The sequence below is a fragment of the Synechococcus sp. W70.1 genome, from assembly GCF_047461515.1.
GTDB lineage: Bacteria > Cyanobacteriota > Cyanobacteriia > Thermostichales > Thermostichaceae > Thermostichus.
This window is the reverse complement of record NZ_JANSHH010000013.1, coordinates 171,074-228,153: the sequence shown is the minus strand read 5'-3', so window position 1 is coordinate 228,153 and position 57,080 is coordinate 171,074. Positions and strand designations below refer to the sequence as shown.

Here is a 57,080-nt window from a genome sequence, read left to right as displayed (position 1 = left end):
ACGATAGGACATCGGGGATGATATTGATAGTTTCCAAACCAAGTTTGGCTTACTACTCTCACATCCACACCCGTCCTAATTGCCAAAGGGTATCGATCGCAAAAACATAACGGCAGTCACCAACGCCTCAGTATCCTCTGGCCATCTTACCCCATTCCCCTGCGGGATCTGTCAAGGGCCTAGCAAGAAGTCCCTCTTCGGATCCCCTGCTCTGTGGCTTTTTGGGGTACGGTAGGAGCATGCGGGTTAGGTAGCTCCCGCAAAGGGGAGAATCTCTGCGTGCATCCGTTTTGGAATGTCCCTATTGAAACGTCCTTCTAGCCATGCTGGGTTCTCTGTTGGACAACATCTACGGCGCCTGGTTCCTGCCAGAACGTACCTTTCGCTTGCTGCGGCAACAGCCTGTCCTCTGGCAGGCGTTTGGGGTGGTAGCGCTGCTCAACATCCTCGAGGCCATTCGCCGCTTCGGGTTCAACCTGCCGAGCCTAGTACTGGCAGTCCTGGCGGGATTCCTGGGCTGGGTGAGCTTGGCAGCTTTGTTGCAGGGCCTGGCCTTTTGTTTTGGGCGGGCTGCCCCCTCCTTTGCGGCCCTGCTTTGCCTGACGGGTTTTGCCGGCCTGCCCTGGCTTCTGCTGGGGCCTGCCCAAGCTTTGGGCGGGGTTGCCGGATCCCTGTTGGGCTTGGTGGCCCTGGTGTGGTTCGGGGTTTGGCAAGTGCGGGCGGCGGCGGTGGCCCTGGATCTAGAGTGGTGGCGTCTGGTAGGCCTGATCCCGATGGCCTTTCTGGGAGGGATCCTCTCCCTGAACTGGTTGACCAGTGGCCTCTTGGCCTTGGCCTCTCTGGGCTAGAGGTTAGCTAGGTACTCGTTGCAGCTCCGGTCTTTCCTCAGGGAGGATGGCGCCCTCTACGGGGCAAACCTGGAGACAGATGCCACAGTCAATGCAAGCAGCAAAGTCGATCCAGAAGTAGTCGGTGCCTTTGGCATTTTTGCCGTTCCCAGGGTGAATACAGGCAACCGGGCAAGCCTCCACGCAGTCGGCAACGCCTTCGCAAACGTCAGTAACAATGGTGTGCGGCATGGATCCCTCCCGCGGACGCTTCTTAGTCCTGTTGGCCAAGGCAGCTAGCCTCAAGTCCGTCCGCCCTCTGCCCCTGCATGGCGGATGGCTTTGTCATTCTAGGCGAAAACGAGCGTAAATTCTTGGGGAGCCACCGCCAAAGAGCGCACCCGCAACTGCTAGCGAAGGCGGGGAGAGAGGGTGGAAGTTTGGGCTAAGCTTTCCCTGAGGGAATCCAAATTAAACGGGAGCGGCAGCCATGCGGTGCTCGTGGCCCCTGGCGCTAGGCCTAGGTTGGGTGCTCACCTGGTCGAGTGCTAGCCTACCCACCTGGTCCCAAGGTGTGCAACAGCAAGCCTCGCTGGCCTGGACTGAAGCCTACGTGGCAGCGCTGGAGCGCCAAACAGACCTGGTGCTGACCCGGGAGCCACTGTCAGCCCCTCTCACCCGCCTGGAATTGGCCCGGTGGTTAACCGAATTTTTCGGCTACGTGCCCAACCCCAAGCAGGTGCAAGAGATTCGCGACCTTGAGCCCAATACCCCTGACTATTGGACGGCGCAGGCGGTGCTACAGGCAGGGGCCATGCGTCTTTACGAAGGCAACGAGTTCCGCCCCCAAGGGGATCTCACCCGCCTAGAAGCTCTAGCCATCCTGGTGCGGGCCTTGCGATTGCCTGCTCCCAGCCAGGCTGACATCGAGCGCTGGATGGCTCTGTACACCGACGCTGCTGAGGTGCCAGAGGTGGGGCGAGCTCTTGTGGCTATGGCAGGGGAAGCGGGCCTATTGGTGAATGTGCCGGATCCCGCCAAGCTGCGGCCCAACCGGATCCTCAGCCGTGGTGAAGGAGCAGTGCTGCTGCACCAGGCGCTGGTACATCGCGGAAAGCTGCCGCCTCTGCCGCCTCCAGTAGCCCAACTGCGTCCTTCCCCGGCGCCAGTGGCCAAAAGCGTTCAGCCTGAAATCTTGCAAACACGAGTCATTCCTGAAGCGGGAGTGGTGCTGCCAGGGCAAACCCTGACGGTCGAGGCCCAGGGCACCCCAAACGGCAAGGCCAGCGTGGATATCGGCGACCTGGTGCGGGGCTTGCCCATGGAGGAGGTGCAGCCCGGCTACTACCGCGCCGTTTACACCCTTGGCCCCCAGGACAGCGCCCTCAGCCCTGACATCCGCATTCAACTTAGCCTCAACGGGCTGGAGACCCGTGTTCAGCGGCGGCTCCCTCAGTTAGCCTTGGGCAAGGTTGCTCCCCCGAGAGTCGAGCCGCTGTTTCCTCCTTCGACCCCTCTGCCCCAGCCGGCCCCTGCCCCTCCTACCCCCCCGGCCGCCAGCCACGGCCCTCGCATCACGGCCATTCGCCTGCATCCCCAGCGCGACCTAGTGGAAGGGGATATCCTCACCATCGCCATCTGGGGGGACTCAGGGGGAGTGGCCCAATTTGACCTGGGCAACCTGGCCCTAAACCAGCCAATGCGGGAGGTGCAGCCTCACCACTATGAGGGCACCTACGTGGTGGCTCCCACCCACCAGGCCACCAATCCCACCTTGCGGGTTGTGCTTACCAAAGACGGCCTCAGCCAGGAGTACCGGGAGATCTTTCCTTTCTCAATCGATGGATCCAAAGGAACCCGCCCCACCATTCAGCCGGCTTCTGGGCCTGTGGTCGCCGAGCCGCCTCGGATTTTCAGCGTTACCACCAACAGCACCAACCTGCGCAGGGGCGAGATCCTCAGAGTAACAATGCAAGGGGATCCCGGAGGGCGGGCCGCTTTTCGTATTGTCGGGGTAACTCCCGAGGTAGAGATGCGGGAGGTGGCACCGGGTCTCTATGAAACTCAGCAGCAACTGCCCTCCAACATGCAGCCAGTTAACAACGGCATCATCGAGGTAATCTTGGAGCGGGGCGGGCAAAGGGCCATCCAAACCAGCCCCTCGCCTATTACCATTGCTCCTTGACCATGCGATCTCTCTAGGGCTGGCCCGTGTGGGAGGGGCCAACTAAAAACAGCATGATTCCTGACGCAGGGAGATCTAGTACGCCTTTGCCGCTTTTTCAACCAACACCCCATAGACCTTGGGGCTACAAAGTCAAGGATGGTATGTCCTATCGGGAAGAATCGTGCCCGTCAAATCTTTGAGCCATCCCCATCCAAGATTGAGCCTGGCACCTGCTAGGTTGGCTTCCCTAAGCTGAGTGCCCAGCAGCTTGGCCCAGCTCAGGTCGGCCCCACTTAGGTTGGCTTGGCTCAAATTAGCCTCGTCCAAATCAGCCCCAATGAGCTGAGCTCTGCTCAGGTTGGCCCCAGTGAGGTTGGCACCTCTTAGGTTGGCGCCTCTCAGGTCGGCCCCAGCCAGGTTAACTTCTTGCAGATGGGCTCCGCGCAGGTCGGCATCGCGCAGATCGGCCCTGCTTAGGTTGGCCCCAATTAGGTTAGCGTCGCGCAGGTCGGTTCCACATAGGTTGGCTTCACCCAGGCTAGCTCTGCTCAGGTTGCTCCCGCTCAAGTTGGCCCCGCTCAGGTCAGCTCCGCTTAGGTTCTTCAGGCCGGCCTGACTGTTGACGATTTCCCAGACTAACCGCCACTTGGGGTCTAGCTGAGTCGTTTCAGAAATAACCGACCCCCTCAGCTTGGCGTTGCTCAGGTCAGCCCCGCTCAGGTTGGCCTCCCTTAGGTTAGCCCCACCCAGATCAGCCTCCCTCAGGTTGACCCCGCTCAGGTCGGCACCGCTCAGGTTGGCTCTGTATAGATTCTTTAGGCTGGCCTGACCGTTGACGATTTCCCAAACCAGCCGCCACTTGGGATCTAGCCGGGTTGTTTCAGAAATAGCCGACCCCCTCAGCTTGGCCCACCTCAGGTTGGCTCCCCTCAAGTCGGCCTCACTCAGGTTGGCTCCACTCAGGTTGGCCCAGGTTAGTTTAGCTCTGCTCAGGTTGGCCTTGCTCAGGTTGGCCCCCCTCAGGTCGGCACCGCTCAGGTTGGCTCTGCTCAGGTCGGCCCCCCTCAAATTAGCCCACCGGAAGTCTCGCTCGCTAGCGCCATACTTCGCTCGAATATCTCCAACCTGTCGCAGGGGGATCTGGTACGCCTTTGCCACCTGTACAAGCCAGGGATCCCCCGAGTTCAGAAGCGTTTCCCAAGCAGCAAACTTCACTTCCCAATCCCCATCTTCGTGCAGGGCTTTGATGAGAAGCTGCGCCCCTTCTTCTCCATGGTGGAGAGCCTCTTTAAGGGCCTCGATGCGGACCTGGGGATCCGGACTGGCCAGGGCTTGTCGAATAGCCACCAGGTTACCCAAGGCTCGATCCAATCCGCCAGGCCCTTGTCCGCCCGAAACAGTATTGAAGTTTTCCGCCACCGTACTGCCTCCTGGCTAGACGTTAGCTTGGCCTCAACAGCCCCATGCTGCCTCGTGAGAGTAAGTCAGCCCCCTCAAAAGCAGGGATTCTTTCAAGCACTCTGGGCCGATAGAGACGAGCACTTAGTGGAGCCGAGCCCAGATAGATCCCACCCAGCCGCCATGGAAGTGAAATCCACACCCACAAATTTTTGCCGTAATCAGCAGACCCTCCAACTGTCGCCAATTCCAACAGTCTGAGTAGAGCCAAGTCTTGAGTCTACTTGTGCAGAATGTACTCCCTGGCTAGACGGCTACCTCAAAGGGATCGGCGCTGGGCTGGATCTGGGTGGACAGTTTGGGAATTACCTGCAGCTTGAACTGTTGCTCGAAGACCTTTTTCTTCTCGTTCAAGCTCCACAGCTCTAGGGCGCAGTCGTCGTTGGGATGCTTGGGATCCAAAATTAGCTCCATGCGGCGGGGGCCCTCTCCCAAAAGCTGGAAACGGCAGTGCACCGCTTGGATGGCCTGCAGGCGGCGGCGATCAAGAGCACAGGCTATGCGCAGCAAGGGGCTAAGTTCCAGTACCACTTGGCGATCCCGCTCGTTGGTGAGGCGCTGGAAGTTCTCGTGCTTCTTCTTGGGGGGCGACTTACGGTGGTAGCGGGCTAGGTTGGCAATCACCTCCACCTCTTCCTCGTTGAAGCCCAAGAGTTCCCCGTGGCGGATGAGGTAGTAGGAGTGTTTATGGTGGGCGGCATGGCTGATGAAGTGGCCGCAGTTGTGCAGCATGGCCGCCGCCCAGAGGAGAGCTCGCTCCCGGGATCCCCAGCCGTGCAAGATGCCACGGGTTTGATCGAAAAGGCTGAGGGCAAATTCTGCCACCCGCTCGGCATAGGGGATCTCGACTTGGTATTTCTCTGCCAACTTGAGGACGCTACGCCGCCGCACCGAGCTGTGGTAGCGCAGCCGATCTTCAATTAACCCTTGGCTGATCATCCAATCCACGATCAGCCCTTCCCGCAAGGCCCGCTCGCAAAACTGGATCTGCTCCACCCCCAGCAGGGTCATCACTTCCTCCAAAATGACCGCCCCAGCTAGGATAATCTCTCCCCGCCTTTCCCCTAGGCCAGGTAGCTTTTGCCGCTCGGCCACGGTGAGGGAGCGCAGCTCCTTGATGTAGCCGCGCAGGGCTTCCAGGCTAAACCTGTACCCGTGCAGGCGAGTGGGGGGATCGCCCAGGCGGCGGCGGGCATCCAACTGGGCCAGGCACTCCACGGTGCCGGAGGTGCCCACCAAGGCCAGGGATCCCGCCTGGGGAGACGACTCGACAATGCGCCGCATCTGCTCGATGGGAGCTTCCAACATGCCGCGAATATGCTGCCGCAGCGCCTGCAGCTCACCAGCCGTAGGCGGGTCGTGGTGCAGGAAAGCTTGGGTCAGGCGCACCGCTCCCACCTTGATGCTGCGCAGAAACTCCGGCTCTTGGCCGTTGCCCAAAATCAGCTCAGTGGAGCCGCCACCGATATCCACCACCGCGTGCAGCCGGTTGTGGAACTCCATGGCCGAGAGCACGCCCAGGTAGATGCGGCGGGCTTCCTCCTGCCCTGAGATGAGCTCCACCCGCAGGCCCAGCTCTCGCTCAATCCGCTTCAAAAACTCCGGCCCATTGGGGGCTTCGCGCACGGCACTGGTGGCCACCGCAACAATATCCTGCACCTGAAAGCTTTCGGCAATGCGGCAAAACCGCTCCAGAGCCGTCCGCGCCCGTTCCATGGCAACAGGCGTAAGGGCACCTGTCTGGCTGCAAAACTCCCCCAGGCGGACGGTGGCTTTTTCGCGGGAGATGATGGTGAAGCTGGGGATGTGGGGGTTGATGCGCACCACCACCATATGCAGAGAGTTGCTGCCCACATCAATGGCGGCGATGACGGGGGCAACTCCCGCGTCTGCAATGGAGAGCGGCTTCAGTTCAGAGGCCGCAGAGCGTGTAGCGAGGTTGGCAGGCGAGAGGCTCATGAAGCGAAGGTAGGGGTGGCAACACCTTCTAGAATACTGTGCGCTTTTGCCCCTTTTTCTTGGTCAACCGCTGGCTTTAAGGGCATCTCAGCCAGCCAGCTGTTGGTTGTCCTCCTTGGGGCTGCCCTTGCCTCAGCCTAAGATTAAGTACGAAGTTGTTACCGCGGGTTCCGATGTCTCGACCAGCCGAATCGCCTCAACAGGCCAGTAGTCCTCTCAAGCTGCTGCGTACTCAGGAGTCTCCCAAGCTGGAGCGCATTCGCCATACCACCTCCCATGTGATGGCTATGGCGGTGCAGAGGCTGTTTCCCAAGGCGAAGGTAGCCATCGGCCCGACAACCGACTACGGCTTCTACTACGATTTCGACCACCCCGAGCCCTTCACGCCAGAAGATCTGGAGCGCATCAAAAAGGAGATGCAGGCCATTATCAAAAAAGGCTTGCCGGTGATCCGCGAGGAGGTGACTCGAGAAGAAGCTAGACGCCGCATCGAGGCTCTTGGCGAACCTTACAAATTGGAGATCCTTGAGAGCATCCCCGAAGGCGAGCCAATCACCATCTACCACCTGGGGGACGAGTGGTGGGATCTCTGTGCTGGCCCCCATGTGGAAAACACCAACGAGCTCAACCCCAAGGCTTTTGACCTGCTCAGCGTGGCTGGCGCCTACTGGCGGGGAGATGCAACCAAACCTCAGCTACAGCGCATCTACGGCACGGCCTGGGAGACGCCGGAGGAGCTAAAGGAATACAAGCGGCGGCTGGAAGAGGCCAAGCAGCGGGATCACCGCAAGCTGGGCAGGGAGCTGGGGCTATTTATCTTTTCCGACGAGGTGGGACCGGGCTTGCCCCTTTGGACTCCCAAGGGAACCCTTCTGCGCTGGGTGCTGGAGGATTTTCTCAAGCAAGAGCAGCTCAAGCGGGGCTACTTGCCAGTGGTCACCCCCCACATTGCCCGCGTGGATTTGTTCAAGATCTCCGGCCACTGGCAAAAGTATCGGGAAGACATGTTTCCCCTGATGGCAGAAAGCGAGGAAGCGCGGGCGGCAGAGCAAGGCTTTGTCATGAAGCCGATGAACTGTCCTTTTCACATCCAGATCTACAAATCGGAGCTGCGATCCTACCGCGACTTGCCGCTGCGCTATGCCGAATTCGGCACTGTCTACCGCTACGAACAATCGGGAGAACTGGGGGGCCTGACCCGCGTTCGCGGCTTTACGGTGGACGACGCCCATCTCTTTGTCCGGCCCGATCAGTTGGAGGAGGAGTTCCTCAAGGTTGTGGATCTGATTCTGGTAGTCTTCGACAAGCTCAAACTCAAGAATTTCCGTGCCCGCCTTAGCTTTCGCGATCCCAAGTCTGACAAGTATCTGGGATCGCCGGAAGAATGGGACATGGCTGAAAATGCCATTCGCCGTGCTGTGGAGAAGTTGTCGATGCCCTATTTTGAAGGGATCGGGGAGGCAGCTTTCTACGGGCCGAAGCTGGACTTTATCTTCCGCGACGCGCTGGATCGGGAGTGGCAGTTGGGCACGGTGCAAGTAGACTACCAAAACCCGCAGCGCTTTGATTTGTACTACATAGCTGAAGACGGATCCCGGCAGCGGCCGGTAATGATCCACCGCGCTCCCTTTGGCTCGCTGGAGCGGCTCATCGGGATCCTCATTGAAGAGTATGCGGGGGATTTTCCCTTTTGGCTTGCGCCGGAACAGGTGCGCATTTTGCCCGTTTCCGACCAATACCTGGGCTATGCCATCCAGGTGCGGGATCAGCTGCGGGAGCACGGGATCCGCGTCCACATCGATGCCGACAGCGAGCGCCTGCCCAAAAAGATCCGCAATGCCGAGAAGGCCAAGATCCCCTTCATGCTTATTGTGGGAGAACAAGAACAGGCAACCGGCACGGTAAGCGTGCGGCAGCGCCACGGAAAAGACCTGGGATCCCTGACAGTGGCTGAGTTCCTGGCTAAGGCGCAAGCGCTTGAGTAGAACCTGCCTGGGAATGGCTTCTTGGGGCTGCTGCAGCCGCCCGTTCCTGGGCCAGGGCCGCCCGCCGTTGCTCTAGGTCGTGAGGAGAGATGCGTCCATAGGTCACGCTCATCTCGGCCAGCCGCTGGGCCAGCTCTGGGCGCAGCATCTCCTCGCGGTAGCGCCAGGCCCAGTTGTTTTCGGCTCTGCCGGGGAAGTTCATGCGCGCCTCTGCCCCCAAGCCCATTACGTCCTGGAGGGGAATAATGGCCAAATCGGCCACGGAAGCAAGGGCCAGGCGGATGAGATCCCAGTGGATGCCAGCGGATCCCTGGCAGCCCAGGTAGCGCAGCAGGTTCTGCTTCTCCCACTCCGGGCGATCCGGATCCTCAAACCAACCCACTATGGTGTTGTTGTCGTGGGTACCCGTGTAGACGACGAAGTTGCGCTCGTAGCTGTGGGGCAGGTGGGGGTTGTCGGGGCCGGCGCCAAAGGCAAACAGCAGGACCTTCATGCCGGGCAGGCTGAATTGATCCCGCAGTTGCACCACCTCTGGCGTAATCTCTCCTCCTAGATCTTCGGCAATGATTGGAATTTCCCCCAGCTTGTCGGCCAACGCCTGAAAGAAATCCGCTCCCGGTCCCTTTTGCCACTCCCCTTCCACCGCCGTTTCTGCCTTGCTGGGAATAGCCCAGTAGCTCTCGAAGCCGCGGAAGTGGTCAATGCGCACATAGTCCACCTGCTTGAGGATGGCCTGGATGCGCCGGATCCACCAGTCGTAGCCGCGAGCCTTAAGCACCTCCCAGTTGTAGAGGGGGTTGCCCCAGCGCTGCCCAGTGGGGCTGAAGTAATCGGGGGGGACGCCGGCTACCCATAGGGGCCGCCCCTCTTCATCGAGCTGAAACAGCTCCCGGTTGGCCCACACGTCAGCACTGTCGGCGGCAACATAGATGGGTACATCGCCAATGAGCTGCACTTGATGCTGGTGGGCATACTCCCTTAGGGATCTCCACTGCTGGGCAAACAGATACTGCCAAAACATCTGGCGGGTGACTGCGTCGGCGTAGCGGTCGCGGGCCTCCTGGAGAGCAAGGGGATCCCGCTGGGCTAGGGCTGGAGGCCACTGAGTCCACTCTTGCTCGCCATACACCTCTTTGAGAGCCATGAAGAGAGCGTAGTCCGGTAGCCAATCCGCCTCCTCGGCACAGTAGGCGTGAAAGGCTTCCCAGTCAGCAGCGCTAGCCTTTTCCTTGAAGGTGGCCCAGGCCCGCTGCAAAAGACCCAGCTTGAAGGGGATGACAATCCCGTAGTCCACCCGCTCAGCATCCCCCGCCTGGATGGCCGGCCACTGGGGCAGATCCTCCCAGGCGTTGGCCTCCAGCCAGCCAGCTTCGACCAGTAGCTCCGGGCTAATCAGCAGCGGGTTGCCGGCAATGGCAGAAAAGCTCATGTAAGGGGAGTTGCCCCAGCCGGTGGGCCCCAGAGGCAGCACCTGCCAGAGGCGCTGGCCGCTTTCTACCAGAAAATCCACAAACCGATAAGCAGCCGGCCCCAGGTCGCCAATGCCAAAGGATCCCGGCAGCGAAGTGGGGTGCAAGAGGATCCCACTGAGTCTGCCCCTGCGCATGGCTGTGCCTTTTTGCCCAAAAGGTATTCCACCGCCTATGCTGTCACTTTTGCAGCTTGATGGAAAGTCCCCGCACGCCCAAGCTAGCTCCTCAAGCCTTGACCGACAGCCCGGTGGCAAGCCCGCACCTCTTCGAGAGTAAACAGGCGGCGAAAGGGAATCCCCATCTGGCAAAAGCGAGCTTCTGCCCCTTCCTGCCGGTCGACTAAGGCGAGGATTCCTTCTGCCCGATAGCCTGCCGCGCGTACCCGCTCTACAACCTTGAGGGCAGAGCCACCCGTAGTGACGACATCCTCCAAGATCCACACTCGACTCTCGGCTGGCAGTTCTGGCCCCTCGATCCAGGCCTGGGTGCCATGAGCCTTGGGCTCTTTGCGGACAATCAGGGCTGCTAGGTTAGCCGGCTGGGCATAAAGAGAAGCCAAGCTCACTGCCGTCACCAGGGGATCTGCCCCCAGCGTCATCCCAGCAACCGCCGCTGTTTCAGGAGGCAATAGCCGATGGAGCAAGGATCCAGCCAGGTAGGCCCCCTGGGGGTGGAGGGTGACCGGCTTGCAGTTGATGTAGTAGGAGCTCTGCCGCCCGGACGTGAGGGTAAAGGATCCCTCGCGGTAGGCCAGCTGTGCCAGCAAATAGAGCAATTTCTCCCGCGCCTCAGCCGGGGAAAGGTTTAAGGGGGAACACTCCAGTAACAACACAGCAGGGATCCAAGTTTTTCCACTGCACTCGTTGCAACGATAGCCGAAGATGGCAGCCCAACAAAGAAGCCCGATCCAATCTGGAAGGGCAGGTACTTTTACCAACGGAAGGAAAGGAGTAGAGTAGAACAGCAGAGTCTCTCAACTACGAGGATCCCATGACGCGAGGCTTTGGACCCTTTGGCAAGATTCAGGAAGCCCTCAAAAAAGCTCAAGAGGTGCGCGACGGCGCCCAAAAGCTGCAAAAAGAGCTAGAAGAAATGGAAATTGTTGGCGAGGCCGGCAATGGCTTGGTGAAGGTGACGGTCAACGGCAACCAGGAGCCCCTTAAGGTGTCCATAGATCCCCAAGTCCTCCAGGAGCCAGTGGATGTGGTGGAGGACTTGCTGCTGACGGCAATGGTAAATGCCTACACCCAGTCGGCTGAGACGATGCGCAAGCGCATGGAGGAACTGACGGCGGGTATCAGCCTGCCAGGGCTGGGCTAATCCTGTGTACACTCGCCCTTTGGCTCGCCTAATCGAGGAGCTGCAGCGCCTGCCCGGCATTGGCTCCAAAACCGCTCAGCGGCTCGCCTTGCACTTGCTCAACAGGCCCGCCCACGAGGTCGAGGCCCTGGCCCAAGCCCTACTGGAAGCCAAGCAAACCGTTAAGCACTGCTCCATCTGCTTTAACTGGTCGGCAGAGGATCCCTGCGAGATCTGCCGCTCCCCCCAGCGGGACCGCCTGCTCTGGTGCGTGGTGGCCGATGTCAGGGATCTCATCGCCGTAGAGCGAACGCGCGAGTTTAAGGGTCTCTACCACGTATTGGGGGGCTTGATCTCGCCCATGAATGGGATCGGGGCTGAGCAGTTGCGCATTCGCGAACTGGTGGCACGGGTGGCGCGGGAGAAGCCCCAGGAGCTCATTTTTGCCCTCAGCCCCAGTGTGGAGGGGGAGGTCACCATGCATGTGGTTAAAGATTACCTGAAGCCGGTTGCCCCCAACCTGCGCATGACTCGTCTAGCTTTTGGCCTGCCCATGGGATCGGAGTTGGAGTATGCCGACGAGGTTACCCTGGCCCGAGCCTTGGAAGCGCGGCAGGAGCTGTAGCAGCAGGCTGCCGGAAGGACTGGCTGGGGAGCTAGTCGGTGAAGCCCAGGATCCAAACTCTCCTAGATAGGATCAGAGCTGGCAAGGCGTTCCGGGAGGCGGGTGGTGGCGCTAAACACTCTGCCCAAATAGCCGCAAGTAGCTCTCTAGCCCCCCAGCCAAGAGGGGCCTTGCCAAGTTAGCCAGCAGGGATCCCACCTCTAGCCTGGAGGTGCTCTCGGCAAGCCTTAGAGGAACTGATGGCTCTCTGGCTGCAGCACTACCTCATTGGGCACGGCATTGGCCGGCAGGGTGAGGACAAAGCGAATGGCCTCGGCAGCCGTGGCGGGGCTGAGCATTTTGTCCCTTTGCACCTTGAGGCTGATGGGATCCCAAAAGGGCGAGTCGATGCCGCCAAAGTAAAACAGGGTAAAGCGCACCCCAAAGCGCTTTAGCTCATCGGCCATGCACTTGGTAAAGCCGACCACGCCAAATTTGGCAGCACAATAAGCCGAGGCCATGGCCATGGGGTGGCGACCCAGAATGCCGGGGAAGTTGAGAATATGGCCGGACTTCTGCTCCCGCATGGCGTTGGCCACCAGTTGGCTGGTGTAGAAGCTGCCCTTGAGGTTGACCGCCAGCATCCGCTCCAGGTCAGCGGGGGTAATTTGCGGGGCAGGTTTGAGGATGCCGGCGCCGGCCAGGTTGATCAGCACATCGATCCGCCCGTGCCTCTGCAGCGTTTGGGTCACCAGCGCCTCGACCTGGGCGTAGTCGGTTACATCCGTGGGGATCCCTACTCCAGAAGCAGCCCCAAGAGCTACTGCTTTCTCGGCCAAGGTGGCCAGGGGCCCTTCTCGCCGCGCCGCCAGCACTAGATGGGCTCCGGCCTGGGCCAAGAGAGGCACAAGGGCACTGCCAATTCCCCCTGTGGCCCCTGTCACGAGAACAACTGCCTGGGACAACGGAGACACTTCACGTTTCTTAAACTCTTTCCCCCATCATACCTGGGGATCAGCCTTGCTTGAGTGCCGAAGACGAGGGAGCCTAAACGCGACGCAACCGCAGTCGCTGCACCCATTCTTCCCCAAAGCGCAGCCAGTCTGCCATTTTTTCTGGAGTCTCCAGTGGTGGGTAATCCCGCCAAATGACAAGCTGCGGCCCGAATCCCTTCGCATAACAAGGAGGATGCTGCTCCAAGAAGTTGAGGAAACTGGGATGGAAGCGCAGGCGAATCTTAGCCTCATCTTCTCCGCGCAAAAGGTAGCGGCGAGAAAAGTCGGGATGGTTCTCGAAATTGATATCCTGCATGCCAAAAGCTTCAGCAACGTCGTCGAACAAGGGAACTTCTGGGCGCAGCCGAAAACGAGGTAGCCGTAGGTCTTCGCAATAGGCCCAGAAAACAGACAAGTAATAATTTCTTCTTCTTCTGGAATCCTTCCAGCTGTAGTCAAAGATGGCGATTTCGGTTCCATCGTTCAGTCGTTTGAACATCGAGTTGTAGAAACGAGCGCCGCTTCGTTGGAAAAAGCCAGCCTGAAGCAAGCGGGATCGGATCCCTTCGGGTAGCTCCGCCGAAAACGACATTCCCAAACTCCTGGCTACCCGCTCCAAGGCTTCCCGACGCCTCTTCTCTAGATAGGCGATAAGCGCCAGAGGGCCTAAGAAAAAAAGGACGAGAAAAAGGACAAAAATAATAAGACCTGTAACCATCCCATCCAAACCCCCCCTGAGTTTGTAAACTCAGCACCCCCACCCAGAGTACCATAGCAGGCACAAAAAAGGGATCCCTCCAGCAAGAAGGGATCCCGTTCAAAAGCCTTGGTCGAGAACTAATGCTTTAGATGAAAACCTCGATTAGGCGTCGAAATAGAGGGCAAACTCGTAGGGGTGAGGCCGCAGGTTAATGGGGTTGATCTCGTTGTCGATCTTGTACTCGATGTAGGTCTCGATGAGATCCTCAGTGAAGACGCCCCCCTCCAACAAGAAGTCGTGATCCTTCTGCAGGCTTTCCAAAGCATCCAGCAGGGATCCGGGCGTGGAGGGGATCTTGGCTAGCTCCTCCGGCTCCAGATCGTAGATGTCTTTGTCGAGAGGCTCGCCAGGGTGGATCTTGTTCTTGATCCCGTCCAAGCCAGCCATCAGCATAGCCGAGAAGGCAAGGTAAGGGTTGCAGGTGGCATCTGGGCAGCGAAACTCCAGCCGCTTGGCCTTGGGGTTTTTGCCCGTTACCGGAATCCGAATGGCTGCGGAGCGGTTGCCCTGCGAGTAGGCCAAGTTTACCGGCGCCTCAAACCCAGGCACCAGGCGCTTGTAGGAGTTGGTGGTGGGGTTGGTGAAAGCCAGAAGGGCTGGTGCATGCTTGAGGAGGCCGCCGATGTAGTAGAGAGCTATCTCGCTGAGATCCGCGTAGTTGCCTTCTTGGTAGAAGAGGGGCTGGCCGTCTTTCCAGAGAGACTGGTGCGTGTGCATGCCGCTGCCGTTGTCGTTGAAGAGGGGCTTGGGCATGAACGTCACCGTCTTGCCGTGCTTGCGGGCCACGTTCCGGATCACGTACTTGTAAATCATCATGTAGTCGGCAGAGGTGAGCAGGTCGGCAAAGCGGTAGCCTAGCTCTCCTTGCCCGCCAGTGGCCACCTCGTGGTGGTGCTTTTCGATGGGCACCCCCAACTTGGCCATGGTTAGCAGCATCTCGGTGCGGAGGTCTTGGTGGGCATCGGTGGGCGGCACAGGGAAATAGCCTTCTTTGTAGCGCGGCTTGTAGCCCAGGTTGCCCCCTTTTTCCTCCCGGCCTGAGTTCCAGCGGCCCTCAATGGAATCGACGAAGTAGTAGCCGGCGTTCTGAGTTTGGTCAAACCGTACATCTTCAAAGATGAAAAACTCCGCCTCGGGCCCAAAGTAAGCCGTATCGGCAATGCCTGTCGATTGCAGGTAAGCCACAGCCCGCATGGCTAGGCTCCGAGGACAACGGCTGTAGGGCTGGCCGGTGCGGGGTTCAATGATGTTGCAGATGAGGCTGAGGGTAGGCACTTGGAAAAAGGGGTCGATCCAGGCCGTTTTGGGGTCTGGCACCATGTACATGTCCGACTCGTTGATGGATTTCCAGCCCCGGATGCTGGAGCCATCAAAGGGCAGCCCTTCGCTAAAAACTTGCTCCGTCAACATTGAAGAGTGGAAGGAGACATGCTGCCAGGTGCCAAAGAGATCCACAAACTTGAGATCCACCATCTGGATATTGTTGTCGTGGATCATTTGGAGCACTTCTTGTGGGGTGGATGCCATGCCTTTCTCCTAACTTGACTTGGGTTGCGGTTGAAACTAAGACAGGCCGAAAGCGCTCACCCATCCTAGAAAGGCCGACACCAGCTTTTTGTATCTTCTGATACAAAGATGACCTGGTTCCAGCCTTCCCTTCGTCAAAGAGCAGCTCACCGGCAATCCGCGGGAGAACGAAAATGAAACTGACAAGCCCTGGCCTCCTTGAGGCTGCGGAATCGTGTTAGGCTAAAGCGTAGTCATTACGAGTTTGACTTAGCAGTTCCGTTGCAGAAGGAGAGATAGAGCAATGACAAACCAAGGTCGGGTTGAGAATGTGGTCATTATTGGCTCGGGCCCTGCTGGGTTGACTGCAGCCATTTACGCTGGGCGCGCCAACCTGAAGCCGGTGGTGTTCGAGGGGTTTCAAGTGGGCGGGATCCCGGGTGGGCAACTGATGACCACCACCGAGGTGGAGAACTTTCCGGGCTTTCCCGAGGGCATCAGCGGTCCCCAACTGATGAAGAACATGCGGGCTCAGGCCCAGCGGTGGGGGGCGGAGCTGTACGCCGAGGATGTCACCTTTGTGGATCTCAGCCAGCGGCCTTTTGTAGTCCGCTCTGACGAACGGGAAGTGCGCACCCACAGCCTCATTATTGCCACCGGGGCTACGGCCAAGCGCCTGCACCTGCCTGGAGAGGAGATCTACTGGAACCGGGGCATGTCGGCCTGTGCTGTCTGCGATGGGGCCATGCCCATGTTTAGGGGAGCGGAACTGGTGGTGATTGGCGGTGGCGATACCGCCTGTGAGGAGGCCACCTACCTAACTAAGTTTGGATCCCATGTCCATATGCTGGTGCGCAGTGGCAAGATGCGGGCCAGCAAGGCCATGCAAGACCGGGTGCTCAACCACCCCAAGATTACGGTGCACTGGCACACGGAGGCGGTAGAGGTTCTGGGCGACGGCCAGCGCCTGACGGGCGTGAGGGTGCGCAACAACCAGACCGGCGAGCTGCAGGAGATGGCGGTAGGGGGGGTATTCTACGCCATTGGCCACAAACCCAACACGGACTTGTTCAAGGGGCAGCTGGAGCTGGATGAAGCTGGCTACATTGTCACCCGCCCTGGTTCTGTAGCCACCAGTGTGGAGGGGGTATTTGCCGCTGGGGACGTGCAGGATCACGAGTTTCGTCAGGCCATCACCGCTGCCGGCACCGGCTGTATGGCAGCCATGCTGGCGGAGCGCTGGCTCTCGGAGCGAGGTCTAGCTCAGGAATATCCCGTTGTCCCGCCGAGCCAGCCGGAACTTGCTTCTGCTATCGAGGTAGAGCCTACGGGAGGCTCCGCTGTCGAGGAGGCCGGTTTTGAGCAGGAGGTGCAAGAGGACCTCGACTTCAACCAAACTTGCCATGAAGGGGGCTATGCCCTGCGGCGGCTTTACCATGAGAGCAATCGCCTGCTGATGGTCAAGTACACGGCTCCCACCTGTACCCCTTGCCATGCCCTCAAGCCAATCCTGAACAAGGTCATTGAAGAGTTTGCCGACAAGCTGCACGTGGTGGAGATCGATATCGAGAAGGAGCCGGAGATTGCCGAGGCCGGCGGGGTAACCTGTACGCCAACGGTGCAGTTTTTCAAAAACAAGGAGCTGGTGGCCCAGGTGGTGGGCGTCAAGCCCAAGTCCCACTACCGCGAGGTGATCCAGGCCAACTTGTCCGAATCAGCCTAGTCTACCAGCTAGTCGGCAAAGGCACTGGAGTAGGCGGCCTGTAGAGCTGCCAAAGAGACCGACAACACGGGATCCCCTTCTGCAGTAGTCACCACCAAGGGATCCGCGGGCCCGCCCACCTCTCCTAGAAGCTGCCACTGGCGGGGAAGCTGCGACTCTAGGTAGGCTTCCCAAGGGGAGCGCTGGGCTGGATCGACGGAAACGAGGATGCGGCTGGATCCCTCGCCAAAGAGAGCTAGATCCCAACGGGTAGACGGAGAGGGGATCCAGATCTTGGCCCCTCGTCCGCCGCTGAGGCAGGCTTCCGCCAGCGCCACGGCTAGTCCCCCCTCACTGCAGTCGTGGGCAGAGCGCACCCACCCCTGCCGAATGCCGTGGCGGCAGGCCGCTTGCACCTGCCTTTCCAGTTCCAGATCCACGGGCGCGGGCCGGCCTGTAACTTTCTGGTAAATGACCGCCAAGTACTCACTTCCCCCCAGGCTGGTAACGGCCTGGGATCCCAAGAGGTAGATGAGATCCCCTTCTTGCTGCCACCCCTGGCCACAGATGAATTTCAAGTCCGGAATGAGACCCACCATGCCGATGACAGGAGTGGGGTAGATGGCCTGGGATCCCTTCTCGTTGTAGAGGGAGACGTTCCCCCCGGTTACCGGCGTGCCCAGGGCGCGGCAGGCATCCCCAATCCCCCGACAGGCCAGGGTCAACTGCCAGTACACCACCGGATTTTCCGGGTTGCCGAAGTTAAGGTTGTCGGTTACCGCCAAGGGATCTGCCCCCACGCAGGAAAGGTTGCGGGCGGCTTCGGCCACCGCAGCTTTGGCCCCCTCATAGGGATCCAGGTACACCCAGCGACCATTGCCGTCTACGGTGGCGGCAATCGCCTTGCGGGAAGCCTGCAGGGGTGGCACCTCGCCTACGCCAAATTTCTGGGGGCGGATGCGGATGACTGCCGCATCTCCCTGTCCCGGCCAAAGGACGGTGTTGTTTTGCACCTGGTGGTCGTACTGGCGATAGATCCAGGCTTTGCTGGCCAGGGTGGGGCTTGCCAAAAGCTGTAGCAGCACCTGCTCCCACGCCAGCGTTTTCTGGGGTAGGTGGATCCCTTGCCGGTCGCAGAGGGGAAGGGTACTGGGATCCCATTGCCAGGCTGCCTGCACATACTCTGGCGGCTCTGGCAACACGGGACGGACGTAAACAGGGGTATCCTCCGCCAAGGCCCGCGCCGGCACTCGCACCACGCAGGATCCCTGGTGCCAGATCTCCACCAGCGGCTCGGCAATGACTTCCCCAACCACGCTGGCCTGCAGGCCCCAGCGGTGGAAGATCTCCATGACCTCTGCTTCCCGGCCTTTCTGCACCACCAGCAGCATCCGCTCTTGGGACTCCGAAAGGAGGTATTCCCAAGCTTCCATGCCGCTTTCCCGGGCCGGCACCCGGTCGAGGTCAAAGCGGATCCCCACCCCTCCCTTGGCCGCCATCTCCGCGGTGGAGCAGGTGATCCCGGCAGCGCCCATGTCCTGCGCAGCCACCACTGCTCCTGTGGCAAAGGCCTCTAGGCAGGCCTCGATGAGACATTTGCCGAGGAAGGGATCCCCCACCTGCACGGCTGGCCGGTCTTGGTGCGCATCTTCTTTCAGCTCGGCGCTGGCAAAGCTGGCCCCGCGGATCCCATCCCGCCCGGTGGTGGCGCCGACATACAAGACAGGGTTGCCCACCCCCCGCGCTGCCGACTTCACCACTGCTGGTGCCTCCAAAAGCCCCAAAGCCATGACGTTGACCAGAGGGTTGCCGCTGTAGCAGGGATCCACGGCCACTTCGCCCCCCACCGTGGGCACCCCCACGCAGTTGCCGTAGTGGGCGATCCCCTCCACCACTCTGGCCATCAAGCGGCGGTTGCGGGGATCCGTCAGCGGCCCAAAGCGCAGGGAGTTGAGCAGGGCAATGGGGCGGGCGCCCAGGGTAAAGATATCGCGTAGGATGCCCCCCACGCCGGTGGCCGCCCCCTGGAAGGGCTCCACGGCTGAAGGGTGGTTGTGGGACTCGATTTTAAAGGCCAGCCAGTCCCCATCCCCCAAATCCACCACGCCGGCATTTTCCCCCGGCCCCACCACCACCCGCTCGCCCGCAGTGGGAAAGTTTTTCAGCAGAGGGCGAGAGTTCTTATAGCAGCAGTGCTCCGACCACATCACCCCAAACATGGCCAGCTCGGTGGGGTTGGGATCCCGGCCCAGTTGCTGTTGGATCTGTTGATACTCCTGGGAAGAGAGGCCGTGGAGCTTCAGCTCTTCAGGGGTAGGGGGCATAGGCACCAAGGCTAAGTCAACAAAGCTGGCCCTAGAAGGCGGGCCTGGCGCTCTTCCAGTATGCGGCGCAGGCGGGGCCACTGCTGCAGCTCAGGGTCTTGGGCAATCAGCTGCTCTGCCGCCTGGCGGGCCAACTGCAGCACCTCTTGGTCGTCCATGAGGCTGGCCAGGGCAAAGTCGGGCAGCCCCGACTGGCGGGTGCCCATCACCTCCCCTGGGCCCCGGAAGCGCAGGTCCATCTCGGCAATGAAAAAGCCGTCGTGGGACTGCTCCAGGACTTTGAGGCGGCGCAGGGCCTCTTCGCTTTCGGAGGAGGTCATGAGGATGCAATAGGCCTGGTCGGAGCCCCGTCCTACCCGTCCCCGCAGTTGGTGGAGCTGGGAGAGGCCAAAGCGCTCGGCGTGCTCTACCAGCATCACCGAGGCGTTGGGCACATCCACGCCCACCTCCACCACCGTGGTGGAAACAAGAATATCCAGCTCCCGCCGGCGAAAGGCCTCGATAACCGCCTCTTTCTCGCTGCTGCTCAGGCGCCCGTGCAGCAGGCCCACCCGGAACTGGGGGAAGACTTTCTCCTGCAGGCGCTGGTGCTCTTCGATGGCCGACTTGAGATCCAGCTTCTCCGACTCCTCAATCAAAGGCAGCACCACGTAGGCCTGCCGCCCCTGGGCAATTTCCCGCTCGATAAGCCGCACCACCTGCAGGCGATCCCCCGGTCGAGCTACCACCGTATGCACCGGCTTGCGCCCCGGGGGCAACTCGTCAATCTGGGTTACGTCCAGATCCCCGTGCAGGGCCAGGGTGAGGGTGCGGGGGATGGGCGTGGCTGTCATGGTCAGGACATCGGGGTGATCCCCTTTTTGTTGCAGGGCAGCCCGCTGCTCTACCCCAAAACGGTGCTGCTCGTCGATGACTACTAAGCCCAGGTTGCGAAACTGCACCGCCGGCTGGATGAGGGCATGGGTGCCGACTACCAGGGGCAGCTCCCCGGTTTGCAACTGCCGCAGGATCTCGCGCCGCTTGGCGGGGGGTGTGGAGCCAGTCAAGAGTTCAACGGGCACTTGCAGTTGGCTGAGCCACTCCACCAGTTTGCGGTAGTGCTGCTCGGCCAGGACTTCGGTGGGGGCCATGAGGGCCGTCTGCCAGCCGGATTGAATGGCTGCCAGCAAGGCCGCCACCGCCACCACGGTTTTGCCGGATCCCACGTCCCCCTGCAGCAGGCGGTTCATGGGCAAGGGATCCCGCAGATCCGCCAGGATCTCATCGATGGCCCGCTGCTGGCCCGCAGTAAGCTGGAAGGGCAGGATCTGGTAGAAGCGATCCAAGAGCTCCCCTCTGGCCGGCTGGTAGCGAGGTACAGCTTGAGCTTGGGCGCGGTAGCGCTGCCGCCGCTGCAAGAGGCTAAGTTGCAGATAGAAAAACTCGTCGAACACCAGCCGCCGCCGGGCTTGGGCCAGCAGCTCTCGCGTTTCAGGAAAGTGAATCTGCTGCAGGGCAAGGGGCAAGTCCAAAAGCTGCAACTGCCGCTTTAGGTTCTCTGGCAAGGGATCCTCCACCAAGGCGGCTGCTGGCAGGGCAAGCTGGACGGCCTTGCGCACCAGATCGGCGGGGATCCCTTCTGAGAGCGGGTAAACGGGCAGGATCTTGCCCAGCTTGTCCGGATCCTCGCCCTCTCCCCCTAGCACCTCCAGTTGCGGGTTATCCAGCGTCAGGCCAAAGCGGCCTTTCTTCACCAAGCCACTGGCCGCCACCACTGCTCCCTTGGGGTATTGCCGCTCTAGGGCTGCCTGCCAACTGCGCTGGGCAAATTGCCGCCCGCTGTAGAAGCGGCTGAGGGTGACTATGCCGCTTTTGTCGGCAATCTTGAGGTTCAAGATGGTCAGCAAGGGGTTCTTGGGGCTGGTGAAGCAGCTGCAGCTTTTCACCGTCCCCACCAGGGTGACCGTCTCCCCCACCTTGGCCTGGCGAATGGGCACCCGGCGAGAATAGTCCAGGTGATCCCGTGGGAAGTAGTAGAGGGCATCGCGCACAGTATGCAGGCCCAGTTGCGCCAGCTTCTCCGCTGACTTGGGGCCAATGCCTTTGAGAAATTGCAGCGGCTGCTCCAAGCTAAGGCCCTTGGGCGGGGGCAAAGCAGGGCTAGGTGGGGCAAAGTGGGCTTGTTCTTGCTGGCGCCGGAGACGCTCCAGCCAGCGACGGGTTTCTGCCACCAGGTGCTGCCGCTCCGACAGCTCTAGCTGGGGGTAGAGGCGATAGCGGGATCCCAGCTCCCGCCAGCGCCGTCGCTCTTCCCCATCCAGCTTCCAGACAGGGGGGGGATCCTGTGCAAACACGCTCTGCAGAAATTGGGAGAAGGTCTGCTCTCGCCCTCGCAGGTCGGTAAACCCCACCTCTGCTTCTAGGGAAAGGGCGCGCTGAACTCGCTGGAGATCCACCTGGGTCAAGCTGCTTCCGGGCTGGCTGCTGGTAGTATCTCTTATCCAACTTTAGCCAATAGCAACACTCACCCATTTGACCACTAAAAAGGGCCTACCCAGGGGTAGGTCCTGCAGAGCAGCCTTTTGCTAGAAACTAGCTGCGAGCCAGGGCGGATCCCAGGAGCACGGCCATCACTGCCGGCACTAGGGCAATGGCCAGGATGGTGAAAACCTGTGCGTCGGTCATAGCCAACTCCCTAAAACCCTGCCCCCCACTTTACCTTGGCCGGCGGCCAGACCCAGGGCCGAAAAACATTCTTTACAAAGCCTCCTCTGGCCCCTGGGGATCCCCTGGCCTAGCCCCCCTGTGTTACGATGTTGCTCCGTAGGGCTGTCGCGACGGCAGGGCGCTGCTGGGCTTTTTTTGTCGGCAACGTTTGCTTTTGGTGTCACCATGGTAGCCGCTCCCCAAAGCTTGACCACTCCCCGGGACAACCTGGCCATCTTGGCGGAAACGGATCCCATCGTTTACCGCCTGATTCAGCAGGAGCTGAACCGGCAGCGGGATCACCTGGAGATGATTGCCAGCGAGAACTTCACCTCGCCGGCTGTCCTGGCGGCCCAGGGATCGGTGCTCACCAACAAGTACGCCGAGGGGCTGCCCGGCAAGCGCTACTACGGTGGCTGCGAGTTTATCGACGAGATCGAACAACTGGCCATCGACCGCGCCAAGCAACTGTTTGGAGCAGCCCACGCCAATGTGCAGCCTCACTCCGGCGCCCAGGCCAACTTTGCCGTTTTCCTGGCCCTGCTGCAGCCGGGAGACACGATCATGGGCATGGATCTCGCCCACGGTGGCCACCTTACCCATGGCTCGCCAGTCAATGTCTCCGGCAAGTGGTTCCGCGTGGTGCACTATGGGGTGGATCCCAAGACGGAGCGAATCGATTTTGACCAGGTGCGGGATCTGGCCCTGCAGCACCGGCCCAAGCTCATCATCTGCGGCTATTCGGCCTATCCCCGGGTCATTGACTTTGCCGCTTTCCGTGCTATTGCCGACGAGGTGGGGGCCTATCTGATGGCAGATATTGCCCACATTGCCGGCCTGGTGGCCACTGGGCACCACCCTAACCCCGTGCCCATCTGCGATGTGGTAACTACCACTACCCACAAGACGCTGCGGGGGCCACGCGGGGGCCTGATTCTCACCCGCGACCCGGAACTGGGCAAAAAGCTGGACAAGGCGGTGTTCCCCGGCAGCCAGGGTGGGCCGCTAGAGCATGTCATTGCCGGCAAGGCGGTGGCCTTTGGGGAAGCGCTGCAGCCCAGCTTTGTCCAGTACTCAGCCCAGGTAATCGCCAATGCCCAGGCGCTGGCGGCGACTCTACAGCGGCGTGGCATCCGCTTGGTTTCGGGGGGCACCGACAACCACCTGATGTTGTTGGACCTGCGCTCGGTCTCGGCGGTGCTGGAGAAAAACGGGGCAGCAGATCCCGTGATGACGGGCAAGCGGGCGGATCGCCTGATGGACGAGATCCACATCACCGCCAACAAAAACGCCATCCCCTTCGATCCGCAGCCGCCCCTTGTGGCCAGCGGCCTGCGTCTGGGATCCCCGGCCTTGACCACCCGCGGCCTAGGGCCGGCAGAATTCGAGGAAATCGGGGAGATCATTGCCGATTGCCTGTTCCGACCGGAGGATCCAGGCGTTCTTGAAGACTGTCGTCAGCGGGTTGCTCAGCTCTGCCGCCGTTTTCCGCTCTACCCTCACTTGGGATAACCGCCATCCTCGCTACGGCCTGCCATGCCCTACTTGGTTGCCTTTCTCGCTGCTGCCTGTGTGGTCTTGTGGGCAACCCCGGTGGTGAAGGCGGTCGGGATCCGCAGCGGCCAGTTGGATTTTCCTGACGAGCGCAAGATCCACCGGCAGCCGATGGTGCGCCTGGGGGGGGTCTCCATCTTTTTCGGCAACCTGGTGGCGCTGCTTGTGCTTTGGGGAGCCGGAGCCTTTGCCGGCCTGCGCCCCGAGCAGGAGTACGAGATCTGGGGGGTGACGATTGGCGGCGTTTTGTTTTTCCTAATTGGCTTGGCGGATGATCTGTTTCAGTTGTCGCCTTTTTCGCGCCTGGCGATGCAATTTGGAGTGGCTGCGGCGGCTTGGGGAGTGGGGGTGCGCATCGAATTTATCAACCTGCCGCGGATCGGCATCTGGCCGTTCCCTGCATGGCTGAGCCTAGTGATTACCTTGCTGTGGCTGGTGGGGATGGCCAATGCCATCAACTTTATGGACGGGCTGGATGGCTTGGCGGCAGGGGTGTCGGGGATCGCGGCAGTCGTGATGCTGATGGTAACCCTGCTCTTGGATCGGCCGGCGGCAGCCATGCTGGCGGCAGCCTTAGGGGGGGCTTGTCTGGGGTTTTTGCGCTACAACTTTAACCCGGCGCAGATCTTCATGGGGGATGGGGGAGCCTACTTTCTCGGCTTTACCCTGGCCGGGATCGGGGTCATTGGGGTGGCCAAGGGGGTGACCACCCTGGCGGTGACTCTGCCGTTTTTTATCCTGGCCGTGCCGATTCTGGATATGTCTGCTGTGATCCTCAAGCGCTTGGCCAGAGGCAAATCCCCTTTCCATCCCGACAAGGGCCACTTGCACCATCGCCTGCTCAAGGCTGGCCTGTCCCAGCGGCATTCGGTGCTGCTGATTTACGCCATGACCCTCTGGGGGGGATCCCTGGCCCTGGCCTTGGCGGGCTTGCCGGCAGGGGGCACCTATCTGGGCGGGGCCTCGCTGGTGTTGGCGGGGGTGGCTTGGGGAGCTTGGCAACGGCATCGCCAGCGGCAACAGTCTTCTGAGGATTCCGAAGCTCAAGCAGAGCCCATCAACTCAAAAAAGGATTAAGCTCGGCTTGTTCCCAGCCGCCTGCCTGCCTAGACTGGAGGGGATCCCGTCTGCCGCCTTGACCAATGCGTCCTACACCGGAGCTGGCAGCCCTTTTGCGCCGCACCGCCGATCGCCTGCAAGCTCAGCACTGGGGTTTTTGGGATCGCGAGTACTGCTGGCGGGATAGCACCCGCTGCAATTGTGGCCTTTTGGTGCGGGAAGCCCTGGGCTGGGATCAGCAGCAGCTTAGCCTGCACATCCACCGCGGCACCTGGCGCTCCATTGCCCAAACGGCCTACCGCACCGCTGCCTATGTCGCGAGGGATCCTTCCCACTGCGAGGCTACGGGCCTACGGCTGGGATATGTGTTTGAAAAGATGGCAGAGCTGGGGTTTGACCAGCCAGAAGACTTTGCCGCTCTCGAAGAGCTAAGCAATCCGGTCATCCTGGCCCGCCTGGCCGAAAAAGGGGTAGAGCCGCTGCGGCGTGACTACGCCCCCCACGTGGCCCTCTACATGCGGGAGCTGGCCGACTGGATTGAGGAGCAACTGCAGGCCCAGGCTCAGCTCAGCCCCTTGACTCAACCTCTGCCCAAAGCTAAGGCAACAGAAGTAGCCGTCCGCCAGCCGCTACGCCTGCGGTGAGGGGCAAATCCCTCAGTTGGAGTCTTCCACCATCAGCACGTGGGTTGGGATTTGTGGAGGAAGAAGCTTGCGGCCCGACAAGAAAGCTAGCTCGATTAGAAAAGCAAACCCGCCTACCTGGGCGCCACTCTGAGCCACCAGTTCAGCCGTGGCGGCGGCGGTGCCGCCAGTTGCCAAGACGTCATCGACAATCACCACCCGATTGCCAGGGCGCAGGGCGTGGGCTTGTAGTTGGAGCTCGTCTTGGCCATACTCCAGCGTGTAGGTTTGGCTGAGCACTGGCGGCGGCAGTTTGCCGCGCTTGCGAACGGGGACAAACCCCAAACCCAGGTGTTGGGCCAAGGCAGCCCCCAAAATAAACCCTCGCGACTCAATGCCCACCACGTAATCTAGGGATCCCATGGTGGCAGTGCCGGCGGCCAACTGTTCGATAGCGGCCCGAAAGCCCGCTGGATTCTGCAGCAAAGGGGTTATGTCGCGAAAGAGGATCCCGGGCTTGGGAAAATCGGGCACTAGGCGGACAAGGGGGCGCAGATCCATGAGTTCTCCTGGCTCAGCAGTGGCCAGCTCAAAGGGTGTAGAAGGCCGCTCCCAGCAACCCATCATAGCCGCTCAGAGCCTTAGCGAACGGGTTTCCTTTTGGCCAAGCTGGCAAGGCCGGAGATTATAATTGCAAGGCTAGGGGCCGCGGCTCATTCTTTTTGTTCCTGACCTTGGAGATTTCCCATGCGCTATTACATGGCCATTGACTCCAACCCCCTGGCAAGTTTGCCCCTGGCGCTGTTTGGGGTAGGCAGTGAGTCGGCCTACGTTGACCTGCTCCAGGACAAGCTAGTAGTGCGGGCGGGCAACTTGTTCAACGAAACCTTTTCTCTAGGCGAGCTGGGACGCGGGGAGCGCTTCTCTTGGCCCTGGTTCTACGGCCTGGGCGTGCGCACCGATTTCCAGGGACTGGTTGGCGCGGTAACCAGCACCCAGGGGGTGATCGCCATTCCGCTGCTCCAGGAAAAGATGCTTTTCATTCCCTTGGTAGGTCCCCTGGGGCTGCAAGTACCCTGCAAAAAGCTGGTCTTCAGCCTCCGAGATCCGGATACCTTTTTGGCCAATTTCAACCAGGAGCGCCCCAATGGCGGGCCCAAGAATGTGGTGATCGAGTAGCTAGGGCCGGCTACTTTGACAAGACCAGCACCTCGGTGACGGGACCCCGCTTGCGGCCGTGGCAGTTGATGGCGCGGCTGGCTACGATGGTGTGGATAGGATAGCCCCTGTACAGCTCTCGCACAAAAGTGCAGTCTGAGTTGGACAGCAGCACGTGCACGCCTCGGTTGGCCAGGATCCCAAAGACTTCTCGCAAGCGGATCTGCTCTGCTTGGCCAAAGGCGTACTGACTGTAGGCGGTAAAGCTGCTGGTTTCTGAAACCGGGTAGTAGGGCGGATCCAAATAGACAAAATCGCCGGGCTGGGCCCGCTCCAACACCTGCTCAAACGACTGCACCAAGATCTTGGCCCGTTGCAGGACACGGCTAGCAGCCCGCAAGTTGTCGGCATCACAAATGCGCGGGTTGCGGTAGCGGCCCAGGGGTACGTTGAACTCGCCGCTGGCGTTTTCCCGGTAAAGCCCGTTGTAGCAAGTTTTGTTGAGGTAAATTAGCCGCGCCGCCCGCTGGACAGGGTCAACTGGCTTGGATGCCCGCAGGGCGTAGTAGTAGTCGCGGCTGTGGTGGGCCTGGTGGTAGGCTAGCAGTGCCACCACCTCCTCCACCCGATCCCTCACACAGCAGTAGGCGTTGACCAAGTCAGCGTTGATGTCGGATAGCACAAAACCCCGCTCGGGGTAAGCCTGGGCCAGGTGGAAAAACACCGCCCCGCCACCCAAAAAGGGCTCATGATAAGTGCCCCAGTCGCGGGGGAAGAAGGGCTCGTACTGGCTTAGCAGCCCCCATTTCCCTCCTGCCCACTTGAGGAAGGGGCGGGCTTTGAGGTGCTCCCTCCCCCTCTGCAAGGAGCTCCTTCCGGCTACGTCAAAGGCCAGCTGGCTGCAGCCCCCTAGTCTTGATTCTCTTCCAGCAGCTCTTCCAGCACCTCGATCCAATGCTCCAGTTCCTCCAACCCCTGCAACACCTCCTCCGGCTCGCTCAAGTCCACCTGGAGTAACTGGGCCGATTCTCCCCAAGTCAAGGATCCAGGCGGGCTAGCCAGCCAATTTAGGTAGCGGGGCAAAAAGGTACGCGGAGACAGATGATACTGGCGGTGGCAGGCCAGGGCAACTAGGCTGGCCAGGCTGACCTGAGGGGCGCTGAAGGGTCGCAGAAACAGCTCCGGCATCCCCACCCAGCAGAACTGGTCTTCCGGCAACAGCTCCACCGCATCGCCGCACAGCTCCTGGATCAGCTTTAGCCACTCTTCGCCGACCCAGGAGGTAGGGCTGGCCTTGGAGGAAGCTAGTGGAGCGGTGTTCTCCGAGCGATAGAGGAGCAGCTCCAGCCGGGCAATTAGGCTCTGGTAAAACACGGCCTGTAACTGCGCCTCCAGGTGGTGAATCAAGAGGGCCTGGGCCAAGGTAAAGACCTCCAGCCCGCTTGCACGATTTCGAAGAGGGGGTGGTGCCGGTGTACCCCGTGCCGCTCCAAGCAGGTAGTCTAGCAGCACCTGCTGTAAAAACGCGGTATGCACCCGAATTTCCCAGGAGGGCTGGACAGATCCCTGCAGCTCCTCCAGATCCAGCCAAACTCGAGGCTCCTCAGGCCGGAGCCGCCGGCTGAGGGCTTCAAGGGCTTGCAGCAGGGAGGCAAGGGGTTCACTTCCTGGCCATGGCCTCTCTGGATCGCCAGGGGGTGCCTCCCGTTTGGAGCTGACTTCCAGCAACCAGGGTTTGGCGTGGGCCGCGCACTCAGGGCAGAACTCTTGCAGGGCTGCCCAGACTAGGGAGGTGGCCTCGGCAGCAGCAAGAGGTGGGACGGGCTCCCCCCAGGGTGCGTAGAGGTCGCAGAGGCGAATGGAGCGGCTCATGGCGCGGCTTTTCAGGCGGTAGTAGCGCTGGAACAGGTCGAAGCGATCGTGGATCCCGTCCAGCAGATGTTCCCAAAAGGGCTGGCTGAGGCCGTGGCGAGCCAGGTAAAGGTCGGCAGCAGAATCGTAGCCCCGCCACTGGGCCTCCCAGAGGTGGTCGCGAACTAGGATGCTGAGAATAAACCCTCCCAGCTCCGCATGGGCTTCCAGATGGTGGCACAAGCGCTGGTAGGCCGCCCAGCGAACCTCGGCACTGGGATGGGTTTGCAGGTTCTGGAGGTGGGCGAGGGTGTTAGCTGACTGCTGTTGGGGAGGCAACAGGCCCTGGTCGCCGAGGGAGCTGAGGGTGACTTGCCACAACTGCCGCCAGGCCAAGCGTCCAGCCAGGCGCTGCTGGTGCAGTAAGCGCTCTAGAGGCTCCGCCTGTCGGTGACCCCGCTGGTGGAGGAGGCCACACAGAAACTGACGAAAGGGGCGTAGCCGCGGCTCGACATGGGCAGCAGCTAAAAGATCCAAGCGCCCATCCTCTGGCGGCAACTCGGCGGCAGAGTCGTCGGGGGAACCAGCCAACAGCGACTGCAGCTCTAGAGAGAAAAACAGCAAGTGGCTTTGCAGGGAGATAGCCCGCTCCAGATCCCGCCAGCTTGGGATCTGAACAGAGGTAGCCGGGATCCCTTCCCTGCCCTCCGCAAGCTGAGCCGCCAGAGCTTGCGTTAGCTGCGACAAGACTTGCAGCGCCTTCCCCAGCTCTGGTGGGCTGAGCTGGGCCACCTGCCCCCGGTAGCAGCGGGCAAACTCCTGCACCTGCTCCTCCAGGTCCTTCCAGGCTGGGGCGCCTTCTTGCCCAGAGCTGGAGAAACGCTCAAAAGGGGGTTCAGCAGCAGAAGAGACCACTGGCATCAGCCTCCTAGAGATGGGGGCAACCCCTCCGTGGCTTGGCGGCTGAGCAGACCCAGTAGCCTCTGATCCCAGTCAACTCTAGAGTCACCGCTTCCCAGGAATAAGCCTGCACAAGCCAATGTACTTCCTCCAGGATAGGTGTCGGGAGACAATCATTCGGTGGAAAAGCTTTCCGGAGGAGGCGACGCCTTTGTTTGCTCAGGTCACTGCTGCTGCTCTCCTGGGACTCAAGGCCGTGCGGGTCACGGTGGAGGTGGATGTGGGCGGTGGCTTGCCCCAGATTATCCTAGTGGGGCTGCCAGACACAGCCGTTCAGGAGGCCAAAGAGCGGGTGCGGGCGGCCATCAAGAACTCCGGCTTTGCCCTGCCGCAGCGGCGGATCATCGTCAACTTGGCTCCCGCCGATCTGCGCAAAGAGGGCCCCAGCTTTGATCTTCCCATCGCCATCGGCATTCTGGCTGCTGCCGGGGTCATCGAGAAAGAAGCGCTGGCCAACACCCTGCTGGTGGGGGAATTGGCCCTGGATGGCACCTTGCGACCCGTGGCCGGAATCCTGCCCATTGCCGCCGGTGCCGCTGAGATGGGGATCCGCCGCCTGGTGGTGCCCCAGGAGAATGGCCCAGAGGGGGCTTTGGTGCAAGGGATCCAGGTGTACGGGCTGCCCTCCTTAGCGGCGGTGGTGAGCTGGCTGCAAAACCCCCAGGGGGTTGAGCCGCTGCGGATCCAGCCGGAGCAGCTGCTAGCAACTGAACCAGAACCCCTGTTGGATTTGGCCGATGTGAAGGGGCAAGAACAGGCCCGACGGGCCTTGGAGATTGCGGCAGCCGGCGGGCACAACCTGCTGCTGGTGGGCAGCCCAGGAGCGGGCAAGACCATGCTGGCGCGTCGTCTGCCCGGCATTTTGCCTCGGCTGCAGTGGGAGGAAATGTTGGAGATCACCCGCATCTACTCAGCAGCCGGCCTGCTGCGGCAAAACCTGCACTTGGGAGGCCAAACCCCCCTGATCGCCCAGCGGCCCTTCCGTGCTCCCCACCATTCGGCCTCGGCAGTGGCGCTGGTGGGCGGTGGCCCCTACCCCAAGCCTGGCGAGATTTCCCTGGCTCACCACGGTGTCTTGTACTTGGACGAACTGACGGAATTCCGCCGCGAGGTTTTGGAGGTGCTGCGCCAGCCCCTGGAAGACGGCAAGGTTACCATCTCCCGCGCCCGCCTTTCCCTGGAGTTTCCCGCCCAAACCACCCTGGTGGCCTCCACCAACCCCTGTCCCTGCGGCTTCTACGGGGATCCTGTTCAGCCTTGCACCTGCACGCCGCAACAGCGGGAGCGCTACTGGTCGAAGCTCTCCGGCCCCCTGCTAGATCGCATTGATTTGCAGGTGTGGGTCAACCGCCTCAAGCCGGAAGAAATTGTCCGCCTTCAGGGCGGCGAGTCGTCCCAAGCGGTGCGGCAGCGGGTGGAACAGGCGCGGCAGCGCCAACGGCAGCGCTTCCAGGACGAGCCCGGGATCCACTGCAACGCCCAGATGCAGCCCCGCCACCTGCGGCAGTGGTGTGCTCTCTCGGATCCCTGTCGCAAGCTCCTCGAGAGCGCCATCCAAAAGCTGGGCCTCTCTGCCCGGGGGAGCGACCGCATCCTCAAGGTGGCCCGCACCATCGCCGATCTAGAGGGTGCCGAGGCCATTGCCCCCACCCACATCGCCGAAGCCATTCAGTATCGCAGCCTGGACCGCGGCCGGCCTGCTTTAAGCTAAGGGGAGGGAGAAATTTGCCCCTTGTGCACTTGCAGGATTTGCGCTCCCTTGAGCCAAGCGGCGTCGAAGGAGCCCAGGTGGGTGGTGGTTACCAAAGTTTGCACCCGCTCTTGAATAGCCTCCAAGAGCTGGTTTTGGCGGTGCAGGTCCAGCTCTGCCAGCACGTCGTCCAACAGCAGCAAGGGCGGATCCCCCTTCACCTGCTCGATCAGCTCCAGCTCCGCCAGTTTGAGGGCCAAGACCAAGGTGCGCTGTTGCCCCTGGGATCCGTAGGCGCGGGCAAGCTGTCCGTCGAGGCTTAGCTCCACCTCGTCTCGGTGAGGGCCGACTAGAGAGGTGCCCAGGGCCCGTTCGGCAGCGGCCTTGGCACGGATCTCCGCCAACAACTGGGCTTGAACCCCTTCGGGATTGGCCTGGGGATCCAGCAAAGGCACCTGCGGACGGTAGGCGAGGCTGAGAGTCTCCCGACCACCGCTGATGACTTGGTGCCAGTGGGCGGCTAGCGGCTCCAGACGCTGCAACAGCCGGGCGCGGCGGCGCATGATGCGACTGCCACTGGTGGCTAGCTGAGCGTCCCAGAAGGCCATCTGCAAGTCCCTGTCGCTGGCAGCAGCGGGATCCTGTTTTAGGAGGGCATTGCGCTGCTTGAGGATCTGGCGATACTGCTCCACCAGGCCAAGGTAGGCCGGCTCCAGCTGCAGCAACACCCCATCCAACCAGTTGCGCCGCGCCTCTGGCCCCCCTCGCACCAGCTCCAGATCCAGGCTGGAGAAGACCACCGCATTCACTTGCCCTAAGAACTCAGATTGTCGCCGTAGCGCCTGGCCGTTAACCTTCAGGGAGCGTCCCCCTTGGCTGCGTAGCTCCATCACCAGCTCGTGGGCTACCCCCAGCCGCTCCACGGTGGCGGCAATCCGCGCCTTCTCTTCCCCCTGCTGCACCATCTCCCGATCGCGACCGGCCCGCCGCGAGCGCAAGGTGGCCAAGAGCTCCACTGCCTCCAAGAGGTTCGTCTTGCCCTGGGCGTTTTCCCCCACCAGGATGGTCTTGGGTGCCTCGAAGGGGATCCCTTGATCCCGGTAGTTGCGAAAGTGCCACAGATGGAGAAAACATAGGTACACTTGGTGCGCCTTTGGCTTGGGGGAACGGCCCTCGCCAAGGAGGGCTTCCACTTTAACGCAATTAGCCTAGGACCAGGAGCACCCGGCTTCAGCAAAGGAGGGGCTGACCGAGAAAGCTGGGCTGCTGGACGCAACAGCTACCAAGTCCAGTCACTAGAGCTGCGTCAGCTAGTGAACCAGGGGTTGGGGCGGGTGCAGCTTGTTGCGGCAGGCGTAGGGCTGTCAAGTTTAGGCGGGAAATCCCTGTTGGCGCAGGGCTTCAAAGAGGGCAATGGCGACTGCATTGCTGAGGTTAAGGCTGCGCACCGGCCCGCTCAAGGGGATGTGCACGCTGGGATAGGTTTCCAAGAACATGGGATCCAAGCCCCGGCTTTCGCTGCCAAACACCAGCCAGTCTCCGGGTTGATAGGCCACCTCGGTGTAAAGGGCCTTGCCGCGCACGCTAAAGCACCAAAATCTTGCCTCGGGGTGGGCTTGCACCAGGGCCTCCCAAGAGGGGTAGCGATGCAGTTGGACGTGCTCCCAGTAGTCTAGCCCCGCCCGCCTGAGGTAGCGATCCGAGAGGCGAAACCCCAAGGGATCCACAAGGTGGAGGGGCGTGCGGGTAGCGGCACAGGTGCGGGCGATGTTGCCGGTGTTGGCCGGGATCTCCGGAGCCACCAAGACGACGTGGAAAGGCATAGGCTCAGCTCACTTGCTGCCAAAGCCGCGGCTGTTGCCCCCCTTTTTGCCCCCCCCTTTGTCTGGCTTGCGGCTGGACTGCGAACGCCCTCGCCATTGGGGGCCACCTGCCGGCAGCGGGCCCCGTCCGCCCAGCATGCCCGGAAAGCCGCCCATGCTCATGGAGCGCATCATGTCGCGCATGCGCTGGAAATCGCTCACCAGGCGGCTGACATCCTCCAGCTTGTGGCCAGAGCCCAGGGCTACCCGCCGCTTACGGCTGACGCTGCGGGCCAGCAGATCCGGGTTGCGCCGCTCCTCTGGCGTCATGGAGTTGATCATGGCCTCCGCCCGGGCTAGTTGCTCTTGGCCTTTTTGCAGCTGCTCGTCGCTAATTTTGCTCATTCCCGGCACTAGCCGCAGCAAGCTGGCTAGAGACCCCATGCGCTTGATGAGGCGCATTTGTTTAAGAAAATCGTTGAAATCGAACTGGGCGGTCATCATCTTTTCCGCCATGGCGGCGGCATCTCCCAGGTCGATTTCCTCCTGGGCTTTTTCCACCAAGCTGAGAATATCCCCCATGCCCAGGATGCGCGAGGCCATGCGATCCGGGTAAAAGGGATCCAAGGCCTCCACCTTTTCGCCAACCCCGATAAACTTAATGGGCTGGCCGGAAACCTGGCGAATGGAAAGAGCTGCCCCGCCGCGGGTATCGCCGTCCAGCTTGGTGAGGATGGCGCCGGTAAGGCCCAGCCGCTCGTGGAAGGCCTGGGTGAGGTTGGCCGCCTCCTGCCCCATCATGGCGTCCACCACCAGCAGGATCTCGTGGGGCTGCACCGCGGCCTTGATCTGCTCCAGCTCTGCCATCATCTCCAGGTCGATCTGGAGGCGACCGGCGGTATCCAAAATAACGTAGTCGTAGCCCTGTCCCCGCGCAGCTGCCACCCCCTGGCGGGCAATCTCGACCGGATCCGTCTTGCCCAGCTCGAAGACAGGGATCTGGATCTGCTGGCCCAGGCTCTTGAGCTGGTCGATGGCCGCTGGACGGTAAATGTCGCCTGCCACCAGCAGTGGCTTTTTGCCTTGCTTGCGCAAATACAAAGCCAGCTTGGCGCAAGTAGTGGTTTTGCCAGATCCCTGCAAGCCAACCATGAGCACAATGGTGGGGGGGTGCTCCGCCTGGGCAATGGGCACGTTAGCCTCCCCCATTACCTTCACCAGCTCGTCGTAGACAATCTTGATAAACTGCTGATCCGGCGTTACCCCCGGGATCACCTCAGCGCCCAGGGCTGCCTGCCGCACCTCCTCGATGAACTGCTTGACCACCTGTAGGTTGACATCGGCCTCCAGTAGGGCGCGCCGCACTTCCCGCAGGGCTTCTTGGATGTTGGTTTCGGTGATCCTGTCCTGGCCGCGCAGCTTTCTCCAGGCCAGTTCCAACTTTTCGGCAAGGACATCAAACATGGGTGCTGTTAGTCAAGGGCTGCTAGGGCATTTCCTACCATAGTCCAGTTGGAGCCGCTCCAGCTTGGGATCCCGGCCCCAGCGGCTACCTGGACCAAGGAAGGCTAGCGACTTTACGAAAGTTTAAGCAACAATAGAAGGCGTCGCTTGCAGACTGGCCATGGTCAGCGTTGCTTCTTGCTCCTACAGCATCTCCGACTGGCAGTTGGGCTATCGCTCTTTGCGCCAGGAGTACGACTACTGGGTAACGGAGATCGAGGGGCGGATCCCTGAACGACTGCAGGGAACCCTCTTTCGCAACGGGCCTGGCAAGCTGGAAGCGGGATCCCAGCGCTATGGCCATCCCTTCGACGGCGACGGCATGGTCTGCGCCATCACCTTTGTGGGAGGGCGGGTGCATTTCCGCAACCGGTTTGTGCGCACACCGGAGTTTGAGGCAGAGGAAAAAGCTGGCCGAGTCCTCTACCGCGGCGTGTTCGGCACCCAGAAGCCAGGAGGCTGGTGGGCCAATTTTCTCGATTTGCGCTTTAAAAATCCGGCCAATACTAACGTCATCTACCACGGCGGCAAGCTCCTAGCCCTTTGGGAAGCCAGCGCTCCCTACCGCCTAAACCCAGCCACTTTGGCCACCGAGGGGGTCGAGACCTTTGGCGGTGCCCTTGCTCCTAATCAGCCATTTACAGCCCATCCCCGCCGCCATCCAGAAACCGGAGATCTCCTGGCCTTTGGGGTGCGGACGGGCCCCCCTTCTACGCTTCTATTCTACCGCATTGACCCCCAAGGGCGGCTGGTGGAAAAGTGGGACTACCGCCTGCCAGATTTTGCCTTTTTGCACGACTTTGTCTGGACGCCCCGCCACTGGATCTTCTTCCAAAATCCTGTGGCCTTCAACCCCTGGCCCTACATGCTGGGCCTGCAGCCAGCCGGCACTTGCCTGACCCTTAAAAAAGGGGAGCCTACCCGTATCTGGCTATTTCCTCCCAAGGAAAAGCCGCTGCAGCTGGAAACGGAGCCGGGGTTTGTCTTTCACTTTGTCAACGGCTACGAGGTGGGGGAAAAGATCTTGGTCGATGCCGTCGTCTACGAGACCTACCCCGCCCTGGAGCCCGGAGCCGACTACCTGCAGATTGACTTTGCCCAGGTGCCAGCGGGCAAGCTATGGCGGTTTGAGCTGGATCCCAAGGCAGGCAAAGTCAAGCGGGAGCTGCTTCTGGATCGTTCGGTGGAGTTCCCGGCTATCCACCCGGCTTGCGTTGGCCGACCCCACCGCTACCTCTATGTTGGCGCTACCCATGCTCCCGGCCCCAACGCACCCCTGCAGGCCATCCTCAAGCTAGACACCGCAACAGGCCGCAGCGAGCAGTACAGCTTTGCCCCCCGCGGCTTCGTGGGAGAGCCGGTATTCATCCCCGATCCTGAAGACGCTGCGGAGGAAGCCGGATGGGTGGTAACAGTGGTCTTTGATGCAGCCAGTCAGCGCTCGCAGGTGGCGATCCTAGAAGCCGCTAACCTGGCAGCCGGTCCAGTGGCGCGGATCCCCTTGCGGCATCACCTTCCCTATGGCCTTCACGGCAGCTTTACCCCCTGCCTCTGGGCTGAGCCGGATTAGAGCCCTGTCCGCCCCAGCAGGTGTGAGGCTATAATGGTCGGCGGAGGTGTGGGGCTAGGGGCCAAACTTCTCCTCGGGGGGGGGGTGTCAGAATGTCCTCTGGTCTGGAACCTTCCCTCCATGGGCTAAGCCCAGTCGCAGAGCTAAAGAGCTCCTCTGGACTATAGAAGCAACGGTTGGCGTTAGCAATCTGCCGGTCTCAGAGGGGGGAGTAGCCTCTACCTTCTTCAACTTAGGTGATGCCGCCACGTCGGGAGAAAAAGCAACGGTGGCAAGACAGCGACCCTGCCTAGAGCCCATCCCTCCCCCAGGGGAAGTGATGCAGTATCGGGCCATTGGCCTCATTGAGGGTCAGTATATTCCTTCCCCAGATCGCTTTACGCGGGGGGTTTTGCGCACCTCAGATGGTCTGGATATCCATGCTGTCCTCCTGGGCCGGGTGATGAGCCTAGTGCGCAAGTACCTAAGGCCGGAGCGCAACTACCTGTGGGTGGTCTATCCCCGCACCCGCGACAAAGGCCAAAATCTCCACGTCCAGCTGATGGGAGTCTGGGCCCCAGAGGAGATGGGCCAAACCCTGCCCGAGGGATCCTGCCCAAGGGTGGTGCCGGACTGGTTTTCCATTCGCGGCGAGGTCGTTTTTCAATCCCAGGAGAGAGGGTTCATCATCGTCAAAATTCGCCGCTCCCATCCCCAGTTGCCCTCCCCTACTCATCCCCTGCCAGCCGCTAGCTCCAGCGACCAGCAAGTAGCTAGTCCGGGGAGCCAGCAGCAAGCAGGATCGGCTTTGCCGGCAGCGCCCCAGGCTTTTAAGTTGCGCCTCCTTGGATCCCTGCCAGGCAAAGGAGTAGGTATCTTCTGGGATCTGCAGGCGCGCCGCTGCGGCTCCCAGCTCTACATAGAGTCGGCAACTCCTATTGGCCCTGTGCCCAGAGAGCGGCCACAGCCCCAGGCAAAACGTTCAACTTCCCCTTCCAAACCCAAGAAGAAACCTCCCAGCGCCCCAAGGCGCGCGCAACAACCGCTCCCCAGTCAACCTGGCCTGCCGCTGGATCCCGCCAAGGCAGCCAAACCTCCCAAGCCCACTAAGAAGAAACGTCCATAGTTTCTACCTTCGCCATGACAGAGTCAAACCCTCCTCCCAGAAAAGATGAATTCATCTCCCCCCGCTACCCCTACTGGGGCGAGGTCAAGCCGCAGAACTTGGTTTTTGATGCCAATTTACAAGAATTCAGCCATAAGGTGTCCCTAATTTGTAGCTTAGAGACAGGGGGCAAGATTACCCCAGAAGAAGCCTACCGCCAAATTAAAAAGCTGTGGAAACAACTCAAACAAACCAAAAAAGCTATCCTGGACGAGCCTAAGTGGAACGAGCCTCCTCCCAAGTTGCCAGAAGAAGAGTGAGTTAGGGCTTTCCTCTAGCCCTCCTTCGGGACAGTGCTGCGGAGCAGCTTTGTGGCACCCTGGGCAACCTCGCCAACGAAACAAGCTAGCAACTTAGCACGTCCGTTTCTTCTAGTAGGTTTAAAATCGGGTCTCAAACTCGATGGAAAGGGTGTTGTTGCCCTGGAAGTCGGTGCTGGCGCGGGTGAGGGTTTGGTCGCTGAGGCGGTAGCGGGCGCTGTAGCGGGTGGGCTGCAAGGGATCCGTCAGGTTGCGTTGCACGGAGACGGAAGTGGTCGGCCCCAGATCGCGGGCTACTTCCAGGACCAGGCCCACCGAGGAGCGTCTGGGAGCACGGGTGTCAACTGGGGGAACGGGGCTGAGGCGAACCTCATCCAGGCCAAGGGTGTCCCCCAGCGTTTCCACCACATCGTTGAGTAGGGCCGTTCCCGCCAGCCCGGCCACCCCTGCTTCTGGGTTGAGTCGGGCCAAAGCTGTTCCTCCTAGCAGGGCGACGATCTCTTCTGGGGATCTGCTGGGACTGCTAGAAAGCGTCAAAACCCCGTTGCGGGGATCTGCAGCCGCAAGCTGGCTGGCCCGCCCGTTGACGGTGGCCCAGATCTCGATGCTCTGCTGGGATCCCGGCAGGTTGCGGTTGGTGTCGAAGGGAGACAGCTCCTGGGGAAAGCGGTAGACCTCGAAGGCTTGGGTCACCAGACGCAGGTTGAGGAAAGGATCGAAGGGGTTGTCCAGGTCAAAGGTGGCGGTGTTGGGGCGGGAGCGATCCAGGCGAAAGTTGGCAATGGGCAGGCTGACGCGGCCTCGCTCCAGGGCGATAGTGCCCGCCGGGCGGAGATCTGAGGGGGTGCCGAACAGGCGCAAGCTGCCGGTGGCGTTGAATTCAAACAGGTTGGGGCGCTGCACGCGGATCCCGGGCCCTAAGACCAGCTCCAGCCCGTTCAGCCGCGGCTGCCAGAAGGGATCTGCCTGAGTCGAGTCGGCGGGAGCTGCCGCTTGGCGGGGGCTGACCTCGATAATCCCATTGGAGGCCTCTAGACGACCCTCGAGCAAAGGACGCAAGAGCAAGCCTTCCACCAATACGCTGCCTTCCAAGCGGCCGGTGTAGAGATTGGGCAGGTTGAGCTGGATCCCTTGCAGCTGCAGCGTTAGGGGTGGCGAGGTTTCGTCCATCTGCAGGGCGCCGCGAGAGTTGACAGGCAAAACCCCTCGAGCCACCAGGGATCCACCCCCCACCTGTCCCTGTAGCTCCCGCACCTCCAATTGGTTGAGGTTAAAGACAATTTGGCCAGTTAGGTTGGTGATAGGCTCCGGCAGGGCAGCCAGCTTGAGGATCCCGGAGCTGAGGTTGAGGTTTCCCTGCAGGCTAGGCTCTTGCAAGGTGCCGCGGATGGCCAGCTCTAGTTGGCTTTGGCCACCTTCCCAGCGCACCTGGTCGGTGAAGAGGTTGATTAGGCGCAGGCCGTCCTTCTTGGCTTGCAGGGTAAGGTCAATCTGATCCGAGGCAGCCCGCACTTGGGCAAAGGGCAGGGTGTAGGGCACCAGGCCGGAAAGGCGGATTGGCTCGTCGCTGTTGGCTAGGAGAGCACCCTCCAGACGCAGTTGACCCTGGTTGTAGTCAAATTGCCCCTTCACCTCCCGCAGCGGCACCTGGTGGATCCGGGCGTTCACCACCGTCAGGGAGCCGCGGGCCCGGGGATCCCGCAGGTTGCCCGCTAGTTCCACATCCAAGTTGAGATCCCCTTGGAGTTCCAGCCCCTCGGGCAAGAAGCGATCCAGCAAAGCCAGAGGAAACCCCTGAATTTGCAGGGATCCCGACTGCTCCTCCAGACCCAACTTGCCGGTGAAAAGGGCTTGGCGTTCCCCACTGCGCAACAGCAGCGGCTGTAGCACCACCGCCCCCTCGACTAGGCTGCCGGCAGCGGTGAGGCTTTCGACCCCAAACTCCTCTGCTTGCCAATTCCAGCCCTCCAGGTGAAAACTGACGCTGGGCTGGTCGAGACTGCCAACCAAGCTGAGGCTGGCCTGGAATTCTCCTTGCAAGCTGGTGGGTGGCGGGATGCGGGGATCCATGCGGCTGGCCAAGGCCTCCAGGTGGGCGGCCAGGACCTGGGCGTAGTGCTCCAATTGCTGCAGCAGGGGAGAACCGGGCAGGCCAACCGGCTCTGTCTCTAGCACGGTGGCGGGGCCTAGCGGGGGCAATTGCAGGCCGCGGGTGGTGAGGTCTTGCCACTGCCGCCACTTAAAGGCAGAGACAATGTCTTCCAGGCGACCCTGGCGGGTGCGGATCTGCAGGTCAATTTGCGGAACGGGAAGCGCCGAGGCGGGCTTCAAAGCAGCCTGGAAGGAGGCCGCCGGCAGCTCCAGGGTGCCGCTGGCGGTGTAGGTGCTCTTGAACAACTCCAGTTGGGCTTGGGCAATGGTCAGGCAAGAGGGGCTGGAGCTGTCTCCAGGACGGTAAGCGAAATCCACGGAGAGGCCCTGGGCTTCGATCCCCCCTAGCCGCAGATCTGCCACCGCTGCCCGTCCCTGGGTAGCGCCGCTTGCCAGGTCAACGGTCACCTCCCCATCGAGGCTCCCCTGCAGACTGGCCCACGGCCCAGCAGCCACTCCCCCCAGCAGAGCCAGCGGCAAGCGGTTCGCCGCCACCTGAAGCTTACCTTGGTGGCGTTGGCCGCGCAGTTCCCCCTCGCCCAGCTGCAGCTCGAACTGCAAGGGCCGAAACTGGGGATCCAACTGCAGCGCCAGTCGCTCCCGCGTCCCCTTCAGCTCCACTGTCATCCCCTGGCTAGACCCCTGAAAGGGCCCGGCCAAGTCAGCAAAGGCCACCTCTCCCACCCGCAAGCCGCGCACCTTGGCCTCGCCGGCCACCTGCAGGTTGTCCAGAGATCCGCGGAGCCGCCCCGATCCCTGCAGCACTCCTGCCACCCTCGGCGGCAAGCCGGGCACTTTGGCTAGGGGGATCCCGTCAGCGGCAAAGTTGAGATCTAGAGACCCCACCTGCAAGGTCTGCGGATCCGCGAGGATGCGCCCCTCTACTCTGCCCAAGCGGGTGGTGTCGGCCAAGACTTCTGCTGCTCGGATTGCCAAGCCCCTGCCATCCCAGGCCACCTGGCCTCTAATGGAGTCAACTAGCCCATTTTCCTCCCCAAGCCGCGACAGGGTCAGGGATCCCTGCGCCCGCAGCGCCGCCAGGAGACCCACCTCCGCCGCCTCCCCTGTATCCACCTGCGCCGTCAGCTCCCCAGAAACGGATCCGGGCCAGTGTGGGTTGAAAAATGCCAGCGGCACAGCCTGAGGAACCACCTGCGCCTGGAGCTGTCCTGCCTCCCACCGCCCCGCCGCCTGGATCCGGCCCTCCCCTACGGCCAACACTGCCTGGGGCACCTCCACCACCCAGCCGTCCCTGCCAGGCAGGATCTGCAGCCGTCCTCTTCCAGCGAGCTCCTCCCCCTGGATTTCCCAAGTGGCCTCCACCTGGGGCTGGGATCCTGCCAGCACCACCTGGGCCTGAGCAGTTACCCGCCCCGCCCAAGGCAGCTTGCCCCTCTGTGGCAGGTTGACGCCGTAGAGGGACAGCACCTGCCCCGCGTCGGCCGCGGTAACCTGCAGATCCAACTGGCCTGCCAAGCCGCTAGCCCACTGCAGTTGGCCGGATCCCTCGAGGCGTCCGCCTGCAGCTTGCAAGTCAATGGCCTCAAAGGCCAAGGTCTGGTCGGCTAAGCGGAAGCCAAAAGCATATTGCGGCACCGGCAGGCGATCCACCCGACCTGGCGAGATCCCTTGCAACTGCCCTTGGATCTGCGGCCCCTCCAGGGGGCCGGTGACCGCTAGGGATCCCGCCACCACCCCTTCTGCCGCCACTGGCAGCTTGAAGTTGAAAGTCTCCTGGATTTGCTGCAGGCTGGCCGGGGCGATGGCGGCTTGCAGATCCAACCCCTTGTCGCTGAAGGCGATGGAGCCGTTGAGATCTTCAAAAGCAAGCTGGCCAAAGCGGCCGCTTATCCCCTCCAGTTCCAGCTCCTCCAGGGTAAAGCGAACAGAGCCCCTCACCTCCTCAAAAGGACGAGGCAACCTCTCCAGCCTCAGTCGCGCCTGCTGAACTTGGGCTTGCCCCGCCAACTCCAAAGGGCGTTTGTGCAAGCGGGACGGCATCCCTTCTCCTCCCCAAAGGACTTGCAGAGCTAGACTAGCTTCCCCCTCCACCTCCGCCCAAGGCGCTGCCGGCAAGATGCTGGGCAGCAGATCCAAAGGCAGGCGAGCAGCAGCAACCGTCACCGAACCAGAAACCTGGGCAAAATCCGCCACCCCCCGCAACTGCAGAGGGTACCTCCCTCTACCTGCCAGCGGGCGCAGGACCGCCGAAAGCTGGAAACTGGCTCGTCCTCCGGCTTTCTCCCCCGGCAGGGCACTCAGCCTCACCTGCACCTGGCCCTGCAGCCCCTCGAACTGCCGTCGCTCCCCTACTAAGGGGATGGCCGTCAGGGATCCCCCCCGCAAACGGATGTTCAACCCCTGCAAGGGCAGGGATCCCTCCCCTTGAGGCAGTTGAAACTGCACGTCTGCCCAGCCGCGATCCAGCGTTTCCATGAGCAGCAACTGGGGCTGGTTCAGGGTAACATTGAGCACCCACTCGCCGGTTTGTAGCCACGTCCAGAAGTCGGGGCTGAGGTCAATAGAGCCAATGCTGGCCAAGTGTTCAATGAAGCTTTCTCCCAGCCGCACTCCCCAGGGAGCCACAAGCCTCACCTCTCCCAATTCCACCCGCCGGCGCATCGCCTGCGAGAGGGCAGCTTCCACCTGGGGCAGCACTTGGTTCTGAAAGTAGATGCCAGTTCCCCAGGCAGCGCCAAAGGCGGCAGCCGTCAAGCCCAAACCCAGGCTCGCCCCTATCCTTGCCCAAGTCTTGTAGGAGAGGGGAAAGGGTTGCTGCGGCACTTCACCCTCTTTGTTGCGTCGCTCTTCGCCCAACACCTACCCTCAGGATCCAAAGCACCCCCCTTGAGAAGCCCTCCTTGGGGATAGCCAAAGCTGCCCCCATCCTACCCAAGGACTCCTGGCTTGCCATGAGGGGCCAGAGAGAAGAAATCCCTACTCCCAGCCGCAATCCCCTGCCCATGGACATTGCTTGATCCAGCCCTCTACAATGAGGCCCACGGGTGGTTTGTCTACACCCCCAGCTTGCCGGGGGGATCCCTCTGGCAGGGCAGTGTGAGCTACCACGTAAGTAGGGAGCAGTACGAGGGGCTTACAGTTTTGTCCCCTGGTGTGTTGTATAAGGTTGTATAAGCCTTTTGGAGCAGTCGAGATAAAGGAGAGAAGCCATTCCGGAACCTCTGTCTTTGACAGTTAGCTTGCGTGGTAGCCACGAGGCCCTGGAAGACTGCCAGGTCTTCCACCTAGCCGGCCTTCTGGATGCCTTCTCTGAGCCGGTGTTCGTGAAAGTGGTCACCAGGCACCTAGAAAAGGGATCCCCCAACCTTATCCTGGACTTGACAGGGATCGATTTCATTGACAGCTCCGGCGTCGGTGCCCTGGTGCAACTGGCCAAATTGGTGCAAGAGCGCGGGGGCATCTTCCAGGTAGTGAGCAATCCTCGCATTACCCAAACGGTAAAGCTGGTGCGGCTGGAGAAGTTCTTGTCCCTGCGCAATTCACTCCAGGAAGCTTTGGATTATCTAGCTGCAGAGAGCAAAAGGCGCTCCGAGCAGGCCTCTCCCCCCTCTGAGGCTGGCTCCGAAGCCGCCGGATCTAGCCCGGAGGAGCCCAAGGGCGAAGCTCCCTAGGCCGCTGCTGGGATATTGGAATGGGTCTGGGGACTTTTTGGGGCATCAGCGCCGGCGCCGGGGATCCCGAGTGGCTGACCCTAAAAGCTGTTCGGGTTCTCCAGGCTGTCAACTGGGTGGCCTGTCCCCAAAATGCTGCTGGCCAGCCTGGTTTGGCCTACCAAATCGTGCGTCCTTGGCTGCAACCGGGACAAACGCTCTTGCCCCTGCCTTTGCCCTTTGTTACCCAGCCTGAGCTCCTCCAGGCGGCGTGGGAGGCGGCTGCCGAGCAACTAGCTCCCCTTCTGGAGCAGGGAGAAGATGTGGCCTTTGTCTGCGAAGGGGATGTGGGCCTCTACAGCACCTTTGCCTACCTGGCCCAGGCCCTACGGCAGCGGCTCCCTGACCTGCCCATCCAGGTCGTACCGGGGGTATGCTCTCCTCTGGCTGCTGCGGCGGCTTTGGGATCCCCTTTGGCCCTCGGCCCCGAGAAATTGGCAATTTTGCCCGCTCTTTTTGCCCTAGCAGAGCTGGAGGAGGCCTGTGCTTGGGCTGAGGTGGTTGTCCTCATGAAGGTGGCTTCCGTCTACCCCCAAGTTTGGCAGTGGCTGGCCGAAAAAGGCTGGCTGCAGCGGGCTAGCCTAGTGGTCTGGGCCGGCTGGCCCCAGCAAGCCCTTTTCCCCACCCTCGACGGATTGGCCGACTACCGCCCCCCCTACTTTTCCCTATTAATCCTGTGGCCTCAGAATCGCAGCTCTCCTCGAGTGGCTGACTTGCCAAAAGGCTCCTAAAAAATGAGCTTTTCTCCAGGAGAAAAAGCAAGAAGATTTGACCGCAGGATCTGCGTGTACTACCCGTGAAGAAAGATGGAAATCAAATTGAAGAAGTAACATAAACTGTTAAAAACAGTTGCCAGCCGCTACAGGGGTAGGCGGCCTGGGCTAGATTAGAGGTGTAGTGATTCAGGAAAGGAGGTAGATCCAGCGGAAAGGTAAGACACCGGCTTGCAACTTGCTCAGCCTCAAAACTGCCAGCAAAACAACCTCTCAAGTTGATCCCACGTAAGCTCTCAATTGGCTGTGCTGGCAGGTGTATCAAGCAAGGGGTTGTCTTGCCTAGTGGAGCACCTGGCCTCTCCGACAGGTTTTCCCCCAAGCTAAGGGACATGGGAGTTAAATCAAATAGCGGCTGGGTTTACTGAAGCCAGGCACTGTAGCGTGAGGGGTCGCTTACCTCGTCTGGAGTGGTGAAAAGACAGTAAGTTCTGCTGCTTCTGGAAGCGCCGGCCTGCTATTTCGAGTCTCCAGCAAGAATCAGCGAAGATTGGAGAAGACGTGGAAAACCGGTGCTTCGGTGAGGTTCAGGTGCTCCTCCTGCAGGCTCTAGCGAGCCGAGATTTTTAGTAAAACTTGAGATTTCTTGAGGTGGGGGGTCTCTATGTTTACCTTTCTGTCGAAAATTGCAAGAGCAGTTATTCGCGTGTTCACCCCTGCCAAGTCCGACCTAGTGGAAGTCGGCTACCAGCCCATCACAGATGATATCTATCGCGGCAAGCGCTCGGCTCGCTATGCCGGTGAGCTGTAGGACGAGGGGGGAAGGAGAGGGGTTTGCCACGTCCAGGGGTTGAGCTCCTAAGAGGTGGCCAGCGGGTTGGTCTTCGTTTCAGGGCTGTTAAGCTCTGGCTTTGGTGCTGGGGTGGCGGTTCCCGAGCAAGGGCCGCCACTTCGCATTGTTTGCGAAAATGGTAGGGATACGTAAGCGCTCCCTCCACAGTGCCCTCCCTCGTGGTCTATCCCGCCACAGCCGTCGACCTGGATCCTGTGGTGGAGGTTCTTGCCCAGGTCTTTTACCCGCCCCTAGGCCTGCAACGCTGGCTGCACCCCATTCACAAACGGATCATTCGTCAGGATTTACGCCTCAAGCTGGCAGCCAGGGATCCCTACTACTGCTGCTTAGCGGCGGCGGTGGAGTCGAAAGTGGTGGGGACTGCTGAGATCTCGCTGCGGGCGATGGCCCACGGGAAGTATCCCTACCTTTCGAACTTGGCGGTGCTGCCAGAGTGGCGACGGCAGGGAATTGCGCGACAGCTTCTGCTCAGCGCCGAGGAGGTAGTGCAGAAGTGGGGCTATCGCCGGTTACAGCTGCACGTCCTGGAAGATAACTTGCCCGCCCAGCAACTCTACACCCAACTGGGCTACGTGCCCCTCGAGCGCACCCCTCAGCTTTGGCAGTGGCTGGGGATCCCACCCCAGCTTTTGCTCTGCAAGTGGTTGCCGTAAAGTTATGTAAACTAGGAGGGAAAAGGCGAGAGAGGCGTTGCCGTGGACGTTGAGACCGTGAGCAGGAGGGGCTGGGGGGCCGTATTTGTAGCTTTGTTTGTAGCTTTGCTGGTTAGCTTTGGAGGGGCTCAGGCCGCCTTTGCCCAGTGGGGCACTACTCCCCTGCCCTCGATTGGGGCCCCAGCGCCGGAGTTTGAACTGCCAGATCAGTCGGGCCAGGTGCGGCGCCTGGCGGATTTTCGCGGCAAGTGGGTTGTGCTCTACTTCTACCCCCGCGACTTCACTGCCGGATGTACGATCGAGGCCCGCCGCTTCCAGCAGGATCTGCCCAAGTTCCAGGCCCTGGGAGCGGAGATTGTGGGCGTAAGCGCCGACTCGGTGGACTCCCACCGCCGTTTTTGCCTAGCAGAGGGGCTGCAGTTTCTTTTGCTGTCGGATCCCCAGGGCACGGTTAGCCGCGCCTACGGCTCGTGGATGGGGGATATGGCCCTGCGCAACACCTTTCTCATTGATCCCGATGGGATCCTGCGGGCTATTTACCCAATCGTCAACCCCTACCGGCACAGCGCCGAGGTCTTGGCCCAACTGCAGGAGCTTACCAAGAAGGGCTAGTCCTGGGGGCCAAAGGTCTGCTCGAACTCTTGCAGCAGCTCGTCAATCTCCTCTAAGGCTTGGTTGACATCGACGCGCAAGTCCCCGAGATCCGGCCTTTCCAAAAGCTTGACCAGGACGGGCCGGCGCTCGCGAATACGTCTGATGCGCTCTTTTAGGGCGGCAATTTCCGCTGGCTCCATAGCTGCAGTGGTTGCCTCAGCTCCTCCAGCTTATCGCTTTCCTAGTCCGATCGCGGCCTTTGCTAACCCCTGCCCTAGACCATGGGCACAAATTGCACGGGGAAAGCTTCCTTTTGCACCACTCCTTCCGGCGTTTTGTGGAGAATGAGCAGGGACTGGGATGCCTTGCTTTCGCCTATCGGTACCACTAGGGTACCTCCCACCGCCAGTTGATCCAGAAGCGCTGTCGGCACGGTTGGGGGTGCGGCTGTAACCACAATGGCGTCGTAGGGGGCGTGTTCCGGCCAGCCCTGGTAGCCATCTCCCTGACGCACCTCCACGTTGCGGTAGCCAAGGGAGGCCAGAGTTTGCTGAGCGCGGGTGGCTAGGGGAGGCAGCCGCTCCACGCTGTACACCTGTCGGGCCAGCTCAGCCAAAATGGCCGCTTGGTAGCCGGAACCAGTGCCGATTTCCAGCACCACCGACTCAGGCGTGAGGCGGGCTGCCTCGGTCATAAAGGCAACGATATAGGGCTGAGAGATCGTCTGGCCGTAGCCGATGGGCAGGGGGCAATCTCTGTAGGCGCGATCCCGCAGCTCGGGGGGAACAAAAAGGTGACGCGGCACCTTGCGCATCGCCTCCAGCACCCGGGGATCCCGGATCCCGCGCTGAAGGATCTGCTCCCTTACCATCCGTTCCCGTTGGTCAGCCCAGGGATCCAAGCCACTCTCGGCACAGGGCTGAGGAAGGCGAACCCCACCCGTCCTGCTAAAGAGGGACGAGAACAACCTTACCATTGGCGCCTAACCTCCAAAGCTAACAGCCTGCCAGGATTTTCCTGGAATGCTGCGCCGTAACTTGGGATCCCTCACCTCGATCCTGGCCCACTTTTAAACCTGCTGCCACAAATTTCTCCCGGAAATTCCATAGCCCCGATCCTGCAAGGGCCCAGGGTGGCCAAAATCCGTCGGGGTGAGTCGTTGCTAGCGAAGCGGCATCGCCGGGAAGTTTCCCTCCTCCCCCGCCAAGAAAACCTGACAATTCCGGCTTTTCCCCGCAAGGGGATGGAAGAATCTAGGAGCTACAGGAGGGCTTAGCGGTGTCTGTCGAACCAGCGCATCAGCATTGCCGCTAGGCGCTCAGGGTTGTGGCGCACCAAGCCAGTTTCAGGATCCTCTTGCATGACGTTGGCCAGAACGGCCCGGCAGCCCAAGTAGGCCAGTTTATCCGGGTCCAAAACCACAAACTCGGAGCCGTTGCGGCGGTAACGCTCTAGGGTGCGAGGGGAAGGGGGATCCCGTTGCACCAGGACGGCATCGAACAGGCGCAGGCCCGCCACCCGATCCAAGGCCATGACGTGATCTCCAACGGTGTAGCCGTCGGTTTCCCCCGGCTCCGTCATGATGTTGCACACGTAGATGTGGGGCGCCATGTTTCTGGCCAGGGCCTCGACAATTTCGGGGATGAGGAGGTTGGGAATGATGCTGGTGTAGAGGCTGCCCGGCCCCAGCACTACCAACTCTGCTTTCTCAATAGCCTCGATTGCCTCGGGCAAGGCGGGAGGGTTGGGGGGATCGCAGCCAATGCGGCAGATGCGCCCCCTAGCTTTGGTGATGTTGGACTCACCCACGACGCGGCGGCCATCGCTTAACTCGGCCCAGAGGGTGACATCGGCTAGAGTAGCCGGCAGCACCCGTCCCTGAATGGCCAAAACCTGAGAGGTAGCGGTGATGGCCCGGACCAGGTCGCCCCCGGTTACCGCGGTGAGGGCGGTGATGAACAGGTTGCCGAAGCTATGTCCACTCAGCCCTTCCCCCGCCTGGAAGCGGTACTGGAACAGCTCGGTGAGGAGCTTTTCCTCGTTGGCCAAGGCCGTGAGGCAGTTGCGGATGTCGCCAGGGGGCAACACGCCGATCTCCCGCCGCAGGCGCCCTGAGGAGCCGCCGTCATCGGCCACGGTAACGATGGCGGTGATGTTGGAGCTGTAGTGCTTCAGCCCCCGCAGCAGGTTGGAGAGGCCGGTGCCACCCCCCAGCACCACGATGCGAGGGCCACGGCTTAGCCGCCGATGCGATAGGAGCCTATCCACCAGCGCTTCGTCCCCTTCCGGGATCAGCACATCTTCGATGGAGCGCAGGGCGCTGCGAAAGCCCAGCACCGCCATCACCAAGCCAATCCCGGTTACCAAGGGACCACTGATGTTGTTCGGGATCCAGGTGGTGATCCAGCGCAGGGTAATGTCGATTAGCCGCTTCAGGCGAAAGATGGGGGTCAGCTCCGTCCAAATGGCAATGCCCAGCAGCATCAGGAGTACGCCTCCCACGGCCAGGCTCAGCCAGCGTTTGACGGCCAGGCCAGGGAAGAGCCATTTCCAGCCACTTCGCCACCAGGCAGCCTTGCGGCGGCGAGGTCCCCGGAGGGGGGACTTGTTGCGGAGCTCAGGTTTACTCATGGGAAAGAACGCCGGCCAAAGGGATCCTAGCCTCTGGCTGCTCCTTGGTGGGGCCAGCAGGCGGTGCTCCAAAGCAGGCTTCCAGCTCCCGCTGCGACTCCAGCAAATGGCAGTGCTGAACCTGGAGGTTGAGCTCGGGCAGGCCAGAGCCGTTGGCAGGAAGGGTCCAAGGCTGCAAATCCTGGGCCAAGCGTTCCACCAGGGCCACGGAGCGGTGTTGTCCGCCGGTACAGCCGATGGCGACGGTTAGGTGAGGCCGCCGTTCTGCTCGATAGTGGGGCCACCAGGCCCGGAGGAGGGAAAAGATCTGCTGGTAGGTGGACTGGGTCAGCGGATCAGCAAAGAGAAACTCCTGCAGCAGCCGATCCTGGCCAGTGAGGTGGCGCAGATGGGGCTGAAAGAAAGGGTTGGGCAGAAAGCGCACGTCAAACAGCAGGTTGACCTCAGGAGGAATGCCGTACTTGAAGCCAAAGCTCACTAGCCGCAGGTTGAGAGGTTGGGGGAGCCCCTGCACCAAGGCTTGCAGTTGCTGCCGCAGTTGTTGGCTATTGAGCTCCGAGGTATCCAGCAGGTGGGTGCAGCGCTGCCGGATGGGGGCTAGTTCGCGGATTTCTTGCTCGATGGCTTCCAGCAGGCCGCCACCGGTGTGGTGGGGGTGGGGGCGACGGTGGGCGCTAAGACGCTTGAGCAAGACCGAAGGCCGGGCTTCTAGGAACAGGAAAGGGATCCCCTGGGCTCGCATCCAGGCATCTAGCTCGGGGAGCTGCTCCCGATACTCTTGGGCGTGGAGATTTAAACTAATGGCCAAAGCGGCGTGGTGGGGCCGCATCGCTTCAACCAAGGGGATGACCTGGGCAGGCGGGATCCCTTCCAGGCCGGTGTAGCCCAGTTGCTCGAGTTGCTGAACGGCCAAAGTTTTCCCTGCTCCGGTCAGGCCGGCAAGCACCAGAACGGCTGGGGCCGCAGGGGTTGGTTTTGTCGGCTGATTGTCCATGCAGCCTATTCTAGGGCGAGGGGGGATCTACCTCTACTTGCTAGCGGCAAACTGTCAGGGCCTGGCCACGCACCGAGGGATCCACCTGGCCGTTTTGAAAGACGATCTGCCCGCCCACAATGGTTAGCGACGGCCAGCCCACCAACTCCCAGCCCTCGAAGGGGCTCCAGCCACATTTGGTCAGCAGCTCTTCCCGTCGCACTGGCTTAGGTGTACGGCGATCCACCAGCACCAGGTCGGCGTCGTAGCCCACCTGTAGCCGCCCCTTGTTGGGGATTCCGTAGAGGCGGGCCGGCGCCTCGCACATCCACTGCACCACCTGGTGTAGGGTACAGCGGCCCTGCTGCGCGGCCGTCAGCATCAGGGGCAAGGCCGTCTCCACCCCAGGCATGCCAGAGGGGGAGTGGGGGTAGGGCTGGGCCTTCTCGGCCAGGGTGTGGGGGGCATGGTCAGTGGCGATGCAGTCCAGAATGCCGTCGTGCAGCCCCTGCCAGAGTTGCTCCAAATTGGCGGGATCCCGCAGCGGCGGGTTCATCTGAGCCAGGGAGCCTAGGCGAGCGTAATCGGCAGTGCTCAGCAGCAGGTGTTGGGGGGTAACCTCAGCGCTGACCCAGGCCGGCTTGTGCTGGCGCAGCAGCTCCACCTCCAGGCCAGTGGAGAGGTGCAAAATGTGCAGGCGGTGGCGGTAGCGGGTGGCCAAGTCTAGAGCTCGGCGCGAGGCAATCAAGGCTGCTTCTTCGTCCTGAATGAGGGAGTGAACCGCCACATCCGTACGTCCGGCAAAAAGAGCTCGGCGGGCCTGAATCCGCGCGTGATCCTCAGCGTGGACAGCAATGACCAGGTTGGGATCCGTTTCGGCAAAGATCCTCTCTAGGGCAGCCTGATCATCCACCAGTAGCGGACCATGCATGGATCCCATGAAGATCTTGATGCCGCAGGCTCCTTGCGCCCGTTGCAGCTCCTTTAAGTTATCGGCAGTGGCTCCAATGAAAAAGCCGTAGTTGACGACGCACTTGCTGGCAGCCCGCGCCAATTTGTCCTCCAGCGTTCTCTGGTCAATTGTTGGCGGATCCGTATTGGGCATCTCCAAAAAGCTGGTTACCCCACCGCGAGCGCAAGCCCAGGATCCCGTCTGCAGGTCTTCTTTGTGCTCGCGGCCTGGCTCGCGGAAGTGAACCTGGGGATCAATCACCCCCGGCATTAGGGTATGGCCCTCGGCATCGATGACCCTAGCCACCCCTTCTGTGGAGAGATGTTGGCCAATCTGGGCAATCCGCCCGTCCTGCACCAGCACATCTCCCACCCAGGGATCCCCTTCCGGTACCACCAGCTCGGCATTGCGGATCAGCAGGCTACTGGCCAAAGCTCCGCTTCCCCTTTCACAGGCGCTTTCAAGATAACACCTGTCGAGCAGGTTAAGAACCGGCCAATCGATGGAACAGCTAGTCGGCAGCTCAAGCTCAAGTTGCCCGAGTCTTGTCTTCCTAGCGATAGAGGTTGCAAGAGCTGCGCAGGTCGTAGCCAGAGGCCAAAACCTCTTGCTGGCGATCCCCTAAGCCAAGGTCGCAGCGCAGGAGATCCCCACTAACAGTTGTATGTGTGTGAGACTCAGTCATCCAACGAACGCCGCTTGAGCTGGCGGTGGGAGGAACAACTTCAGGAAGACGATAGTTGGGGGCTTGCCAAGGATCTTGCAAATAGCGATCCCTGTGGATCCCGCCAAATTCAATATCGGCGTAGGCAGGAGGATAAACCATGAAGTCCATTCGGAAAACTTCTGAAGCACCGCCGATAGCTGCTAGAGCTGTCTGGGCTTCTGCAACTCTGGAACGGCGAATGTGGTTAAGAAAATTGGGAATGCTAATAGCAGAGAGAATGCCGACAATTACGATTACCGCCAGCAGCTTGATCAAGGTCATGACGTGCGGAGCTTTAGTTGCTCGACGGCAGAGCATTAGATAGGCTTTATGAAGAGAAAGTCAGCTCATAGCAGCGTCTGCTTCCCCTTTGGAGCGTCAGTATCCAAGTGCAAACGACTCGGGGGCCTTTCTCCCCTATGCAGCTTGATCTCAGGTTGCCCTTTACAGACCTAAAACTTTCCTCGCCTCGTCTAGCAGGACGGAGCCTTTAGGAGCACTCCTTGCCTGTTTCTCCCTTGCTTTGCCTAGAGACCTAACCGCAGTTGGCAGAAGGTGGCTATGCTGCTCAAGCATTCCTCCTATGATGTTTCCGCATAGTGAGGAGCAAAAAGTAACGCAAGCTACAAAAGTTCCAGGTCAATGTCTCTAGGCTGGGGCGTTGGAACTTGTGAGAACCGCGGCAAGGACAGCTAGATAAGCAGGCCTTAGGCCCAACACCCCTAGCTTCTTTCCCTACGGCCGCCTTGCCCACACCAAGCCAAGTAACAACAGAGGGGGAACATGGATAACGTACGCAGCCTTTGTCCCTACTGTGGGGTTGGTTGTGGCCTAGAAATTCTGGCCGACGGCACAAAAATTCGCGGCGATCGAGCTCATCCGTCCAGCCAGGGCATGGTTTGCGTTAAGGGTGCGACTCTCCTGGAAACCCTCGATTGCAATCGGGCTACGGTGCCTCTCTATCGCCCTAGCCTCAGCGAGGATTTCCAGCCGGTGAGCTGGGATCAAGCGCTGGATTTAATTGTCGAGCGCATTCGCCAGACCTCTCCCGAAAGGATTGCCATCTACGGCTCAGGGCAGTTGCTAACCGAAGATTACTACATTGCCCAAAAGCTACTTAAGGGGTGTCTAGGAAGCAATAACTTCGACAGCAATTCCCGCCTCTGCATGTCTTCTGCCGTAGAGGGCTACAGCCAGAGTCTCGGCTCGGACGGCCCCCCCTGTAGCTACACGGATCTCGATAGCTGCGAGCTGGCTTTTTTGATCGGCACCAATACCGCTGAATGCCACCCAATTCTGTTCAATCGCTTGCGCAAGCGCCACAAAAGCGACCCAAGCCTAAAGATTGTTGTGGTGGATCCCCGTCGTACGCAGACGGCTGAGGAGGCCGATTTGTATCTGAGGATTACTCCAGGTAGCGATATTGACTTGCTCAATGGCATTGCTCACCTACTCATTCAGTGGGGCGCCATCAACCATGACTTCATTGCCCAGCACACCGAAGGCTTTGAAGCCTATGCTGCCCTGGTTGCCGACTACACCCCTGAGCAAGTAGCCAGCCGCTGTGGCCTAGAAGTTGAGGAGGTACTTGCTGTTGCGCGACTGTGGCAGCAGTCGCAGAAAACGCTTTCCATGTGGTCGATGGGGCTTAACCAGTCCAGCGAAGGCACGGCCAAGGTGACCAGCCTCATCAATCTCCATTTGCTCACCGGCCAGATAGGGTTTGCAGGGGCAGGGCCCTTTTCGCTAACAGGTCAGCCCAATGCTATGGGCGGTCGAGAAGCGGGCGGCTTGGCACATCTATTGCCCGGCTACCGCAAGGTTACGAATCCAGAGGATCGGGCAGCAGTGGAGCAGCACTGGCAGCTTGGCCCAATTAACCCTGAACCTGGCCTTGATGCGCTGGGGATGATCCGTGCCCTCGAAGCCGATGCCCTCGATATTTTCTGGATTGCCGCCACCAATCCCGTGGTGAGCCTGCCTGATCTACGTCGGGTAGAAGCAGCTCTGGCGCGGTCGCCCTTTACGATTGTCCAAGACGCCTACTTCCCCACCGAAAGCACTGCCTATGCCCATCTGGTACTCCCTGCTGCCCAGTGGGGCGAAAAGACAGGCACCATGACCAATTCGGAGCGCCGCGTTACCCTCTGTCCAGCTTGGCGTAACCCTCCTGGTGAAGCGCGGGCTGATTGGGAAATTTGGGCGGAAGTAGGCCGCCGCCTGGGCTTTGCCAAGGCATTTGACTTTGCCGATAGCGCTGAGGTCTTTGCCGAATATGTGGGTCTAACTGCCGGGCGTCTCTGCGATCAGTCTGGCCTCAGCCATGAGCTCCTGCGCCAGGGGCCTCAGCAATGGCCATATCCGCGCACAGGTTCAGTGGAGACCCGCAACCTCTATACCGATCACCGTTTCCCAACGCCCACAGGTCGTGCCCGCTTTATCCCCAGCCATTCCCGCGGCCTTGCCGAGCCGCCCGACCCTGAATATCCCTACATCCTCACCACAGGACGTCTCTATGGCCATTGGCACACCCAAACCCGCACTGGACATGTCGCCAAAATCCGAGCAATGCACCCCCAACCCTTTCTCGAAATCCATCCCCGCGATGCCAGCAAGGTAGGGCTAACTGAGGGTGACTGGGTGAGGATTGAATCACGGCGCGGCAAGGCTACCCTGCCGGTTAAAATTACCTGCGCCATCAGCCCTGGCACAGTGTTCATGCCCATGCACTGGGGGGCATTGTGGGGCAATGATACAAGCTGTAACGCTCTCACCCACCCGGTTGCCTGCCCCAGCTCAAAGCAACCTGAACTCAAAGCCTGTGCCGTCAAGCTTAGTCGCATCGAGCTGCCACCAAAATGATCTTTAAGTTTGAGCAAGACTTTGCCGACAGCCTTCGCTGCATTCCCATGATCGTGCGCTTAAAGCTCGATCAGTGCGGCATCAAGCTCAAGTTACATCAGTGGCTGCGTTTTAGTTACCAGCAGCGCCAAAGTTTGGTTGACCTGCCAACGGATACCGCTGACAACCGAGCTGCCTACCGCGCCTACCTAATTCACCTTATCGAAAGTGTCTGCCAAGAGCAGGCCGCTGAGGTAACTGTTGATCCAAACCCTGCCTGGGAAGACGCTACCACCATCCCTGACTGCGTTCTTGAGCAGGCGGCAGCCAAGGGGGTCGTGCTGACTCTTGAGCTATGGCAAAAGCTGACCCCGTTGCAGCGCTTTGCCCTCATTAAGCTCAGTCGCCCTGGCCACGAAAACCGCAATTTCCTACCCGCCTTTCAGGAATTTTCCGCACCCCACACCTATGGTCACTGTCCAGGAAGCTGAAGCCATTATTAAAGACCACTGGCTGCCAGCCAAAACCGAGTCGATCCCGATTGCAAGCTGTGTGGGCCGGGTTTTGGCAGAGCCGATCTACGCCGATCGGGACTACCCGCCAATTAACCGGGTCCTGATGGACGGTATCGCCATCAACTATGCCGCTTATGCTGCTGGGCAGCGAAGCTTTGCTGTTGCAGGCATAGCCCCTGCGGGGACAAGCCCTGCCACCCTGCCCGATCCGCAGCAGTGCTTGGAAGTGATGACTGGCTGTGCCCTGCCGCTGGGTAGTGATCTCGTCATTCCCTACGAGCAAATTCGTATCGAGGGAGGAATTGCCACCATCACCCAGGAAGTCGAACGCAACAGGGGTGATTTTGTTCATCCCCAAGGTAGCGATTGTTCTGCAGGAGCGCTGGTTCTCCGCCCCGGCATTACCCTCAAGAGCATCCACGTCGGGATCTTGGCCTCCTTTGGCTACAGCCGCATCCAAGTTGAGAGGACTCCTCGCATCAAAGTTGTGGCAACTGGCAGCGAATTGATTCCCATTGAGCAGACCCCTGCACCCTACCAACTGCGGCGCTCCAACGCTGAGGCCCTCCGAGCGGCTCTTCTTGCCTACGGGTATACCGAGGTTGAGACCGATCACCTTCCGGACGATCCTGCTGCCATTGCCACCCACTACCAAGCCAATACCCCAAACTACGACCTCTTGATTTACTCTGGGGGTGTTTCAAGGGGAAAGTGTGACTACTTGCCGGCCATCTGGCAAAGCTGTGGTGTTACTGCCTACATCCACGGCGTGGCGCAAAAGCCAGGCAAGCCAATGTGGTTTGGCATCGACCATCAGGCCAATACTATAGTTTGGGGCCTCCCAGGCAACCCCATCTCAGCTCTTGTATGTTTGCATCGTTATCTCCTCAACCGTAACACTGACTCTGGGCACCTAAGTGAAGTCATTACCTTCAAACCCAATCTCACTCTTTTTGTTCCCGTTAAGATGAGCGCCAACCGAGTCTTTACACCGATTATGCCTAACAACTCCGGAGACTTCATCGCTCTAACAGACAGCGATGGCTTTGTAGAGTTACCCCCGGCTCAAACTACCCTCAGCCCCGAGCAAAGCATCCAATTCTATCCGTGGTACTAAGATGCAGCTAGTGGATCAATGGAATCGTCGCATTCGCAAGCTAAGGGTTTCTCTAACCGATCAATGCAACCTTCGCTGCCGCTACTGCATGCCTTTGCATCCAGAATTTCTGGACAAAAGTAGCTACTTAACTCCGCAGCAATACAAAGAAATTATTGGCGAGTTGCTGGACTATGGCATTGAAGAAGTTCGCATTACAGGTGGTGAGCCTCTGGTTCGGCAAGACTTTGATGAAGTCATTCAGGAACTTGCCAAGCTGAAGATCCCGTCCCTCAGCCTAACAACCAATGGCCTGCTGCTCCACCGCTACTGGGACGTTCTCAAGGCTGCCAACGTTCTCAACCTTAATGTTAGCCTCGATAGCCTACAGCCCTCCACCCAAGCTGCAATTGCCCGTCGCGACTGCCTGGCGGATATTCTCCGTAATATCCAGGAGGGTATTGCCCGGGGATTTAGCCTCAAAGTCAATACGGTTGTAATGCGGGGGATCAACGATTGCGAGCTATTTGATTTCGTTGAGTTTGCCCGCAAGACAGGCGTGACAGTTCGCTTTCTGGAGCTGATGCGGGTCGGCTATGCCAACTCTCTCTATGAAGAACACTACGTTTCAGCACAAGAGTGCATTGCCCGTCTGCAAGAACGCTATACTCTAACCCCCCTTCCAGCGGCACCTGATTCGACAGCGTTTTACTTTACAATCGACGAGAATGTTAAAGTTGGATTTATTGCCTCTGAGTCTCAGCCCTTCTGCAGCAGCTGTTCCCGGTGGCGCTTGACAGCTGATGGTCGTCTCTTTGCCTGCCTATTTAGTGAGGAGGGTCTCTCGGTTCGAGACAAAACACCAGGCCAACGTCAGCAAATTTACCAGCAGCTTTTGGGGATGAAACCACTGCGCCGGGTTGAGCAGGTCTCACACCCAATGTACGGCTTAGGGGGCTAGCTCTATGGACAAAGCTGATCGTACATGGGCCCATCTTAATGCTCAAGGCCATCCGCATATGGTAGATATTAGCCACAAATCGGTGTCTTTGCGAACGGCCACAGCACGGGCAAGAGTTCAACTGCCACCTGCTCTCAGATCCTATGTTGTTGGCCAAGATATCCACCTGAAAAAAGGACCGGTATTTCAGACAGCAACCATTGCTGGTACAATGGCTGTTAAAAGAACTGACCAACTGATCCCCTTTTGTCATCAGATCCCTGTTGAAGACTGCACCTTTGATATCACAATTGATGATCACTTGCTTGTAACCATCCACTGCACTGTCAAGACCAGCGCTAAGACAGGGGTTGAAATGGAAGCTCTCTGTGGTGCGGCAACAGCAGCGCTGACAATCTATGACATGTGCAAGTCGGTGTCGCCCCATATCTGCATCCAGGAGACCCGCCTAGTAACTAAGTCCGGCGGCAAAAACGCCCTCCTGGAACGTCCCCTCTATGGCTTGGTGCTCACAGGGGGACGTAGCAAGCGCATGGGTCGCGATAAAGCGCTGCTGAACCCTTTTGGCAAACCCCACGCCGCCTATCTCTATGAACTGCTGCAGCCCTACTGCCAGCAGGTTTACTTGTCAGCGCGTGCCGGTCAGTGGTCGGGCACAGCTCTAGAGCTCTTGCCCACACTACCAGATCTAGTAGAAAGCGTTGGCCCGATCAGTGGCCTATTGACTGCCTTGAATACTCATCCTGAAGCTAACTGGTTGGTTGTTGCCTGTGATCTACTGAACCTTCGGTCAGAAACAATCCAAAAGCTGCTGGATCACTACCAAGCCGAAACAATCGCAACTTGCTATGTT

Annotated in this window: 48 protein-coding genes and 1 other RNA gene (2 of these 49 running past the window's edge); 24 read left to right on the top strand and 25 right to left on the bottom strand. The window is 60.4% G+C overall.

Annotated features, from left to right (window positions below):
* Positions 1-137, bottom strand: a non-coding RNA gene (gene ssrS, locus NW808_RS03150) — 6S RNA (it extends 49 nt beyond the left edge of the window).
* Positions 138-323: 186 nt separating this feature from the next.
* Here ssrS and NW808_RS03145 point away from each other — a divergent pair.
* Positions 324-848, top strand: coding sequence for a hypothetical protein (locus tag NW808_RS03145; protein ID WP_414420251.1), 525 nt, complete (start codon positions 324-326; stop codon positions 846-848).
* Between the two features lie 3 nt (positions 849-851).
* Here the strand turns inward: NW808_RS03145 and NW808_RS03140 are convergent, their stop codons facing one another.
* On the bottom strand, positions 852-1,079 hold the full coding sequence (locus NW808_RS03140; protein ID WP_414393171.1) for an indolepyruvate ferredoxin oxidoreductase subunit alpha: 228 nt from the start codon (positions 1,077-1,079) through the stop codon (positions 852-854).
* A 238-nt stretch (positions 1,080-1,317) separates the two neighbouring features.
* Here NW808_RS03140 and NW808_RS03135 point away from each other — a divergent pair, with 238 nt between their 5' ends.
* Positions 1,318-3,012 (top strand): S-layer homology domain-containing protein, encoded by a 1,695-nt coding sequence (locus NW808_RS03135; RefSeq protein ID WP_414420250.1) that lies wholly within the window; start codon positions 1,318-1,320, stop codon positions 3,010-3,012.
* Between the two features lie 132 nt (positions 3,013-3,144).
* Here NW808_RS03135 and NW808_RS03130 read toward each other — a convergent pair whose 3' ends face one another.
* Entirely contained in the window at positions 3,145-4,413 is a 1,269-nt protein-coding gene (locus tag NW808_RS03130; RefSeq protein ID WP_414420249.1) for a pentapeptide repeat-containing protein, read from the bottom strand.
* A gap of 285 nt (positions 4,414-4,698) precedes the next feature.
* On the bottom strand, positions 4,699-6,411 hold the full coding sequence (locus NW808_RS03125; RefSeq protein WP_414420248.1) for an HD domain-containing protein: 1,713 nt from the start codon (positions 6,409-6,411) through the stop codon (positions 4,699-4,701).
* Positions 6,412-6,584: 173 nt separating this feature from the next.
* Here NW808_RS03125 and thrS point away from each other — a divergent pair, with 173 nt between their 5' ends.
* Positions 6,585-8,396, top strand: coding sequence for a threonine--tRNA ligase (gene thrS, locus NW808_RS03120; protein ID WP_414420247.1), 1,812 nt, complete (start codon positions 6,585-6,587; stop codon positions 8,394-8,396).
* Here thrS and malQ read toward each other — a convergent pair.
* Both malQ and pyrE read right to left on the bottom strand, forming a co-directional pair.
* Entirely contained in the window at positions 8,374-10,002 is a 1,629-nt protein-coding gene (gene malQ / locus NW808_RS03115; protein ID WP_414420246.1) for a 4-alpha-glucanotransferase, read from the bottom strand. The two genes, thrS and malQ, sit on opposite strands and share 23 nt — an antisense overlap.
* 83 nt (positions 10,003-10,085) lie before the next feature.
* The gene (pyrE, locus tag NW808_RS03110) at positions 10,086-10,700 is read right to left on the bottom strand and encodes an orotate phosphoribosyltransferase (protein ID WP_414405508.1); all 615 of its coding nucleotides are present in this window, start codon (positions 10,698-10,700) and stop codon (positions 10,086-10,088) included.
* Positions 10,701-10,858: 158 nt separating this feature from the next.
* Between pyrE and NW808_RS03105 the strand changes: the two genes are divergently transcribed.
* Positions 10,859-11,188 (top strand): YbaB/EbfC family nucleoid-associated protein, encoded by a 330-nt coding sequence (locus NW808_RS03105; RefSeq protein WP_414411018.1) that lies wholly within the window; start codon positions 10,859-10,861, stop codon positions 11,186-11,188.
* Positions 11,189-11,192: 4 nt separating this feature from the next.
* Positions 11,193-11,792, top strand: coding sequence for a recombination mediator RecR (gene recR / locus NW808_RS03100; protein WP_414393157.1), 600 nt, complete (start codon positions 11,193-11,195; stop codon positions 11,790-11,792).
* Positions 11,793-12,019: 227 nt separating this feature from the next.
* Here recR and NW808_RS03095 read toward each other — a convergent pair whose 3' ends face one another.
* The 3 genes from NW808_RS03095 to glnA all read right to left on the bottom strand — a co-directional run bounded on the left by NW808_RS03095 (position 12,020) and on the right by glnA (position 15,053).
* Positions 12,020-12,745, bottom strand: a complete 726-nt coding sequence (locus NW808_RS03095; RefSeq protein ID WP_414420245.1) for an SDR family oxidoreductase — start codon at positions 12,743-12,745, stop codon at positions 12,020-12,022.
* Between the two features lie 73 nt (positions 12,746-12,818).
* Positions 12,819-13,358 (bottom strand): hypothetical protein, encoded by a 540-nt coding sequence (locus tag NW808_RS03090; RefSeq protein ID WP_414420244.1) that lies wholly within the window; start codon positions 13,356-13,358, stop codon positions 12,819-12,821.
* A gap of 270 nt (positions 13,359-13,628) precedes the next feature.
* On the bottom strand, positions 13,629-15,053 hold the full coding sequence (gene glnA / locus NW808_RS03085) for a type I glutamate--ammonia ligase (RefSeq protein WP_414405511.1): 1,425 nt from the start codon (positions 15,051-15,053) through the stop codon (positions 13,629-13,631).
* Between the two features lie 283 nt (positions 15,054-15,336).
* Here glnA and trxB point away from each other — a divergent pair, with 283 nt between their 5' ends.
* Entirely contained in the window at positions 15,337-16,755 is a 1,419-nt protein-coding gene (gene trxB, locus NW808_RS03080) for a thioredoxin-disulfide reductase (protein WP_414420243.1), read from the top strand.
* 8 nt (positions 16,756-16,763) lie between these two features.
* Here trxB and purL read toward each other — a convergent pair whose 3' ends face one another.
* From purL to psaM, 3 genes are all read right to left on the bottom strand, one after another.
* Complete coding sequence (gene purL, locus NW808_RS03075; protein ID WP_414420242.1) at positions 16,764-19,058, bottom strand: phosphoribosylformylglycinamidine synthase subunit PurL; 2,295 nt, start codon at positions 19,056-19,058, stop codon at positions 16,764-16,766.
* A gap of 11 nt (positions 19,059-19,069) precedes the next feature.
* A complete protein-coding gene (gene recG, locus NW808_RS03070) occupies positions 19,070-21,493 on the bottom strand; it encodes an ATP-dependent DNA helicase RecG (protein ID WP_414420353.1) in 2,424 nt (807 codons plus the stop codon).
* Between the two features lie 136 nt (positions 21,494-21,629).
* Complete coding sequence (gene psaM, locus NW808_RS03065; protein ID WP_414332959.1) at positions 21,630-21,722, bottom strand: photosystem I reaction center subunit XII; 93 nt, start codon at positions 21,720-21,722, stop codon at positions 21,630-21,632.
* Between the two features lie 207 nt (positions 21,723-21,929).
* On the opposite strand from psaM, the gene glyA reads away from it, so the two are divergent.
* The 3 genes from glyA to NW808_RS03050 all read left to right on the top strand — a co-directional run bounded on the left by glyA (position 21,930) and on the right by NW808_RS03050 (position 25,000).
* Entirely contained in the window at positions 21,930-23,255 is a 1,326-nt protein-coding gene (glyA, locus tag NW808_RS03060; RefSeq protein ID WP_414393144.1) for a serine hydroxymethyltransferase, read from the top strand.
* A 24-nt stretch (positions 23,256-23,279) separates the two neighbouring features.
* Positions 23,280-24,374 (top strand): glycosyltransferase family 4 protein, encoded by a 1,095-nt coding sequence (locus tag NW808_RS03055; protein WP_414420241.1) that lies wholly within the window; start codon positions 23,280-23,282, stop codon positions 24,372-24,374.
* 65 nt (positions 24,375-24,439) lie between these two features.
* Complete coding sequence (locus NW808_RS03050; RefSeq protein ID WP_414346830.1) at positions 24,440-25,000, top strand: hypothetical protein; 561 nt, start codon at positions 24,440-24,442, stop codon at positions 24,998-25,000.
* Positions 25,001-25,012: 12 nt separating this feature from the next.
* Here the strand turns inward: NW808_RS03050 and NW808_RS03045 are convergent, their stop codons facing one another.
* On the bottom strand, positions 25,013-25,540 hold the full coding sequence (locus tag NW808_RS03045; protein ID WP_414346831.1) for an adenine phosphoribosyltransferase: 528 nt from the start codon (positions 25,538-25,540) through the stop codon (positions 25,013-25,015).
* Between the two features lie 186 nt (positions 25,541-25,726).
* Between NW808_RS03045 and NW808_RS03040 the strand changes: the two genes are divergently transcribed.
* The gene (locus tag NW808_RS03040) at positions 25,727-26,158 is read left to right on the top strand and encodes a hypothetical protein (protein WP_414420240.1); all 432 of its coding nucleotides are present in this window, start codon (positions 25,727-25,729) and stop codon (positions 26,156-26,158) included.
* Positions 26,159-26,168: 10 nt separating this feature from the next.
* On the opposite strand, the gene NW808_RS03035 is transcribed toward NW808_RS03040, so the two are convergent.
* Positions 26,169-27,002 (bottom strand): DNA adenine methylase, encoded by an 834-nt coding sequence (locus NW808_RS03035; protein ID WP_414420239.1) that lies wholly within the window; start codon positions 27,000-27,002, stop codon positions 26,169-26,171.
* Between the two features lie 44 nt (positions 27,003-27,046).
* A complete protein-coding gene (locus NW808_RS03030) occupies positions 27,047-28,909 on the bottom strand; it encodes a peptidase M3 (protein ID WP_414420238.1) in 1,863 nt (620 codons plus the stop codon).
* 190 nt (positions 28,910-29,099) lie between these two features.
* Here NW808_RS03030 and NW808_RS03025 point away from each other — a divergent pair, with 190 nt between their 5' ends.
* A complete protein-coding gene (locus NW808_RS03025; RefSeq protein ID WP_414420237.1) occupies positions 29,100-30,659 on the top strand; it encodes a YifB family Mg chelatase-like AAA ATPase in 1,560 nt (519 codons plus the stop codon).
* Here NW808_RS03025 and recF read toward each other — a convergent pair.
* From recF to ffh, 3 genes are all read right to left on the bottom strand, one after another.
* Positions 30,656-31,780 (bottom strand): DNA replication/repair protein RecF, encoded by a 1,125-nt coding sequence (gene recF, locus NW808_RS03020; RefSeq protein ID WP_414393779.1) that lies wholly within the window; start codon positions 31,778-31,780, stop codon positions 30,656-30,658. The two genes, NW808_RS03025 and recF, sit on opposite strands and share 4 nt — an antisense overlap.
* A 228-nt stretch (positions 31,781-32,008) precedes the next feature.
* Positions 32,009-32,461, bottom strand: coding sequence for a tRNA (cytidine(34)-2'-O)-methyltransferase (locus NW808_RS03015; protein ID WP_414420236.1), 453 nt, complete (start codon positions 32,459-32,461; stop codon positions 32,009-32,011).
* Positions 32,462-32,470: 9 nt separating this feature from the next.
* Positions 32,471-33,904 carry a signal recognition particle protein gene (ffh, locus tag NW808_RS03010; RefSeq protein WP_414420235.1) on the bottom strand — a complete coding sequence of 478 codons (1,434 nt, stop codon included), beginning with the start codon at positions 33,902-33,904 and terminating at the stop codon, positions 32,471-32,473.
* A gap of 160 nt (positions 33,905-34,064) precedes the next feature.
* On the opposite strand from ffh, the gene NW808_RS03005 reads away from it, so the two are divergent.
* The 3 genes from NW808_RS03005 to NW808_RS02995 all read left to right on the top strand — a co-directional run bounded on the left by NW808_RS03005 (position 34,065) and on the right by NW808_RS02995 (position 36,917).
* Positions 34,065-35,513, top strand: a complete 1,449-nt coding sequence (locus NW808_RS03005) for a carotenoid oxygenase family protein (protein ID WP_414420234.1) — start codon at positions 34,065-34,067, stop codon at positions 35,511-35,513.
* A 268-nt stretch (positions 35,514-35,781) separates the two neighbouring features.
* Positions 35,782-36,618: a hypothetical protein gene (locus NW808_RS03000; protein WP_414420233.1), complete on the top strand. Its 837-nt coding sequence runs from the start codon at positions 35,782-35,784 to the stop codon at positions 36,616-36,618.
* Positions 36,619-36,632: 14 nt separating this feature from the next.
* Complete coding sequence (locus NW808_RS02995; protein ID WP_414412205.1) at positions 36,633-36,917, top strand: hypothetical protein; 285 nt, start codon at positions 36,633-36,635, stop codon at positions 36,915-36,917.
* Positions 36,918-37,037: 120 nt separating this feature from the next.
* Here the strand turns inward: NW808_RS02995 and NW808_RS02990 are convergent, their stop codons facing one another.
* Positions 37,038-41,885 (bottom strand): translocation/assembly module TamB domain-containing protein, encoded by a 4,848-nt coding sequence (locus NW808_RS02990; RefSeq protein WP_414420232.1) that lies wholly within the window; start codon positions 41,883-41,885, stop codon positions 37,038-37,040.
* Between the two features lie 371 nt (positions 41,886-42,256).
* Here NW808_RS02990 and NW808_RS02985 point away from each other — a divergent pair, with 371 nt between their 5' ends.
* From NW808_RS02985 to NW808_RS02965, 5 genes are all read left to right on the top strand, one after another.
* A complete protein-coding gene (locus NW808_RS02985) occupies positions 42,257-42,700 on the top strand; it encodes an STAS domain-containing protein (RefSeq protein WP_414420231.1) in 444 nt (147 codons plus the stop codon).
* A gap of 20 nt (positions 42,701-42,720) precedes the next feature.
* Positions 42,721-43,470, top strand: a complete 750-nt coding sequence (locus NW808_RS02980) for a precorrin-2 C(20)-methyltransferase (RefSeq protein WP_414420230.1) — start codon at positions 42,721-42,723, stop codon at positions 43,468-43,470.
* Between the two features lie 646 nt (positions 43,471-44,116).
* Entirely contained in the window at positions 44,117-44,263 is a 147-nt protein-coding gene (locus NW808_RS02975; RefSeq protein ID WP_414410585.1) for a hypothetical protein, read from the top strand.
* 188 nt (positions 44,264-44,451) lie between these two features.
* Positions 44,452-44,958, top strand: coding sequence for a GNAT family N-acetyltransferase (locus tag NW808_RS02970; protein WP_414410584.1), 507 nt, complete (start codon positions 44,452-44,454; stop codon positions 44,956-44,958).
* 42 nt (positions 44,959-45,000) lie between these two features.
* The gene (locus NW808_RS02965) at positions 45,001-45,570 is read left to right on the top strand and encodes a peroxiredoxin (protein ID WP_414412201.1); all 570 of its coding nucleotides are present in this window, start codon (positions 45,001-45,003) and stop codon (positions 45,568-45,570) included.
* On the opposite strand, the gene NW808_RS02960 is transcribed toward NW808_RS02965, so the two are convergent.
* The 6 genes from NW808_RS02960 to NW808_RS02935 all read right to left on the bottom strand — a co-directional run bounded on the left by NW808_RS02960 (position 45,567) and on the right by NW808_RS02935 (position 51,096).
* Positions 45,567-45,752 carry a hypothetical protein gene (locus tag NW808_RS02960; protein WP_414393115.1) on the bottom strand — a complete coding sequence of 62 codons (186 nt, stop codon included), beginning with the start codon at positions 45,750-45,752 and terminating at the stop codon, positions 45,567-45,569. The two genes, NW808_RS02965 and NW808_RS02960, sit on opposite strands and share 4 nt — an antisense overlap.
* Before the next feature lie 74 nt (positions 45,753-45,826).
* Positions 45,827-46,423: a protein-L-isoaspartate(D-aspartate) O-methyltransferase gene (locus tag NW808_RS02955; protein ID WP_414420352.1), complete on the bottom strand. Its 597-nt coding sequence runs from the start codon at positions 46,421-46,423 to the stop codon at positions 45,827-45,829.
* A 401-nt stretch (positions 46,424-46,824) separates the two neighbouring features.
* Positions 46,825-48,183, bottom strand: a complete 1,359-nt coding sequence (locus tag NW808_RS02950) for a gluconeogenesis factor YvcK family protein (RefSeq protein ID WP_414420229.1) — start codon at positions 48,181-48,183, stop codon at positions 46,825-46,827.
* A complete protein-coding gene (gene rapZ, locus NW808_RS02945; RefSeq protein WP_414420228.1) occupies positions 48,176-49,177 on the bottom strand; it encodes an RNase adapter RapZ in 1,002 nt (333 codons plus the stop codon). Before rapZ ends, NW808_RS02950 begins: the two co-directional genes overlap by 8 nt.
* Positions 49,178-49,217: 40 nt before the next feature.
* Entirely contained in the window at positions 49,218-50,540 is a 1,323-nt protein-coding gene (locus NW808_RS02940) for a dihydroorotase (protein WP_414420227.1), read from the bottom strand.
* A gap of 121 nt (positions 50,541-50,661) precedes the next feature.
* Complete coding sequence (locus NW808_RS02935) at positions 50,662-51,096, bottom strand: type IV pilin protein (RefSeq protein ID WP_099812592.1); 435 nt, start codon at positions 51,094-51,096, stop codon at positions 50,662-50,664.
* A 501-nt stretch (positions 51,097-51,597) separates the two neighbouring features.
* Between NW808_RS02935 and NW808_RS02930 the strand changes: the two genes are divergently transcribed.
* The 5 genes in view from NW808_RS02930 to moaC are tightly spaced (at most 4 nt apart) and all read left to right on the top strand, a layout consistent with a single transcriptional unit that may run on beyond the window.
* Positions 51,598-53,676 carry a molybdopterin oxidoreductase family protein gene (locus NW808_RS02930; protein WP_414420226.1) on the top strand — a complete coding sequence of 693 codons (2,079 nt, stop codon included), beginning with the start codon at positions 51,598-51,600 and terminating at the stop codon, positions 53,674-53,676.
* On the top strand, positions 53,673-54,146 hold the full coding sequence (locus NW808_RS02925; protein ID WP_011429093.1) for a nitrate reductase associated protein: 474 nt from the start codon (positions 53,673-53,675) through the stop codon (positions 54,144-54,146). Before NW808_RS02930 ends, NW808_RS02925 begins: the two co-directional genes overlap by 4 nt.
* Positions 54,124-55,287, top strand: a complete 1,164-nt coding sequence (locus NW808_RS02920; protein ID WP_414420225.1) for a molybdopterin molybdotransferase MoeA — start codon at positions 54,124-54,126, stop codon at positions 55,285-55,287. Before NW808_RS02925 ends, NW808_RS02920 begins: the two co-directional genes overlap by 23 nt.
* A 1-nt stretch (position 55,288) precedes the next feature.
* Positions 55,289-56,227 (top strand): GTP 3',8-cyclase MoaA, encoded by a 939-nt coding sequence (moaA, locus tag NW808_RS02915; RefSeq protein WP_011429091.1) that lies wholly within the window; start codon positions 55,289-55,291, stop codon positions 56,225-56,227.
* A 4-nt stretch (positions 56,228-56,231) separates the two neighbouring features.
* A protein-coding gene (moaC, locus tag NW808_RS02910) for a cyclic pyranopterin monophosphate synthase MoaC (protein WP_011429090.1) crosses the window boundary here: on the top strand, positions 56,232-57,080 show its 5' portion. It continues 246 nt past the right edge of the window; 849 of the gene's 1,095 nt are visible here — the first part of the coding sequence; its start codon is at positions 56,232-56,234; its stop codon lies off the right edge, out of view.

What these genes read in the sequence shown, in the direction of transcription:
- NW808_RS03145 (WP_414420251.1), top strand. Translation starts at nt 324, where the DNA reads ATGCTGGGTTCTCTGTTGGACAACATCTACGGCGCCTGGTTCCTGCCA.
- NW808_RS03140 (WP_414393171.1), bottom strand. Translation starts at nt 1,079, where the DNA reads ATGCCGCACACCATTGTTACTGACGTTTGCGAAGGCGTTGCCGACTGC.
- NW808_RS03135 (WP_414420250.1), top strand. Translation starts at nt 1,318, where the DNA reads ATGCGGTGCTCGTGGCCCCTGGCGCTAGGCCTAGGTTGGGTGCTCACC.
- NW808_RS03125 (WP_414420248.1), bottom strand. Translation starts at nt 6,411, where the DNA reads ATGAGCCTCTCGCCTGCCAACCTCGCTACACGCTCTGCGGCCTCTGAA.
- thrS (WP_414420247.1), top strand. Translation starts at nt 6,585, where the DNA reads ATGTCTCGACCAGCCGAATCGCCTCAACAGGCCAGTAGTCCTCTCAAG.
- malQ (WP_414420246.1), bottom strand. Translation starts at nt 10,002, where the DNA reads ATGCGCAGGGGCAGACTCAGTGGGATCCTCTTGCACCCCACTTCGCTG.
- NW808_RS03105 (WP_414411018.1), top strand. Translation starts at nt 10,859, where the DNA reads ATGACGCGAGGCTTTGGACCCTTTGGCAAGATTCAGGAAGCCCTCAAA.
- NW808_RS03090 (WP_414420244.1), bottom strand. Translation starts at nt 13,358, where the DNA reads ATGTCGTTTTCGGCGGAGCTACCCGAAGGGATCCGATCCCGCTTGCTT.
- glnA (WP_414405511.1), bottom strand. Translation starts at nt 15,053, where the DNA reads ATGGCATCCACCCCACAAGAAGTGCTCCAAATGATCCACGACAACAAT.
- trxB (WP_414420243.1), top strand. Translation starts at nt 15,337, where the DNA reads ATGACAAACCAAGGTCGGGTTGAGAATGTGGTCATTATTGGCTCGGGC.
- purL (WP_414420242.1), bottom strand. Translation starts at nt 19,058, where the DNA reads ATGCCCCCTACCCCTGAAGAGCTGAAGCTCCACGGCCTCTCTTCCCAG.
- psaM (WP_414332959.1), bottom strand. Translation starts at nt 21,722, where the DNA reads ATGACCGACGCACAGGTTTTCACCATCCTGGCCATTGCCCTAGTGCCG.
- glyA (WP_414393144.1), top strand. Translation starts at nt 21,930, where the DNA reads ATGGTAGCCGCTCCCCAAAGCTTGACCACTCCCCGGGACAACCTGGCC.
- NW808_RS03055 (WP_414420241.1), top strand. Translation starts at nt 23,280, where the DNA reads ATGCCCTACTTGGTTGCCTTTCTCGCTGCTGCCTGTGTGGTCTTGTGG.
- NW808_RS03050 (WP_414346830.1), top strand. Translation starts at nt 24,440, where the DNA reads ATGCGTCCTACACCGGAGCTGGCAGCCCTTTTGCGCCGCACCGCCGAT.
- NW808_RS03045 (WP_414346831.1), bottom strand. Translation starts at nt 25,540, where the DNA reads ATGGATCTGCGCCCCCTTGTCCGCCTAGTGCCCGATTTTCCCAAGCCC.
- NW808_RS03040 (WP_414420240.1), top strand. Translation starts at nt 25,727, where the DNA reads ATGCGCTATTACATGGCCATTGACTCCAACCCCCTGGCAAGTTTGCCC.
- NW808_RS03030 (WP_414420238.1), bottom strand. Translation starts at nt 28,909, where the DNA reads ATGCCAGTGGTCTCTTCTGCTGCTGAACCCCCTTTTGAGCGTTTCTCC.
- NW808_RS03015 (WP_414420236.1), bottom strand. Translation starts at nt 32,461, where the DNA reads ATGCCTTTCCACGTCGTCTTGGTGGCTCCGGAGATCCCGGCCAACACC.
- ffh (WP_414420235.1), bottom strand. Translation starts at nt 33,904, where the DNA reads ATGTTTGATGTCCTTGCCGAAAAGTTGGAACTGGCCTGGAGAAAGCTG.
- NW808_RS03005 (WP_414420234.1), top strand. Translation starts at nt 34,065, where the DNA reads ATGGTCAGCGTTGCTTCTTGCTCCTACAGCATCTCCGACTGGCAGTTG.
- NW808_RS02995 (WP_414412205.1), top strand. Translation starts at nt 36,633, where the DNA reads ATGACAGAGTCAAACCCTCCTCCCAGAAAAGATGAATTCATCTCCCCC.
- NW808_RS02980 (WP_414420230.1), top strand. Translation starts at nt 42,721, where the DNA reads ATGGGTCTGGGGACTTTTTGGGGCATCAGCGCCGGCGCCGGGGATCCC.
- NW808_RS02975 (WP_414410585.1), top strand. Translation starts at nt 44,117, where the DNA reads ATGTTTACCTTTCTGTCGAAAATTGCAAGAGCAGTTATTCGCGTGTTC.
- NW808_RS02960 (WP_414393115.1), bottom strand. Translation starts at nt 45,752, where the DNA reads ATGGAGCCAGCGGAAATTGCCGCCCTAAAAGAGCGCATCAGACGTATT.
- NW808_RS02955 (WP_414420352.1), bottom strand. Translation starts at nt 46,423, where the DNA reads ATGGTAAGGGAGCAGATCCTTCAGCGCGGGATCCGGGATCCCCGGGTG.
- NW808_RS02950 (WP_414420229.1), bottom strand. Translation starts at nt 48,183, where the DNA reads ATGAGTAAACCTGAGCTCCGCAACAAGTCCCCCCTCCGGGGACCTCGC.
- rapZ (WP_414420228.1), bottom strand. Translation starts at nt 49,177, where the DNA reads ATGGACAATCAGCCGACAAAACCAACCCCTGCGGCCCCAGCCGTTCTG.
- NW808_RS02935 (WP_099812592.1), bottom strand. Translation starts at nt 51,096, where the DNA reads ATGACCTTGATCAAGCTGCTGGCGGTAATCGTAATTGTCGGCATTCTC.
- NW808_RS02930 (WP_414420226.1), top strand. Translation starts at nt 51,598, where the DNA reads ATGGATAACGTACGCAGCCTTTGTCCCTACTGTGGGGTTGGTTGTGGC.
- NW808_RS02925 (WP_011429093.1), top strand. Translation starts at nt 53,673, where the DNA reads ATGATCTTTAAGTTTGAGCAAGACTTTGCCGACAGCCTTCGCTGCATT.
- NW808_RS02920 (WP_414420225.1), top strand. Translation starts at nt 54,124, where the DNA reads ATGGTCACTGTCCAGGAAGCTGAAGCCATTATTAAAGACCACTGGCTG.
- moaA (WP_011429091.1), top strand. Translation starts at nt 55,289, where the DNA reads ATGCAGCTAGTGGATCAATGGAATCGTCGCATTCGCAAGCTAAGGGTT.